We start from the raw sequence: 57,671 nt of genomic DNA, 5'->3' as shown, positions 1-57,671 counted from the left end.
CAGCTTATACTGTCTTGGGTTTTGCCTTCTACTTCCACCCAGTTGGCAATGCTATGGGTTAATTAATTGTATCTCACCTGGTTGATACAACCGGGAACAGTTTTGAATGCAATACTTGTCGGTTAAAGGGGAAAGGGAAAAAGTGCAAGAAAAAACCTTTACCCTTTTCTTTCTCAGATTTACATGATTTATTATCTGATGTCTATTGAATATTTTTTTAATAATTTGAACTCCCTTAAGACAGATGAATATAATTAATAATTCTTATAGTCTCAAATTAGATCATTCTTTTGATATCAACCTATAGATTTTTTTAGTATCTTTACTTGTCATTAACCCACTGGCTAGTTAGCAGTAAGCTAAAACACATCTACTGTGCATAATCAGATTGACTGAATATCATGTGGGATGGACATTTTGCCCATCTTAATAGTGTGTTGTCATATCAAAAGTTGGTATAAACTACGTTATTTTTTAATATTTCAAAATAGTGATTGTTTTTCATTCAGAGGGAACAGGGAACACTATGACTTACGCCACGCTACGCATCTTTTAAAAACATCTTTTTTTGACTGAGCTTTAAACTGGTCCAAATGAGCGTTTCTTATCTATTCCCTGTTCCCTGTTCCCTTGTTTTGTAAGCTATCACGAATCAACAGAATGGCTATAAAATACAATGACTGAAATCGGACTGCTGATGATGGGTGTATTTAGTCCAAAACAACTAAATATACCCCATTTTCCCCAACAGGAACTTTTTAAATTAGAAAATGTTGCCCAGTTAGCAAATCGTCAATTAAATAAGTTAGTTGCTTATGATCAAATTACACCACCTGAATTTATAGACATAAGTGAAACTTCCCCAACTCATCTTTCTGTTCTCTCATTTCGACGAAACCAAATTTTTGAGCAAATTGCCAAAAAACAGATGTCAACCCATTCTTTTGAATTAGCTGATGCCGGTAATATTCCTATGACCACTAGAAAGGGTGTTCAGTTGTCAACCAGATATTCCAGAATTCAAGCCAGACCTTTGCCCCTGATTGCTTTTGGTAGTTCAGGTACATCGGTGAGAGTTTTACAAAAACTTTTAGTTTCTAATGGTTATGGAATCACTATTGATGGTGTTTTTGGACCAATTACCGAAACTGCTGTCAAAGCTTTTCAAAATCGTCGGCGTTTATCAACAGATGGTATAGTTGGTCAAAAAACTTGGTCGCAACTAACAATGTAATTAGTCAGTTGTCAGTTGTCAATTGTTAGTGGTCAGTTGTCAGTTGTCAGTTGTTAGTTCTTTGTTCTTTGTTCTTTGTTCTTTGTTCTTTGTTCTTTGTTCTTTGTTCTTTGTTCTTTGTTCTTTGTTCTTTGTTCTTTGTTCTTTGTTCTTTGTTCTTTGTTCTTTGTTCTTTGTTCTTTGTTCTTTGTTCTTTGTTCTTTGTTCTTTGTTCTTTGTTCTTCGTTGTCAATTGTCAATTGTCAATTGTTAGTTGTTAGTTGTTAGTTCTTCGTTCTTCGTTGTCAATTGTCAATTGTCAATTGTCAATTGTTATAGATGCGTTCTATCAGTGAGAATTTCATAACCACTATCTGTCACTAATACAGTATGCTCAAACTGAGCAGATAAAGCATTATCAACTGTTACCGCAGTCCATCTATCAGCTAAAATTCTGGTATTTTTAGAACCAGCATTTAAAATTGGTTCAATTGCTAAAGTCATTCCTGAACGTAATTTTACATTGGGGATATCACGAGTCCGATAGTTAAAAACTGCCGGTTCTTCGTGTAAATTTCTACCTACACCATGACCAGTAAATTGTTCCACCACTGTAAACCCATTGGCTTTTACATGGTCTTCAATTGCACCTGCTATTTCCTTGAGGTGGACACCAGCTTTTACCTGTTCAATGCCTTTATATAAAGATTCTTCAGCTATTTTAATCAGTCTCGCGGCCTCACTTGTCACACTACCCACAGCGATAGTAATACAGGAATCACCATGAAAACCTTGATAAAAAGCTCCTGTATCAACTTTTAAAACATCTCCTGCCCGAATTACTTTTTTAGGGCTAGGAATTCCATGCACAACTTCATTGTTAATGCTGGAACAAATGGAGGCTGGGAAACCGTGATATCCTTTAAAACTAGGTGTTGCGTCCATTTCTCGGATGCGTTTTTCGGCATAAGCATCTAAATCAGCCGTCGTCATTCCTGGCTGAACTATTTCCGAAATTTCCTTGAGGACAGTTGCCACAATCTTTGCTGATTGCCGCATAATTTCGATTTCACGGGCTGATTTAATTTCAATCCCCCGGCGTTGTCGTTTTTCTGGTTTTGGCTGGGCTGGTTGAGAAAGCAAGTTGGTGAAAATGTTCATCATGAAATTTAGGAATTAGCGGCGCTTGACCGATTATGTGTAACGTTGTTGAGATTTATTGCGAAAAATATCTATATTTTAAGTTAACGTATTTTGCGTTTTTAGAGAAACACAAATAGCCGGTGACAGGTTAAAAAGTTATCTTGTATATCCTGATTCCGATTTGATCACTTAATCAGAATCTCTCCTCTCATACCAGCTTCTGCGTGTCCAGGTATAGTACATCGTAAAGCATATTTACCAGGTTTGAGGGGGATAAATACCCATTCTGCTTTTGCACCTGGTTTAAGTTCTAATTCGTGAATAGCACCTTTAATTTCTACGTTGCCGGCTTCGACTTTTTGTGTCCAAATAGCATCCGCAAAGTCTTTTGCTGTAAAGTAATGTTTTTGTGGGCTGGGATTATTTAAGTTGAGATTGTAGCGTTTACCTGAGATAAATTCTAACTGATTTGGCTCAAATTTCAATTCATTGGCAGCATTACCCAAGCTGACCGTAATTTCTATAGGTGGTTGTTTTAGTAGATTGTTCGATAAATTCTCGGCTGTTGCTGGAGATGCACCCATGATTACCAGACTCATTAGCAGGGAGAATATGCAAGTCAAAAAGTTAGTCATCATTGAATAGATAATTGTCAATTACACCTATTCCTATTATTCCTGATTAATACCAAATTAAGATGAAGCTGCACAGGATAAGATTTTAAGAATGATTAACCGCAGATGAACGCAGATGAACGCAGATAAGAGCGGATGAATTAATGGCTTTTATTTCATCTTTTTATGGGCAAGTATTGGTGGACCGGCTGTAACTACAACTATTTTATCAGGGTGAAGTAATTCACGGGCGGCTTGATTAACTTGATTGAGGTTGACTTGCTCTATTTTGCTGATAAACGATCGCAATTCTACCTGATTTAAACCATAAACTTCATTCATGACTATTCTCTGGCTTAACTGTTCGGGATTGGCTAAAGAAATATTGTAATTACTGATTAAATTACGTTTAGCTGTTTCCACTTCCTGTGATGTCACACCTTGTTGATGAACTTGTTTAAGGAGGTTGCGGGTGCTGGAAATTGCTTTCCGTGCGTCTTCTGGACTGGTTTGCATTTCAATCAAAAATGTTCCCACATTCTTACCTGTCAGGAAATTGCTATAAATTCCGTAGGTTAGTCCTTGGCGATCGCGCACTTCTGCCCCTAGTCTACTCGATAAGGTATCTCCTCCTAAAATTTGATTCAAAATCATGGCCGCATAAAATCGTCTATCTTGACGGTTAATCCCGGCATAACCCATATAAGTAATCGCTTGGGGTTTACCAGAGACGACAGGATTAACATTGACTACGTTTTTTGGCATCCTGACATTGGGATATTTTACCGTTGGTGGTTTGCCTTTAACTTGCCAATCTCCCAATTGTGCTTGCATGAGCGATCGCACTTGATTCACATCAAAATCCCCTACAAGTGCTAAAACTGTGGTATCAGGACGATAATGTTGGCTTTTAAAAGCAATCACGTCTTGATGTTTAATTTGTTGAATACTTTTCGCAGTCGGAAAGGTATGTAATGGATGTTTTTTGGGATAAATGGCCTGAACAAAAACGCGACTTGCGACTTTATCAGGATCATCTAACTCTGAATCTAAGGAAGTTAAAGCCTGTTGACGGGAGAGTTCCAACTCTTTAACGGGGAATGTACTATTTCTGATTACGTCTGTTAATGTTCCCAGCAAAACTGGTAAATCTACTGCTAAACTACTTCCTTGAATCCGTACACCTTCACGATAGGTTTCAAATCCCAAATTTGCGCCTTTTGCATCTAATTCTTGAGCAATTGTCCGCATATTTTTGGTTTTTGTCCCATTCATGAGATTTTTCGCCACCAAAGACGCTATTCCTCCTTGATCATCTGACTCAAATTCTGTTCCGGCTTTGATATGTCCGCTTAAAGTGACTGTTGGTGTAGTTCTATCAGGTAACAATAGTATTCGTAACCCATTAGCCAATTGTAACTGTTGGGGAATTTCTTTTTCTCTAGTTTTGGGTAATCTATCTAGAGGTGGTAAATATTTCTTTACCTCTGCGGAGACTACAGCAATATCAACAACAGAATTATCTTCTATTGGTGTTGAATAAGATAAACTCTGGTTGTTGAGCGAAGTCGAAACACGGGTTGTTTCTGTTTGTTTTGTGGGTTCAAAAAATCCGACTGTCCGCGCTTCTGTTTGTAGATATTTATTGATCACATTGATCACATCAGCCGTTTGGACTTTACGAATATCTACTAAGTGGCGTTCTGTATATTGGTAATTATCGGTCGTGATTTGATCATTACCCAATTGCATGGCTTGACTGGTAATATCACGGTTATTTAAAATAACTGCGGCTGTTAATTGGGTTTTTGCTCGTTCTACTTGCTCTGTTGTCACACCGACTTTAGCAAGTTTTGTTAACGCCTTTATTACCGCTGCATCAAGTTTACTTAAATCCTGATTTCCTACACCAGTAACTAATATTTCATACCAGCCACCTGCCCGTAAACTCGCAACACTTCCATAAATCTTACTAGCTAAACCCGATTCTACCAACTCCTGATGCAAGTAGGAATTTTTACCCGCAGTTAAGATATAATCCATGATTTCCAAAGCGGGAATATCTGGTTGATTAATCTGGGGAAGTGGGTAAATTATTTGTAGTAGAGGATTTCCCCCTGGTTCTTGCAATTTGACGGCAGGTGCAGGTTTAGGAGAAGGTGATGGAGTAATCAGATTATGGGGTGAATATTGGCGTTTGGGGATTTTACCAAACACATTTTCCACATTTTTTAAAGTTGGTGCAGTGTCAAAATCTCCCGCAATTACCAAGACAGCATTCTCCGGACTGTAGAATTTTTGGTAATATTCCCGTACTTGCTCAACTGTGAATTTTTCTACATCAGCCTTAGTGCCACCAATTGGTAATCTATAGGGGTGATTGGGAAAAGTGGACATCATCACAGCCCGATTTAGCCGATATTCTGGACTATTTTCGTAACCTTGTAATTCCGAAATAACTACCCGCTTCTCACTTATTAATTCTTGAGGATCAATCAGCGAGTTTTTCATTCTATCAGCTTCTAATGTCAACAGAGCGGTGAGTTTATCCCGTTCCGCAGTGTTGTAATAGGCTGTTTGGTCATAACTGGTAAAAGCATTAGAATCGCTGCCTAAAGCACTAAATAACCGCCCAAATTGAATGGGGCGATCGCTAGTCCCTTTAAACATCATGTGTTCTAATTGATGAGCAATCCCATTGACTCCAGGTGCTTCTTGACCTGAACCAAATTTGTACCATACTTGTACAGTCACCACAGGGGCATTATGTACTTCTTTGGTAAGAACAGTTAAGCCATTAGCTAAGACGGTTTTCCGCACATTTGCTGTAATGGCGAGATTTGGTGTTTCCTTAGCAACTAGTGTTTTCTGAGATTTTTCCGAGTTGGAGTTGTCGGGACTGGTTGGATAACCTGCCCCTTCTAGGCTAAAAGCAGCATCATGATTTAACACAAAAGCCGCTATTATCCAGACACTCAAGATGATTAAAGAAACGCGATGTCGTTGTGCAATCGAGAAAAAAGACATATCTTTGGCGAATAGATATATGTAATTTAAGTTACATATACTGTTTGACTAGAAAAATAGGGCAAATGTTTCTGCACCTCACTGAAACTAAAAATGTACCTGAAAAGGAAAGATATTATATCAGTCAAAAGGCATTAATAGTAAGTTCAAGCCGATTTCTTTAAAAACCGTATAAATTCCAGAGGTAAACCGTCAAAATCAGCGATAAACGTGACTTCTAAGATGTTATCGCCAATTTGCTGCTGTGTGGGTTCTAAAAGAATCTTTAGAGGAGGTAAACTTTCTACTACAGCCAACCGTGTTCTTAAACTTTCTAACCAGGTAGGCAAATCTGGTGTGATCTGAGTCACATCAAAAGAAAGATGATAGTAGCCTACATAATGTTCATCATCAAAAGCATCTGGGGCAGGTTGGGGTTGGGGAATTTGGATGAGTTCAATTCTCCCACCTAACCCTTCCATCCAGCAAGCTAGAGTATAACCGGTAGTGAAGCGATCGCTCACCGTGAACCCTAGCTGCTCATAAAAAGCGATCGCTAGATGGATATTTGCCGTCCGAATCGAAGCATGGTGCATAATCTTGTCAGTTGTTGATTGTCGTAGGGGCGAAGCATTCGGAAAATAACCTTGGACAAAAATTGATAATTAGTCGCCCGAATGCTTCGCCCGTACAGTTGTCAGTTGTTAGTTCTTTCTTACCACTGACCACCGACCACTGACTACTGCTATTACTCAAACAACCGGAAATATGGGTAACGCACTGGTACACCAAGTTCCTTATCCAAATCAAAGTTAATCACATCCCAACAAGGTTCTGCGATCGGATCAGGACTAAACTCTACTGGTAAACCATATAATCGCGCCCCCGTAGCTTCCCCTTGTCCAGAACGCCAAGGTGTACTACGTTCCAAATAACCACTCATCAAGTCTTGATAACGTTGGGCAATGATTACCTTAGTAGCGCGATAGCCTTGGGTATAAAGCTTATCCAAAGCCTCATGAATTTCAAACCGAATCCCATCAGGGTGAGTATGTTGACGATACCATTCACCATCCCATCTGCGCCAATGACGACCAGACTGTAAATGAACTAACTCACCAGTTTTGGGTTCAGCTTCAAATGCGCCATGACGGGGACATAGATAAGTATCCGTCAGCGTTAATGCGGAAATAGTTTGGCGACAGTGAGGACACTGTATTTCAGGGCCAAATATCGGGTACTGCAAGCCTGGATTTATCATGAAGTGTGTACAAACATAGTTTTGTTTTCACCAGCACCAGTAGGTTTAACTTTACACTTCTACTCCACTACTTTAGATAACTTGCTCCGTGATCCACAAAAATGGAGAAAGTGCCATGGAATAAGTCTCACAACTGCTGTTACCAAAGCAGGCCAACGTTGTGATATTCTGGTTTTGCAACCAGCCCTAAAGGTTGGAGTTTCTCCAGTGTTCCTGGGTACCATATCCATATTCTATCGTGTCTATCTCTTCTGACTCGAAATTTTCCGATAGCTGGCGTGGCAAAGCCATATTTTCTCAAGCTGCTTTTGTGGCAGCCAATGCCGTAATCATTGGTTCTGTCAATATAGCAGCCAGATCCAGCGTTTGGTATGGATCTGTGGTTAGAGGTGATGTAGAACGGATTGAAGTTGGCGAATGCACAAATATTCAAGATGGAGCAATTCTACATGGTGATCCTGGTCTTCCCACAATCTTAGAAGATCATGTCACTATCGGACATCGTGCTGTAGTCCATTCTGCTCACGTTGAACGTGGTAGTTTAATCGGTATTGGTGCAATCATCTTAAACGGCGTAAGAATCGGTACAGGAAGCATTATCGGTGCAGGTGCAGTAGTCACCAAAAATGTACCCCCCGGTTCTCTAGTCATGGGTGTTCCCGGTAAAGTAGTCCGTCAACTCACAAACACCGAAATCGCCGAACTCATCGAACACGCCGAAAAATACTATCAATTAGCCCTGCTTCATGCAATGAATAATTGACAATTGACAATGGACAATTGACAACGAACTACTAACAACTGACCACTGACAACTGACATTTAATTAATCTTTACATAGAAGCTTGAAAAAATTCCCTACTTGAGATCACAATAAAAATTGAGTGACAATTACTAATTGAAGTAATTTTGGATTGAAACGACAAAACTTAAGATTTTTTAATTTAGAGAGGGTTTCTAGATATGGACATTGATAACCGTGTAGTAATTGTTCTAGCACCTGTAGCGATCGCTGCTGGTTGGGCTGCTTTCAATATCGGCGCTGCTGCTATCAGACAAGTGCAAAACTTTTTGAGCAGAGAAGCGTAATTTTAGGTGACAGGTGACAGGTGACAGGTGACAGGGAAGAAGGAAAGAAGGGAAGAAGGGAAGAAGGGAAAAATTACCAATTACCAATTACCAATTACCAATCACCAATCACCAATCACCAATCACCCATGAACGTCAATTCCCTACTCCAGCCTTTTCAGCATTTTGGTGTAAATTTGGGATTATCCCGCATTGTCAACTTATTGGCAAAGTTGGGAAATCCCCATCACCAAGTGCCGATTATTCATGTAGCTGGTACTAATGGTAAAGGTTCTGTTTGTGCTTACCTATCTGCGGTACTTACTGAGGCTGGTTATAGAACAGGACGCTACACCTCTCCCCATTTGGTTGATTGGACAGAACGAATCTGTATTAATGAACAACCCATTGATAGTCATAAACTGTGTGAATTAATACTGCAAATTCAAGCAGCTATTAACCCAGAAGCAGAATCACCCACTCAATTTGAAGTCATTACCGCTGCGGCTTGGTTATATTTTGCCCAGCAACAAGTTGATATTGCCGTGATTGAAGTAGGATTAGGAGGGCGTTTAGATGCAACTAACGTCTGTGATCATCCTTTAGTAACAGTCATCACTTCTATCAGTCGAGAACATTGGCAACAACTAGGACCAACTGTAGCCCATATTGCCAGAGAAAAAGCCGGAATTCTCAAACCGGGATGTCCTGTGGTAGTAGGTTCATTACCAGCAGATGCTCAAGAAGTTGTGCGATCGCGTATCCTAGAATTAGAATGCCCAATTTTTACCCCACAACCATCCCGTCAAATTAATCAAAATTGGGCAGAATATCAAAAAATCGAAAGTCTAGGAATCATAAAATATCCCTTAGCATTACAAGGACAAATCCAACTACATAATTCAGCTTTAGCATTAGCAGCTTTGGAAATATTGCAAAAACAAAATTGGCAAATTTCCGAACAAGCTATTATTCAAGGAATGGGTAAAACCAAGTGGCCAGGCAGAATGCAATGGATAACTTGGAACAACCATAAACTACTCATTGACGGCGCACACAACCCAGCCTCAGCCACAGTTTTGCGTGATTATGTAGATACACTCAACACCCAAAATATAACTTGGGTAATGGGAATGCTGGCTACTAAAGATCATACTGAGATTTTTCAGGAACTTCTCAAACCAGGAGATCAATTATATTTAGTGCCAGTACCCGATAGCAATTCAGCAGATTTAGAAGAATTAGCAAAGTTAGCAAAATCAATTTGTCCAGATTTACAACTTTGTAACACCTATTCAGATGTATTTTCCGCCCTAGATGCTGCTTTTATTCCCACAGATAATCAAGTTGTATTATGCGGTTCTTTATATTTAATTGGTCATTTTTTAGAGGTTGTTTTCAAAGATTTTGAAGCATAACTCAGGATTTTTCAAACATCATGTTAGCTATTCTCCACAATATCAATCTCTTCATCAGTTAATTCATAGAGTTCATAGACTAATTGATTGATTTGTCTATCTGTAGCTGTAATTTGTTGTTGAATCATTTTTTTCGCTGGAGGTGTTTGTGCTTCCTTCAATCTTTGATGAAGATTTAGCATTTGTTCTACTAGTTGAACTACTCGATAATGAAGATTTTTTTCCTTTGAATTAGAAAAATCAATTAATCTAATTGGTAATTGTTCAATAAACTGAGTGAAATAGCGGAAAAACCCTCCGCGCATAATTGTACTAATCTTTTTTAAATAAAAATCTAATAATTTACTATTCAGTAACCCTAGAACATATTTAATTGATTCTTGAACAGGATCTTTAAGGATGATTCCATAACCACTTGTAAAAGCATAATCTCCTTGTTCATCCCAACCAAAAGAAGATTGATTTGCAATATCTGGTACTAATATTTTAGGTTGCTGCATTAATTCTAAATTTTTGGGATAAATGTAAGCATACCATTTTGAACCAATCATTTTACCTTTTTCTCGATTTTCTAAAAATTGTTTATTTCTAGTTAAATATTCAAAGGTTAAAGGAAATTGAATCTGCAATTTATCTTCTTTGATCAGATTAATATTTCCATTAGTTGATTCATAGGGAATAATTAATACTTTATTTGAATATAACAATTGATATGGTTTAATTTCCCTTCCTTGTAAAAAACGAGAAATTAAAGTAGATTCTATTTGTACTACCTCATTCAATGCTTTAGAATAGACTTGAAAAATATTATCTTCTTGAGAAATTAAATCTAAAACGTAGATATCATTTGCACTGGTTCTAATTCCTTGAGAAATATTAGCTGTTATTTGGCTTAAAGTTGTAAACGGATATTGTCGAAATTTCTGCAAAAATTCTGAATGCTCAGTTTTACTAAAATTCCAATTTTCTCCAGATACAGTTGCATTAATTATCCATTCTTCTTCTGTATCACAATTCAGCATCCATTTCGATAAATCATTAACTTGAATAAAAGTTTTTTCTGCTCCTTTATTTTTAGATAAAAATAATAAACAAGTATAGGTTGATACTTTTGGAAAAACTTGCTGATCTCCAAAATAAACAATTTTTTCTAAATTTTTACCTTCAGATATGATTTTCCTCAAAGATTCACCATATTGAGCATTAAAAAATTTATGCGGTAAAATAAAACCTAAACGCCCATCTTTTTTTAAAACCTTTAATCCCTTTTCTACAAAAACAACATAAATATCATAATTTCCTTTATTTGCAGAAATATAAGATTTCTTATAAAATTCTACTTCCAAAGTAGCCCATTCTTTTAATGCTTGAATACGAATATAAGGAGGATTACCAATAATGATATCAAATCCCCCACGTTTCATGATTTGCGAAAAATTAGCTTCCCAGTCAAAAACATTAACTCTATAAGCTGTATCTTCGTCTAATAAATTCATTTGCATATTTTGATAAAATTCTCCATCTATTAAAGAGTTACCACAGAGAATATTATGATCTAAATCAGGTAAAGCCCGTTCTTTGAGAAGTTCTAATTGTCTAGTAATTGTTTCCCCAGATTCACCTTCTAAAACTTTCAATAATAAAGATAGTTTACTTGTTTCTACTGCTTGTTGATCAATATCCACACCATAGATATGAGTTAATAGAATGCGTTTTCTTTCCGAAGATGTTAACCGCCAATTACTGCTAGATATCTGATAGAATTTATCTTTGTATTTTTTTTTGTTTTGCAAATATTGTTGTAAATACCAATCTAGTAAAAATTGATAAGCAACAATTAAAAATGAACCTGAACCACAAGCAGGATCAAGAATTGTAATTTCTTGAATTTTTTCTGGTTTTTTACCTGCCAAAATTTTACCAATAGTCTGTTTAACTATATAATCAACAATATAACTAGGAGTATAATAAACCCCTCCGGCTTTTCTAACTTCCGGTTTATCTTCAATAACCGCTTGACGACTAGCAGATATTTTAATGACTTTACCTAAAAATTGCTCATAAACTTGTCCCAAAATTTCCACAGGAATTACAGAAAATTCATAAGGACTTTCTGGCGGATAGAGTTTTCTGAGAATTTCTTTTAAGATGCTATCATCAATTTGTAGATTGATTGTAAAATCATCCGGTTGTTCTCTACCTTTTTCATTTTGAAAATTGAATAATCCAGAATTATAACGATAATCTGCATTAATAAATAAACGCCCTAATTCTTGATAAATATTTTCAAACTTTAATAAAGTATATAACTGTTGATAAGGCTCAATTCCTCTATCTTCACAAATGCGTAAAAAGATAATTCTGTTAATCGTCATCTGTACGGCAAAATTTAACTCTCTCGCTTGAATTTGTGGGTTGCGCCATACAAGATTTGCTGCTAAATTTTCTCGCCAAAGTTCAATTTCTTGTAAAAATGCTTGATCAACAGTAATTTCTGATTTGATTTTAGTTTCTGCAAATTTTTCTAATGCACCATTTAATACTGCTTCTTTAGAAAAAATATTATATATTTCATCCCATTTTTCTATATATTCGGTATAATGAAAATACTTAATTCTAGCGGTAACTGCCGGATCATTTTTATTAGGCATGATCCGACAATCATAAACTGAAAATTCCTCAAAATCTGTTAAAATACTCAAAATTAATTTACCAGACCATCCATAACGTCGCAGTTGAAAAGCCGCACTGATGTTTTTTCCAACGTTAATAGCAGGTTTTTTAGCTTCAACAAAAAACTTTCTAGTTCCTCCAATCCGAAAACTATAATCAGGTGCTTTGGCTTTGTTCGCATCACTGATTTTTAAACTGTCTTCGTGAATGACTTCTTGATAAAGACTAATAGCTTGTTCTTGGTTTCTAACATCCCATCCTAATGCTTCAAAAAATGGATCAATAAATTGAATTCTAGTTTGTGTTTCATTTAACCCACCAGCAAGATATACTTCTATTTGTTGATGGAAACTTTCAACCAGTTGAATAATATTAGATGGTGCGCTCATAGTTAGTTAATTATATAATTTGCTAGAAGTAGAGTAGAGTAGAATAAATTTACCTATTTTAAGATACTGCATACAAAAAAAATCTCCTCTGGATGATTAGTATATGCACCCACAGGAGAAATTGTACAACTTTTTTATCTATTTTCCAACTTTATTATTTCTCCACAATAGATAAATCAGCAAAACATTCATTATTCAACTGTCACTGACTTGGCTAAATTCCTGGGCTGATCTACATCTAAACCGCGCCGGGCGGCAATATGATAAGCTAACAATTGCAACGGTATAACTGTGAGAATAGGTGAAAGAATTTCCTCAACTTGCGAAACAGGAATCAAATCATTAAAGATTTCCGCCGCTTCACCATCTTTAACAGAAGTCACACCAATTAACCGGGAATCTCTGGCTTTTGCTTCCTGAGCATTAGAAATCACCTTTTCATATACAGTACCAGGAACAGCGATCGCTACCACCGGAACTTTTGCATCTAACAACGCAATTGGTCCATGTTTCATTTCCCCCGCTGGATAACCTTCCGCATGAATATAACTAATTTCTTTTAATTTCAAAGCCCCTTCTAACGCAATGGGAAAATTAATTCCTCTACCAATAAAGATAAAATCTTTTGTTTCTGTAAAGTCATGTACCAAATGTTCAATATAACGTTCTTGAGTTTCTAAAATTGCTTCAATTTCTCCTGGTAGTTCCCGTAAACCTGTGAGAATTTCCTCAAATCTTTGAGAAGTAATCATCTGACGACGATAGGCTAAATCTAACGCCAAAGCATAAAACGCCATCAATTGCGCCACAAAAGTTTTCGTGGCTGCGACACCAATTTCAATTCCCCCATGAGTATTGATAATATTTGCCACCATATTACCTAAACTGCTTTCGGGGCGGTTAGTAATTCCCAAAAGTCGCGCTTGATACTTAGCTTCTTTACCTTGACGGCGTTCCTTTTCCATAGACAAAGCCGCTAAAGTATCAGCAGTTTCTCCAGATTGAGTGACCCCAATAGTCAGAGTATTAGCAGTTAGCGGTGATGGTGCATAACGAAATTCTGAAGCATACTGTACCTGAGTAGGAATTCCCGCCAATTGTTCTAATAAGTATTTACCCACCAATGCAGCGTGCCAACTTGTACCACAAGCGACAATTTGAACTTGTTCTAAATCTGCGTAAAAATCTGTTGGTAAACCCAATTTTACAGGTGATTTATCAGTTATTTGGGCATTCTCTTCTGTTGCAAAATAAGCCTCTAAACAATCCCGCACTACTCCCGGTTGCTCATAGATTTCTTTGAGCATAAAATGTTTGAAACCCTGTTTTTCCACCATAATGGGATTCCAGTTCAGGGTGCGAGGATACTTTTTCAAGCGATGTCCAGCGAAGTTATAGACTTCCACCCCTAAAGGAGTCAAACGAGCAATTTCACCATTCTCTAGGGACAATACAGCCCGTGTATAGGGAACGATCGCTGGCGTATCAGAAGCACAGAAAAACTCACCTTGTCCGAAGCCAATAACTAAAGGCGCTTGTTGGCGAACTACAATCAATTCATCGGGATAATCTGCGGAAATAGCAGCGATCGCATAAGCCCCTTCTAACTTACTTACCGCTTCCCTCACCGCGTCTAAAAACACCGAAGGGGAAAGGGAATTTTCAGGAGTATGTTTTAAACACTCAGCAATCAAATGGGGAATGACTTCTGTATCTGTTTCTGAGCGAAATTCATGTCCTAGCGCCTTGAGACGTTCCCTTAACTCGCGGTAATTTTCAATAATGCCATTCTGTACAACTGCTACCCGCAACGCCGTATCTAGATGAGGATGGGCATTATGTTCTTCTGGTTTACCATGAGTTGCCCAGCGAGTGTGACCAATCCCAATTTGGGCAGGATTTTCGATTTGTTCAAGTTTAGAACGCAGGTTGAGTAATTTACCCTTAGCCCGTACACAATGAACGTCACCTTCCAAAATAGTGGCAATTCCCGCCGAGTCGTAACCTCTATATTCTAATTTTTCTAGTCCAGCTAGTAAAATATCTGTCGCTGCCTGAGTGCCTATATATCCAACGATTCCGCACATTGCTTAAACCACTCCAATCAAAGGAAGGATGATTAAATTTTAAGTATAGTTGCTGGAATAGATCAGCCACTTTAGCAAATAAAAGCAAATTGGTGATTGGTAATTGGTGACTTGCCCTGAGCGTAGCCGAAGGGTTGGTAATTGGTAATTGGTAATTGGTAATTGGTCATTAACAACTTACAACTGACAACAAAAATGCTGAGGAACGAGGGAAGAATCTAAAAGTTTCTTCTGTTCTCACTCCTCAGCACCAAAAGCACCAAGAATTTAGGAATTCTTAGTAAGCCAAGCCCATGCTGCGAGTTGTTTCAGCGCCTAGATAAACGCGAATGCTCAAAAAGTCGGTAGGGCAAGCAGTTTCACACCGCTTACAACCTACACAGTCTTCAGTGCGAGGAGAAGCAGCAACTTGAGCAGCTTTACAGCCATCCCAAGGGACCATTTCTAGTACGTCAGTAGGACAAGCGCGGACGCATTGTGTACAGCCAATGCAGGTGTCGTAGATTTTTACGGTATGAGACATTGAAAAAACTTCTCCTTTCGGGTGTTCTTCTGGAGTGAAAGAATCATAATCAACGCATAGTTTACCCCAGGGGTTGATAGCCTGTAAGTAAAAGGCTACATAACTTTAAACAATGTAATAGACACTTTGAACAATTTATTTACTAAGATCGCTCTTATTGAGCCATAATCGGCAACATAGCTATCAAGTGTTTACCCAAGGAAGGAATTTCTAAAGATGGCAAATTGTAAAGATGTGTAAATTAAAAGTCATTTTCACTAAGGTCATCTATAATACCTATTACCTTTAATCTATATAGTGATTGGTCTTGTTCAGGTTGTGATCAAATATTAAATTTTATTAAAATTACAATATCTGCTTAATCTTATTTAAAGATACCGCAGCAAAAACATCAACCCAATATTGCGATACTATCTTTAAATGCAAATTACATAACATAAACTTATTATGGAGATAGATTGTTTACCAACTGAGGTAATTTTGACAAGTTCCCATCAGTCTCTTGGTAAATTACAGTTTGATTGGACACCTCAACCGGGTAACTATATTGATATTGAAGGACAAACCTATGCAGTTTTAGAACGTTGTCATAGGTATCAGTTGAAAGCAGGACATTATCGTTTACACAATATCGCTATCTACGTCCAAAAAGCGAAAAGACCGGAAGAAAAAAGTTTAGTTGAGGGACGTTGGATTATAGGTGATGCTACCTGTAACTTTAATGCTCTTTCAGAAATTATTCGTTGTGCTGTTAACCCAGAAGGACCGTGTAAATCTTGCCGTTTCTATGAAAGTCAGGGATAGGGGAGTAGAGGGGCAGAGGGGCAGAGGGGCAGAGGGGCAGGGATAAGGTTTTTCCCACGGACAACGGACAACGGACAACTGACAACTGACAACTGACAACGGACAACGGACAACGGACAACGGACAACGGACAACGGACAACGGACAACGGACAACGGACAACTGACAACGGACAACTGACCAATCACCAATCACCCATTACCCATTACCCATTACCTCACCAACTTGTAACCGAGTACCATTGACAAAATCCCATCCTGACTGGGGACGTTTACCTGTTAGTTGCACTTCTCGCAGCAATAATAAACCTGACCCCGTTTGTACAATTGCTCCTAATCCTTTGATAATATTAACCACTGCTCCGACTTGACCTGATATGCTTGATAGATCAGGTATTTTGTTTATTTTCTCTTGTAGTTGTTCTGGTAACTCGTGAATATACTCAGGATATAGGGGAACAGTAGCAGTTATTTTTAATGGTTGGTTGCGAAAAGTTGCCGTACAGTTAGGATAAAATCCGCGAATTTGATTATGTAATTGGATAGCACTTTGTTCCCAATTCAAGTTATAGTCTGGCTTTTGAATCAAAGATGCGTAAGTGGCTGCGCTATGATCTTGGGGAATAGGTGGAATTTCCTGATTTTCTAGTTTGTATAAAGTTTCTATGAGTAAATCTGCACCAATAATAGATAACTTTTCCGCTAAAACCTGAGCATTATCTAGTAATGCAATTGGTGTAATGGCTTTAAGCAGCATATCACCTGTATCCATGCCTTTATCCATGAGCATAGTTGTGATCCCCGTTTCTTTTTCTCCGTTACATATAGACCACTGAATTGGAGCAGCCCCGCGATACTGAGGTAAAATAGAACCATGAACATTAACACATCCCAGCTTTGGCATATCTAACATCTTCTTAGACAAAATTTGCCCATAAGCAACAACGACAAATACATCTGCTTCTATCTGCTTGAGTTGTGTTAAGGTTTCAACATCTTTTTTTACCCTCTCAGGTTGCCATACTGGGATATGATAGTCTGTAGCTAAAGCTTTAACTGGTGAAGGTGTTAATTTATTGCCACGCTCCCGACGTTTGTCTGGTTGGGTGACAACTGCCATTACCTGGAAATCCTTATTGTCCAAGAGTTTTTGTAATGTAGGAACGGCAAAGTCAGGAGTACCAAAAAATACTATTTTCATTAGTTGTTAATCATTAATTACGAGTGTTGAGTCATTAATCAATGGTAAGTGTGTTCTCCATCACTGACAACTTCCTAAACTTAATTATTAATAGAATTATGTTTAGCGTTTTTAGTGACAGGACATGAATTTGAACGGTTTCATGGTATAGTGTTTACTATTGGTTTCGCAAAAATTGCCTGAGTTTTTGGGCAATATGTTAAGCGATCGCTCGTTGCATCTCCTACTTGCTGGTTTTTGGTGTCTAGCTGTGTTTTTCAGTTAGTTATTAGCCCCGTTACTAAATCAAAACTATTTGATAAATACCCAAGTCCAAATAGACTGCGTTTGCTTAATCGCGGTTTTATGAATGTGGTTTGCATTTTGTGATTTTGGGCGGATTAATGTTTATTATTGATTGTGCATCAGTTAGTCTCAACTTGCCAAAAGCAGATAAATTTTATTTGGATCAAGTCTGTGCTGTGACAGTTAACTCAAAACGGAGAAACCTGTTTTTAGTTAAGTTAAGCTACGGTTACTTTCAATAGATTCTCGAAGTATTGGCTACTAATTTTAGTCCAGTAAAAACTCAATTATGCTTGTCATAGACATATCTATATTCAAAATTAGTTTTGGGTACAAGTATACTTTAGTACAGCATGAATGATGGTATTTATTAACAGATGTAACTAACTGTTAAGTTAAATAACGGACTTATCTACATTAAGTAAAGATTATGAAGGTGTGAACGGTGACACTAAAACTTTTGTAAAGCAATTGCAAAATTTGAATAAATTATCTCGTAAAAGCTTTTGGTTTATTGGTATACATATAGTCATAGCTTTTTCCATTCCCGTATAAATACTGCCCGCACTTAGCAACTGCCCCCCTAGAGAGTCTCATCATGCTTAAACCCCTTTTGGTGTCAGGATGGTTTCGTGTTCAACCATTTCTCAAGTACATTGCCATTATTATCGTCATTTCACCCTTCGCGGGAAAGTCTATTCATGCTACTTTAGCCAAACAATCCGAAGTAGCAAATGTTAGTGCGGGAAATGGAACATTCAATACAAATCTGGCAGAAAGTGCTACTAGTGGCAAACTGAATTTACAATTTGCTGAAGTTAACTCTCAAACTGGAAAAATCTCTATTGGTGAGGGAATACAATCTTTACCAGCTAATCAGGTGGTTTTAGGGGCAGAAGTAGAGAATCCTCCAATTGTAGAGAATCATGTTTTTATTAAAGCTGCATCATCAGTTGATACTGCACAATATCAACAACAAAAATCGGATCATCAAGTGGATTTGATCCAAAGATTAAAAACCGCGAAAGAACAAGATGAATTAAAGACGGCAATTAATGAGAGTTCTTTATCTACAGTATTGGCAACAGTCAAAGTTACACCTGGTAGAAATGAATCATCACAGAATAGAAACAAAGAAATAACTGTAACTGAACAGCAAAACGAGTCAGAAATAACACAAGTAGATCCTATAGGTAGTCCCCATCCCATCCCTTGGCAATGGATTATGGCAACACAGGAAACGGTTGGTGGCCAAGGTGTTTCTGGTGTCCGCTACTATCGCAGTATCCCCGTAATTTCTCCTGATGGTAGATATGCGATGTATAGCCGAGTGCAAATGGAAGTTAAACCAGAAATGCACAATAGCCGCGTTAATAGTGTGTTGTTTATGGAAGATAGACAAACTAAAAAGCTACGGGTGATGACATCAACGGGTATGGTAATTGATCCCCTATTAAATAAACAGGCAAGTTTAGCGGAAGAAGTTGATAATAATGGTAAAATTGGGGTATTCGTGCCTGTTAGCTGGTCTGAAAAAGGCGATCGCTTCCTAGCACGTAAATTTGTAGCGATTTTCAATACAGCAGATGCTACAGACGAGGCTGTAATTTGGAATCGTCAACAAGATAATATCAATGTAGTTCATCCTGTAGAATCGCCAGATGATCACGAAAAAATATCAATATTGTTAGGCTGGAGTAAAAAGCAGCCCAATAGTGTATTATTCCGTGCTGGTGAACTAGGTGAAGAAAATTGGCCTTTAGTACAAGTGGCTAATGATGGTAGGACTGTAGATATTTCAGCCGAGGGAGATCAACCTGTAACTTTTGGTGAAAGATCCGGAATTTGGGCAGATCCACAAGTTGCTTCTCGATAATAAACATGGGTTGAAAACAATGTAGAGACGTGCTAGGGAACGTCTCTACAATATATTTGGCTATTGAGGCTGGCTGCAATAGCTATTTAACTTAACCCCTAAAGCATCTGATTCCTTGCCAGCAGTTTTAGCTGCGGTAGTTAGTGCAGAATCAATTTCTTTTCTAGCTTTTTCAATTTTTATCCTACCATCTGATGATGCTTCGGCTGTTTTAGTGTCCCCAAGAGCCTTGGAAGCTTTGGCGATCGCTTCACTAAGCTTATCAAAAATTTTGATAAAACTGAGTTCAAATTCTTTGAGTTCGGGGTCTTTTAAATTTAATTCCTGAATAGATTTGGTCACATTTTTCAGGTCTTTAGATAATTGCAAGCTCGTTGATACCTGCTGACCTTTTTTTGTATCAATCAGTGATGTACCCTCATTGACAACAGTAATTAATCGCTGACATTGGGAGATTTTACTCTCGCTGCAACTACTAATGAATAAAGCAATGCTCAAGCTAACAGGAGCAATAACTGTAAAACGGGAAAACAACATTAACATCCCAAGCGCAATAAAATCCCATTCATATTAACCAAAATTCCTTTCTTGTCATGCAATTAGGAATTTTTGTCTTTATTCAGTTTACCAATCTACAGGCAACCCTAACCTATCTAAAGTTGTTCCATCTTGCAAGAGTGTTTGAATATCGCCGTCTATTTGGATTTTACCAGTAGATAGAACTAAAGCTCGTTGGGTAACTCTTCCTAGCCAATGGAGATCATGAGAGGCTATTAACATCACCTGTATGGGTAATTTTAATAATACTTGGGCTAAATGTCGTCGCCAGGCTGGATCAAGTCCGTTGGTTGGTTCGTCTAAGATGAGAATTGCTGGATCTAGGGCTAAAACGGCGGCGAGGGCGGCTAAACGTCTTTGTCCTCCAGAAAGTTCATGAGCGGAACGGTGGGCGTAGGCTTCTAGTCCAAAGTCAGCTAATAGTTGATGGGCTTTTTCTTTGGCAGCTATGGATGAGACACCATAGTTAAGAGGACCAAAGGTAATATCTTCGAGGATTGTGGGCATAAATAATTGGTCGTTAGCGTCTTGAAAGCTAAAACCAATTTGTTGCCTAATTTGCGGCAGGGTATTTGGTGAGATGGGTATACCATTAATCCAGACTTTGCCACTTTGGGCTTGTTTTAAACCGATCAGGTTTTCTAGTAAAGTGCTTTTTCCTGAACCAGTAGCGCCCATTAAAGCCACGCGATCGCCTGTTCTCAAGGTGAAAGAAATTTCTTGCAATACAGGTTGCTGGTGCGAATAGGCATACACCAGATTTTGTACCTCAACTACATTAGTATGCGGTTGAGAGATAGCAATTTGGGGTTTAGAAATTAAGGATGTCAAGATTCACCACTCAAATAACAGTAAGGTAGGAACTTAGGGTTAAACAAGTAGCTGTCACCCCAGCTATTAACAAGATAAAGCGTTCTTTCGGTTTCAGGGTGGAATCTATGGGTAATTGTCCGTTATATCCACGAGTGATCATGGCAGCGTAAACTCTTTCGGCTCTATCTAAGGTGCGGAGATACAAAGCCCCAATCATTGAGGCACTGGCATAGCGTAACCATCCTGTTGTTCCGTTTAAACCACGTAATTGGGCGCTGCGCTGCATCCGGGTGACTTCTGAGAGCAAAATTTCTAAATATTGTCCTGCCAAAATCAGGTTTTCCTTTAATGGTGCAGGTAGTGGTAAGTTTTTCAGGGCAATGCCTAAACTGTGGGGGGGTAAGGTTAATAAAAAACTGTTCATGGTAATTAAACAGATTAGCGATCGCACGAGCAAAAAACTAGCCTTTTCCCATCCCAAAGGTAAAGCTACCAAGGAGAGAAAAATGAATTCTGCACCCAGTAAACCCCCTAATTTGCGAATGGGGACTTTTAAAATGCCCACCCACAAAAGGGCGATCGCTCCATACACAAGCAAATTAGACCAACTATAATGCTTTAAAAAAGCCGCCCCAATCACAATAATGAGCGATAATTGCAAGCGTAATGGCAAGGAAATTTTAAGCATTTTTCGGTTTCATCACTTTGGCAATTCCAAAGGCTACACCAAAGCAAGCTGTAGCACCTATCAAACCCGCAATACTCGTACCTATTTGTTCCAAACCTTGAATACTGTAATCAGCAAAGGGCGTGGGTACTTCTATTCTGACTTCTTCAGCTAAGTTAATAAAACCCATGTTTTCTGCGACTCTTTCCAACCCATCAGGCCAAGCGGAAGCAAATAGGGACAACACACCCGCTACAAGAATAATACTCACAACAGGTACTAACCAGCCTTTAAATTTTTCTTCTTCACCTGGTAACAAATCTGGACGGGCTGTGGCTAAATAAGTCAATACACCCCCAGTAATCAATCCTTCACCAACACCAATTAAAATATGTACACCTGCCATGGTGGGTAAAACCAGGTTAGCTGGTGCTGTTCCTGAAAGGGCTAGTTCAATGGCACAAGCGATCGCCGCGACAACTACACTCACACCAGCAGCAATTCCGGCTGCTAGGGGTAAACGTCCTTTAGAACCACCAAGTAGTCTTTGTAAGGTTTGGGTTAATCCCCAAGCTACCCAAACACCAATTACTCCCAGATTTAAAATATTTGCACCCAAGGCAGTAATACCACCATCAGCAAATAGCACTGCTTGAATAATTAAAACTGTTGCTATACATAACATTCCCGCCCAAGGACTACCTAAAATAATCGCCGCTAATGCACCGCCGCATAAGTGTCCGCTAGTGCCTCCAGCTACGGGAAAATTAATCATTTGGGCTGCAAAAATAAAGGCGGTGGTTAACCCTAGTAGGGGAGCGCGACGAATGCCAAAAGCTGTTTGCGATCGCTCAAAAGAAACAAATAAAGCGGCTGCACTAGCTAAACTGGTAACTGCTGCTACTGGTACTGAAACAAATCCATCTGGTATGTGCATGAGACCCTGTATTTTTTAATGTGTTTTTTTTGCAGACTAATTTAAGCAATATAACGACTAACAAAATTAATAGCAAACTAAAATTTACCTCTTTTTACAATGCCTTATTGGCAGATGTTTTTGGCTTTTTTTTAGGTTTTATTTATAATAAAAAATACATCAAATTATATATTTATTTTTTCAATCGTTAACATTTATAAATCTTTATGACATAATCTCATAATTCTAACTGCTTGAAGAAATTAGGAATCTGAAGCTTTGGTAAGAATTATATATAGGTAAGTTTTTACTTTCTAATTTTTCCTGATTGAACTGAGAATTTTCACCCCGCTTTTTTCGCAATAACTCAATAGTTTCTAATCGGCTAGAAAGGAAATTTTCAAATTTATTTAATTCGGATGATATTAAATCATATATTTCTTGTTCTAAGTGCCAAGTACCTTCATATTCAATATGATAAAATTCATCATTATCATTATTTTTATTATTAGAAGAATGCGAATAATCTTTTCCAATTAAATTCTGAATTTTTTGACAGATATTTGTATATTCTTGATCAGCTACAAGTGTATCAGCTTTTTGTAAATCAGTAATTGCACCTTGATCATCTCTTTGTTTCCTGCAAATTAAACCTCGATAGTGATAAGCTGTAGAAGAATTTTGGTCTTGAGCAATAATTTGGTTAAAACAATCAATAGCTTCACTATATTTATTTTCTTTGTATAGAGAAATTCCTATGGTTATCAGTTGATAATTATCCATATCATTCGTAAATGCAATTTGTTTGATATTTATATAAAATAACCCGCGCAGGCGGGTTTTGTCTATGTAGGTGCGATTTCTAATCGTCATAGTGATTGTCTTATATGTTACAATACTATTGCCAATTTTCCTAAATAGGTATGAAACCCAATAAAATCGTGACGATATCAATAGGTTTTCAGGGTTTTGGCAATAGTATTGCTATATAAAGGTATTTCTAGCCAAATGGCGCAGGAAAATCCTGAAGATGTTACCAAGTTGGTGAAAACCATAGAGGAAAATACTCAAAAAGTGCTAGGAAAAACTAACACTAAAGCACAAAGTTAGTATTTTCACACCATTGGAAGTACAGAATAAGAAGTTTAAAATGGTGAATAAGAGAGAAAATAGTTAAAAACTAAGAGTGAGAATAGTTTTGTTTTTCAAAACCTGAAAAAAGTATAACTTCTCACTCATAATTGGTAGCTAAATACTCTCTATTTGTAATTTTGCTGAACTTAACAACTAATGCAAGAACTCGATCACAAAAAGACCATTGACATCCTCAACGCCATTATGGAATTTGAACTAGCAGGGGTAGTTCGCTACACCCATTATTCCTTAATGGTGACAGGTCCCAATCGTATCCCCATTGTGGCATTCTTCAAAGCGCAAGCCACAGAATCTTTACTTCATGCTCAACAAGTAGGAGAAATTCTCACTGGTTTAGAGGGACATCCTACTTTGAGAATTGCCCCAATGGAAGAAACTTTTAAACATAATGTCAAGGACATCTTGCAAGAAAGTTTATCCCATGAAAAGAACGCTTTGGATATGTACAAAAGTCTTCTAGAAACTGTCACTAACGCCAGTATTTACCTAGAAGAATTCGCTCGTGGCATGATTGGACAAGAAGAGATGCACAATCTCGAACTCAAAAAAATGTTACGTGATTTTAGCTAATAGTTTATAAGTCAGGAGTCAGAAGTCAGAGTAAGAATTTACAACTGACAACTGACAACTGGCTAATAAATAAGATAATACACATCTCCTGAAAATATCAATCTCCTATTATTAGGAAATGACTTACAACCATTAACAAGAAGATTTCTATTAACGTAAAGTTCGAGTTAGATAAATTGTCAGAATCAGGAGGTTACTGAGCGATCGCCTGCTTGGCGTAGCCATAGTCGAAGTACAGGATCAAGACTAATATTTTATCACTAATTACCAATCACCAATCATCAGCCTTAACTAGATGACTAGTACATAACGGCGTAAGTAAACCAACCATTAAGAATTCTCAAAAAGCTTGTGTCATCTGCTTTTTTAATTTTTAATTTTTAATTTTTAATTCCGCCCTGCGGTACTAGCAACTTGGGTTATTAAGCATTGTCAATTACATGGCTTACACCACACTATCAGCAAGCCCTATTTATCCTGCATTTCCTTATAAGCAGCATAAACACTTTTTACATTATACCAATTTAAGAAAATTCGCGCAATTTCCAAAGCCAACTGCGGTTTCCCTAAATTAATTAACCATTGCAAAAAAGGAGACATGGTTTTTTCATTCAATGCCCCATTTAAAGAAAGAATCCCCCATAATAAACGATGAAACCAAGTCATTTGAATCATCATTTTCACTTCCCAAGTAGGATGTTTTTGATAAAATAAAACTCCCATTCGTCCCCGTTGGATTTCTTGATCAATTAACTTAGGAATTTGTTGTAAACTAAAGGCTGGATGCCAATGATAACCAACAGCTTCAGGACATTTAATTAAACTCAAACCTAATTTTTTTAATCTTACCCCTAATTCTAAATCTTCCCAACCATAAAGTTGAAAACCAGTATCAAATAAACCGGCTGCTTCTAACCAATGTTTGGAAATAGCGACATTACCCGTAGCAAAGAAAGCAGCGGAAAAATCTGTGATTTTATAAGGTTCAGCAGTCGGATTTTCAAAATTGCAAGTGTTAATGACTGCACCATAAGTAAAAAAACGTTCTTTTGGTGTATCGGATGTATTACTCTCCAACTTCTTTTTTCCCTGCACCAAAGCATCTGCATGAGCTTGTAGAAAGCTGTTCAGCACTACTAAATCACTATCAATAAAAATTATCGTGTCTCCCAGTGCTTTGTTCACCCCTAAATTCCGTGCAGCAGCAGGACCAGCATGATCCTGTTCAAAACACCGTAAATGAGGGAACTCATCTTTATGCTCTGCTAACCAGTCTAGTGTACCATCGGTAGAACCATCATCCACTAAGACAACTTCATAACCTTGTATGGGCGTTATATCTTTCAATTCCTGTAACTCTAAAGCGCGGAGGCACTTTTGCAAAATCGGTAAGCGATTGTAAGTGGGAATTACAATACTAAAAAACATAGTTTTACTGAAAATACTATTATCCATATTCAGAATATGATAAATACCACAAAGTCAGGGTTTCTTGATTTTAAATTTTGAATAAAAGAATTTTTAATTGGATCGCTGTTGCATCAGTAAAATATACACGATGTAGTCAGATATAATAATGACTCATTCTTTGTTTTCCTAAGTGGAGAAACTAATGGGTCGCGCAAAAAAGGTTGTTCTGGCATATTCTGGTGGAGTAGATACTTCCGTTTGCATTCCCTACTTAAAGAAAGAGTGGGGAGTAGAAGAGGTAATTACCCTAGCAGCAGATTTAGGCCAGGGAGATGAATTAGAACCAGTTCGAGAAAAAGCCCTAAAATCGGGTGCAAGTGAATCCTTAGTAGCGGATGTTAAGGATATCTTTGTTAGAGAGTATGCTTTTCCGGCAATTCAAGCCAATGCGCTCTATGAAAATCGCTATCCTCTAGGAACAGCCCTAGCTCGCCCTCTAATTGCTAAGATTTTAGTAGAAGCGGCTGCAAAATATGGTGCGGATGCGATCGCTCACGGTTGCACAGGTAAAGGTAACGATCAAGTACGCTTCGATGTTTCCTGTACAGCCCTCAATCCCAACCTCAAAATCCTTGCACCAGCTAGAGAATGGGGAATGAGTCGGGAGCAAACTATCGCCTATGGTGAGCAATTTGGGATTCCCACACCAGTAAAAAAATCCTCTCCTTTCAGTATAGATAAAAACTTACTTGGTCGCAGTATTGAAGCTGGTACATTGGAAGATCCAGCCAATGAGCCGCCAGAAGAAATCTATGAAATGACAAAGGCGATCGCTGACACTCCTAATGAGCCAGAATACTTAGAAATTGGTTTCCAAAAAGGGCTTCCTACCACCATCAATGGTACAACCAAAAACCCTGTCGAATTAATTGAACAACTCAATCAAATCGTCGGAAATCATGGTATTGGGCGGATTGACATGATTGAAAACCGCTTAGTAGGTATCAAATCACGGGAAATATACGAATCACCAGCAATGGTAGTTCTGATCAACGCCCACCGTGATTTAGAAAGCCTGACTTTAACAGCCGATGTCAGTCAGTACAAACGAGGCATTGAAGAAACTTACACCAAACTCGTATACAACGGACTTTGGTACAGTCCACTTAAAGCTGCGTTAGATGCCTTTATTCAACAAACACAAGAGAGAGTATCTGGTGTAGTGCGGTTAAAACTATTCAAAGGTAACGCTACCATAGTTGGCCGTTGGAGTGATAATTCCCTCTACACTCCAGACTTAGCCACCTACGGCGCAGATGATCAATTTGATCACAAAGCCGCAGAAGGCTTCATCTATGTTTGGGGACTACCTACTCGTATTTGGGCGCAACAGAATAAATAATTAGGTGATTGGTAATTGGTGATTGGTGATTGGAAATAATTTATTACCCATTACCCATTACCCATTACCCATTACCCATTACCTACTCTTCTGTTTGCTCCTTAACTGCACGAGACTCCCACCAAATTGGGATCGCAATCACAGCAACTAAGATAAGTAAAGCAAAAATCGCAAATTGACTTACCCAAGTCACCAATTGTTCTAAAGAAATAATTCTCCCTGCAAAAAAAGCTAAAGTCACCATCACACTGGCCCATACTGTCGCCCCAGCTAAGTTATAAATCAAGAATTTGCCAAACGGCATTTCCGCTATCCCAGCAAGTGGTGCAGCAAAAATTCGCAACAAGGCAAAAAAGCGACCAAAAAAGACAGCTTTAGCAGCGTTTTCAGTAAATTGTTCTTTAATACTCAACAGTCGTACTTCCGAGATGCGGAAAATCTTCCCAGCTTGAAGCAAGAAAGGCCAACCACCTACTCGACCAATCCAATAGCCGCAATTACCACCAATTACAGCACCACCAACAGCGTCACCGAGAACCAACCAATAATTTAGTTCATTACTACCAGCGAGGAAACCACCAACAATAGTCACGGTTTCACCAGGTAGAGGAATGCCCAAATTCTCTAGCAAGATTCCTAAAAAAATTGCCAAATAACCATAATTATGAGCAATTTCTTGGATGTTTTCTAGTGAAATTAGCTCAAAAGACATCCAGCACCACCGAGTTTACAAAATTTTACCTTTTACATATCTTCGCTTGTCTTGGCTGGGAGTGTCAAAGAATTTATTGCGGTTTTGAATTTTGATTGTAAAATCGTCAAAAAATTAGCTTATGAATAATTTATCAATCACTTGTAAACCGATCAGAAATTTATAAAAGATAAATTTGATACCGAATTTACTGAAAGATTGTGTATATACTGAAAATATTAATCAAAAATTATACGGTATAGCTACTGTAGACAATTGTTTCAACTAAATTACGGTCAAACCTTTTAGATCAGGTTAAACTGTAAATAGATTGTTGAAGTGTGGACAGTATTAGTATCGGTTTTTTCTCGAATCTTTCAATACTTAGTTAAATTTATGACTCTTACACAAGAACGCCAAGTGATTTTGTTTAAACCCCAAGGCAGCATAGACTTAGAGGGTGGTACGGCCTTGAGCGAACAGATGGCTGAAATAAAACCTCAGCATCACCAACTCTGGGTTATAGATTTAGGAGAAGTAGATTTCATGGATAGTTCTGGATTAGTCCCCCTGGTAAAAGGACTCACATCAGCACGTCAAAGTGGTTGTCGATTGGTACTTTGTAACGTTAAAGCTCCTGTTAAATTGATTTTGGAACTTACTCAACTAGATTCAGTATTTGAAATTTTCCCAAATTACGAAGATATTTCTACTTCTGTTGAAAATCAGCAGCTATTATTAGCAAGCTAATTTGTCAAATTTTTCATCTTTTTTTCGGGAGATCCCCCATCCTCAACGAAGCAGGGTGGGGTTATTGACAAATACGTGACATACTCCACACACTCACCCGAAGGGGAGTGTGGGCTTCTCAGCGACTCTTCTTTGAAGACATTGACTGAGCTTTAAGACCGTGTGTCCCACGGTTCTTTAGTTCTTTTAAAACAATTGGTTTCTATTTAAATAGGCTGCTTTTCAGCATTTAATTGGACTACACCTATTCGATTGAATTCTATCATAAATTAGAAGAATCAGAAAATGTTCATTCGTCCCACGCTCCTAAGAGTGAGACGTGGGGCTTCTTGCTGTTAAGCTAAAATCCGCAGTACCTGAAAAAAGACAGGCTCTGCGGAATAGAAGTTTTGATTGAAATCAAATACACTCACAAATTTTAGGCATTTTGTGGAGTAGACAGATTATTTGGTGTAACTTCTGAACGAGGAAAAGTAGGTAAATCAATACCACCATGATTGGTGTAGCGGTTTTTGAGTGCTAGACGATAACTCACGCTTTGCAACTCGGCTTGCAATTGGCGATTTTCTCGCTGTAACATTGCTACCTTATCTCGCACTGGTGTCATGCGTTCCTCAAACTTACGACGGTAAATTTGGGGTAATTCCTGTACTACTTGTTCTAACATTCTACTCCGATCAGTTAGCTCCTGTACTGACTGTCGTAGTTGGTAAATTTCAGTATCACGATTCGTAATTTGCTCTTGGTAGAACGTCACCTGCTGTTCAACAGCTTGGAGTTGATCTCTTAAAGCTTGCAATTGACTCAAATCTATCTCTGGCTCAGATTTGGGCGGGGTAAAGTTAGTATTACCCTTGACTAGCCGAAATAGTTCTTGTGATAACTGCTGCACTAATTGATCTCGCAATTGCAACTCTTGTTGCAACTGAGATATTTCGGTAGACAGTTCTTGGATGTTTGGTATATCAGATTGGCTCACAGTCACTTAAAGCTCTTATATATAACTGCGATATTGACACTCTCAGAGTTTTTGGACCCTAAGATTCTTGGTTTATTAAGGTTACTTGCTTTGACAGGATTGCTCCAACCAAGGTAGAGGTATCTTCTCCCCAAGCGTGAATTCCGGTATGCCCTACCGTATCATATTAGTTTTTGTTTAGTAGTAAGTCCGATTGAAATCTAGCTTTATTAAACTGCAACACCGTTAGGTGAGACGACGTACTTAACCAATCAAATTAAGTTTTTACGTTGTTTAGTTATACTTGATTTTTGACTTGCGCCGATTATATCACATACTGAGCAAATTTATTAAAATTTTCCCCACCTTACTGTGATGAAGATGGGGACTTTAAAGATCACTCAAGAGATTTCCAAGGGGCGCGAGGTAAATGTGGCGATTAAACCGCTACAGCTTCTTCTTCTGGTTTTTCTTTAGGAATTTCTTGCTTGATTGTCATATAGCGAATAACTTCTTCGCTTAGTCGCATTGCACGTTCCATGATAGCAATTACAGTTCCTGGTCCTGTGTAGTTGAGTTGAACATAAATACCATCACGATGCTTTTTAATTTCATAAGCTAGACGACGCTTGCCACGATTTTGGATTTCAATATTCTCAGCACCGTTTTCGCGGATTAAGTTTTCGTATTTAGCGATCGCTTGTTCTACCTGTTCATCTCCCAAATCAGGACGGAGAATATACATGGTTTCGTAAACTGTGGTCATATTCTTTAATTCACCTTATGGACAAAATGGCTGAAGAAGTGTTAATTCATACAAATATTGCTGTCAGCGATACTTTTATTGATCAACAGTTCAAGCAACAAGGAATTTTGACATTTTTTTAGCAATCCCACATTAACACAATTTTCAGCAGTATTTGTCTGACGGCTAGACTTGATTTCTAGATTAAAGTCATAAGGTTTTCAGCATTTATCTTATAATCTTACCAGTTTTCGATGAAAATCATTAACCAAATTCTGCTCAAAGAAAGCATATTTAAGGATATTGATTCAAGTTATGGCGCAGCGATATGTGCGAGTTCAAAGTCAAGAAGGGAAGATTTACTATGGGTTGCTCCAGCTTTCCCAAAATGTGGAAGTGCTAGACGCTCCACCTTGGTTAGATGGTCAACCGACAGATTTAACCCTAGAACCTAACCGTTACACAATTCTAGCTCCCTGTGCGCCTTCAAAAATTGTCGCGGTAGGGAAAAATTATGCTGATCATGCAGCCGAAATGGGAACACCACTACCGGCTGAACCATTAATTTTTTTCAAACCGCCGACATCTGTAATTGCTTCAGGTAGAGAAATTAAGTATCCTCACCAATCTCAAAAAGTAGACTATGAAGGAGAATTAGCCTTAGTGATTGGCGATCGCACTTGTGACTGTACCCCAGCCGCAGCCCAAAGTAAAATTTGGGGTTACACCATTGCTAATGATGTCACCGCCAGAGATTTACAGAAAAAAGACCCCCAATGGACAAGAGCCAAAGGTTTTGATACTTTTTGTCCCCTTGGTCCTTGGATTGTCCGAGAATTAAACCCAGGAGCGAGATTACAGACATTTTTGAATGACAATCCTCATCCAGTCCAATCTACCTGTATTGATCAGATGGTATTTTCCCCAGATTTTTTAGTGTCTTACATCAGTCAAGTGATGACTCTATTACCTGGGGATATAGTGTTAACTGGTACACCTATGGGGGTAGGGGCTTTACACATAGGCGATCGCATCCGCATAGAAATCGAAGGTATCGGTCGCCTAGAAAACAATGTAATTGCTCGTTAGCTCCTAACGTACCTGCATATGCACTGCATCGGAAATTGCTGGAATTTCTGCATACTTCCCCATTAATGACTGAGCAACCGAATAAACAACTGCTGCTACTATTCCTAAAAAGATGGTATTAGCAAAGGTTTCTAACGCAAAATTAACACCAGGAATAACTTGTGACATCTGAGCTAAAATTTGTACTAAGATCACGCACAGGAATATGACTATATCCAAAATAATTGCTTGCATAGTGTTGAAACGAATAAAGTGACTAATTTTTTCGTTTCTAACTACCAACAACCATAAAGCAAAGAAAATTATTAATCCCGCATATGGTATGCTTCTGTAGATTTGTTGCAAAGGAAACAGGGGTAAAAACAACAGTTTTAATACGGGAAACTGGTTAAATAAAATGCTCCCGAACATTAAACCTTCAATCAAAGGCAGTAAATAAGGTAAACAAGCAAGAATTCGATCAGGAAAAGTTGTAGACCCGCGCCAAGACATTTTGTGTTCTCCTATGGCTAAATTTCAACAGCTATTGAGCATAGGATAACGCAGATGCTTGACCTTGCTGGCAAATACAATATTTCGACTTCGCTCAACAACCATTATTCTATATTGGCGACACGGAAACCCATTACACACTCATATTGATCAGGCTGTTGTTCAGTAAATTTACTAATTGTTTGACCACAGCGCAATTTACCTCCACCCCAGCGGGGTTGGCCGCTGCCGTTTGCAAGTAAACAAGACTGACAAACTTTTTCAGGGCTAAGGATCTGATTGTCCATGACAATGACTAACATCTAAATCCCTCCTTGTCGTAAATATAGCAACCTACATTCATGATCTGGGCAAAAATTCTACCCATTTAATCTGCTTTTATTGTATCTTCTATATCTTAGACTTTGGTGAATTTCAGTACAAAATAATACATAAATTCAAACTACCACCTTTATGAAAATGAGAAATTCCGATATGATGACATTCCCGGTTCTCAAAGCTTTTCAGCTTAAATTCCTATAATAAACAAATTGCCTGATTTGTAACTTTGGTACTAGGTTTAATCTCAATCTCCATTTTCGTCAACTTCCATAAGGATTATAAACGTGAACAAAACTAACTCAGACCTCCTAAAAAACTCAGATCCCGCCATTAACGAACTAATTAACCAAGAACTACAGCGTCAACGTGACCACTTGGAACTAATTGCTAGTGAAAACTTTACCTCTGCTGCTGTATTAGCTGCTCAAGGTTCAGTATTAACCAATAAATACGCCGAAGGATTACCAGGTAAACGCTACTATGGCGGTTGCGAATTTGTTGACAAAATTGAACAAATAGCCATTGACCGGGCTAAACAGTTATTTGGCGCGGCTCATGCCAATGTCCAACCCCATTCCGGCGCACAAGCTAATTTTGCCGTCTTCCTGACTCTGCTGAAACCAGGGGACACAATTATGGGTATGGACTTGTCCCACGGAGGACACCTAACTCATGGTTCACCAGTCAACGTTTCTGGTAAATGGTTTCAAGTCCGTCATTACGGCGTAAGCAAAGAAACCGAACAACTAGACTATGATCAAATTCGGGATTTAGCCCTTAAAGAACGGCCTAAACTCTTAATTTGTGGTTATTCAGCCTATCCTCGAATTATTGACTTTGAAAAATTCCGCAGCATTGCGGATGAAGTTGGCGCTTACTTACTTGCAGATATTGCTCACATTGCTGGTTTAGTCGCTACCGGTCATCATCCCAACCCCTTACCTTATTGTGATGTCGTCACCACCACCACCCATAAAACCTTACGTGGTCCAAGAGGTGGTTTGATTTTAACTCGTGATGCCGAATTGGGTAAAAAGCTCGATAAATCAGTTTTCCCAGGGACTCAAGGTGGACCACTAGAACACGTCATTGCTGGTAAAGCCGTGGCTTTTGGTGAAGCTCTCAAACCTGAGTTTACTACCTATTCTGGGCAAGTAATTGAAAATGCTCGCGCTTTAGCAACCCAACTGCAAAATAGAGGACTCAAGCTAGTATCTAATGGAACAGATAATCACTTGATGTTAGTAGATTTGCGCTCCATTGGCATGACTGGGAAAAAAGGAGATCAGCTAGTCAGCACCGTTAATATTACGGCTAATAAGAATACAGTTCCATTTGATCCTGAATCACCCTTTGTTACCAGTGGTTTAAGATTAGGTTCTCCCGCCATGACGACAAGAGGTTTAGGCGTGGCAGAATTTACAGAAATTGGTAATATTATTAGCGATCGCTTACTCTCACCAGATTCAGATACAGTAACGAAAGATTGTTTAATGAGAGTAGCCGCATTGTGCGATCGCTTCCCATTATATCCTCACCTAGAAATTCCCCAACCAGCCCTAGCGTAGAGAATTTTAGATTTTGGATTTTGGATCACTATTCTAAAATCCAAAACATATCCCCTATTCCCTCTTTCCTATCCCCATGAGTGCAGAAATTATTTGTGTTGGTACAGAAATGCTGCTGGGAGATATCCTCAACAGCAACGCCCAATATCTAGCCCAACAGTTAGCGCAGTTAGGCATTCCCCACTATTATCAAACCGTAGTCGGAGATAATCCAGAGAGGCTCAAAGAAGTTATAGAAATTGCTGCTTCTAGGGTAAAAATTCTTATTTTTACAGGTGGTTTAGGACCAACACCCGATGATCTCACCTGTGAAACCATTGCTGATTTTTTTGGTGTTCCTTTGGTAGAACGAGCCGATATTGTTGAAGATATAGCCCAGAAATTTGCCCAACGGGGACGAGTAATGTCTGCCAATAATCGCAAACAAGCCTTAATTCCCCAAGGAGCAGACATTTTACCCAACCCCACCGGAACAGCACCGGGGATAATTTGGCAACCCCGCACTGGATTAACTATTTTTACCTTTCCGGGCGTTCCTAGCGAAATGTATCGAATGTGGACCCAAACAGCCGTACCATTTCTCAAAAGTCAAGGTTGGGGAAAAGAAATTATTTATAGCCGCAGTTTAAGATTTTGGGGAATTGGAGAATCAGCTTTAGCAGAAAAAGTAGCCCCTTATTTTGACTTAACTAATCCCACAGTAGCCCCCTATGCAGGGAAGGGAGAAGTCAGATTGCGAGTTTCAGCTAAAGCTACTGACGCAACAACAGCAGAGGCTTTAATTGCACCCATTCAGAAACAACTGATAGAAATTGCCGGTTTAGATTATTACGGTGCTGATGATGAAAATCTAGCTTCCGTAGTCGGTAAACTGTTGCGAGAGTCGAGAGAAACCCTATCAGTCGCAGAATCTTGCACTGGGGGAGAACTAGGACAAATGTTAACGGAAATTTCTGGTAGTTCAGATTATTTTTGGGGAGGAGTGATTTCCTACGATAATTCTGTCAAAGTTAAATTATTAGGAGTTAACCCAGAGGATTTAGAAAAATTTGGTGCAGTGAGTACCACTATAGCCGAACAAATGGCTAGAGGTGTGAAAAATCAACTCTCAACTACCTGGGGATTAAGTATTACAGGAATTGCTGGACCCACAGGGGGAACAGATACTAAACCTGTGGGTTTAGTGTATATCGGTTTAGCAGGTCCAGGAGATGAAGTAACCAGTTTTGAACATAAATTTGGATCGATTCGGGGTCGTTCTTTAATTCGTTATGTCAGTGCAAATGCAGCGTTGGATAATTTGCGTCGTCAGCTAGTAAAGCCAACCAAACTTAGTCCCCGATAACTAATCAAAGAGGATGAATGATTTCTAGAACTTACCTAATCTTCCTGATTAGAAATAGGTTCTTAACCACGTTTATTGTAATCACTGTAATAGTAATTATAACCTTGCAACTTCTTTTTATCCCCGTTGATAACCACACCTAGTAAATTGATAGGAGCAACCTTGAAATTATCCTGAACTTGTGTCAGTGCTGATTTATCTGTTTTCCCAATCCTTACAACTAGCATTAAACCATCAGTATAAGGAGCTAAGAGTCTCACATCTACTAATCCCAACATTGGGGGCGCATCATAAATTACTAAATCAAAATTGTGATGGAAATAGTCCATCAATTGCTTCATTTTATCTGATGATAATAACCTAGCCGGATCAGGTGGGATTGGTCCTGCCGTAATCACCGATAAATTCTTCATGGCTGGCATTTCTTGAATTACCTGCTCCATATCCATATTGGAAGAGATTAAATTACTTAATCCCCACAAATTATTTAATCCTGATAGTGTATGAACCTGGGAGCAACGCAAATCAGCATCTACCAAGAGAACTCGTTTCCCCATTGATGTTGCTATTTGAGCCAGGTTAAATGCTACTGTACTTTTACCATCTCCAGACATCGCTGAAGAAATAATTAAAGAGCGAATTGGTTTATCTGAATTGAGAAGTTGAATATTTCCATACAAAACTTGTAAAGATTCCCAAAATGCACCGTAACCATAGTATCTAGGTTGTGAAGATGAATTACTGAACATATTAGAAAATCTACCTATCCCTTGAGCCGTATCTTCAGATACTACTTCTTGCTCGCTCACACTATTTGCAAGATGCCGGGATGGATGATGAGATATACTTTTATCAAAAGGAAGAGTCCCTAATAACGGCAATTTGATCTTTTCTTGAATGCTCTCTACTGTTTGGTAAGTATTATCAATTTTTTCTAGAATCAGCGCAGCACCAACACCCAGTAGAGAACTAGCCACAAATCCTAATAATAAACTCCGTTGTATATTTGGTGATATGGGAGATTCTGGTTGCATAGGTGCTTGAATTAATTCCCAAGGTAGTTCTGTTTGTGCTACTTCTATTTGTAGTTGTTCCCGATTAGTTAAAAACCGATTTAAACTTTCATTTGCTAGTTGTAAATTCCGCTGGATATCCGTATATTGCCTAGATAGGACTGGTAATTGTTCTAATTTTCTTTGGAGTTGTTGTTCTGCTTGGATTAGTTGTTGACTATCTACCTCTATTCTTTGAAGTAAAGTTGTAGCTTCAGCCGCTTTAATAGTTAAAGCCCGTCTAGCCTCGCTTTGAATGATAGGTAAGAGGTTATTTCTTTTTTCTTCTAAAGTTTGGATAACTGGGTTTTCTGGTTGAAATCGAGCTAATTCTCCAGATATTTGGGTATCTAATTGACGCTGCTGGGCGATTAATTGTTGATACAGAGGAGCATTATTGAGGATTGCTAATTGTCCTTCCTGTCTCTGTAGACTCATATAATTAGCTCTAGCAGCGGCTAGTTGTTGATTGACAGCTAGTCGTTGTTGTGTCAGAGATTGAATTTGCCCAGAAATGGTTTCAGATTGGCTTTCTGGACTAATAAAATTATATCTTTGCCGGAAGATTTGCATTTCTTTTTGCAACTGTGCTACCCGATTTTGAATATTAGGTAGCTGTTTGTCAGCAAACTGAACCCCTTGACGTAGCTTAGTTTGGCGTTTATCTAGGCTGTAGTTTAAATAGAATTGAGAAATTGCATCTAATACAACTTTAATTTTTTGTGTGTCATGACTTTTATAGCTGACTTCGATTACTTTTGTTGCACCGAAACGACGGATAGTTAAATCCTGTAGGAGAGAACCATAAGTAATTTCCGGATATGATTCTTGTAGTTGCTTAATAACACCTTGCAGCAATTCTGGACTTTTAAGAACCTGAATTTGACTCTCATAGTCTAAACTGGGTTTAGCAATATTAGAGTCTAGTAAGCTTACTTTCCCTAAGCTGCTATCTTCATTAACAGATTCAACGAGTAGTTGAAAATTACCTTGATATATTGGTTCTTGTGTGAGCGTAGAGTAAGTAACTCCACCGTTGACAACAATAGATATTCCTGCTATTACTAGCGATCTGCGTTTCAGTGTTTCCAGTATTTGCCGCAAGTCACCACTATCAGATGTTTCTTCAAATGCTGAAAAAACTGGCATATTTGAAGACTGATGTTCAGAATGTCCCTTTTTACGGAAACTTGAGGTGATCGCAGAATGATTCTCCATGATGGATGCCTCTAAAATTGAGTAATTATCAAATAAAGTTAAATTGCAACAATTACATCTATAATCTTTGTGAAACCTTATTTTTTAGCAACCTGTATTGTTTAGATGGGAAATGTAACAATCCAGGGGGGTGTTTTTTCATAAGCGCTTTATTTCTGCTATATGTATAACAAGTTTATGGACATTTGTCAGGAGTTAGATGAAAATTAAGTTGTATTCCTTCAAAAAGGAGTTGAAACCATTTTTGTGATCCACTCATTTTTCTTATGAGCAAGGCATATACGTTGTTTCATTGCTATTATTCCCAGTTATCCGGTCATATTTCAGCCTATTTGAAGGTGGAAATAACTAATCCTCGATCCTAACTTTAAAACTATGAAAGGAATACAAATAGGGGTTGAATAGTGTACAAATTAACTAGGGATTGTAATAGAATAACGAAATCAAGCCATTTTTAGCTGTGGATAACTATCCTGGGCATAGATATAAATCTCATGATCAGTGTGAAAAACTATAACCTTACTTAGTAGATTCAAATATCAAACATATCCTTTATTCATTCCTTCTGTCAATGCCTATGGTCAATACGTAAGTTATAGAAAAGTATTTTTGGGAATGTATCTTATTTTTTTCCGGAACTAGTATTTCCTCTGTTGTCATTTAAAGAAGGGGTGACTGATAACAAGATACCGAAGATGTAACAAAAGCTATTGTACAGAAACAATTTTTGTAATCAAGGAGTCATGATTTACCTGTATATCTGTAGTAAATATTATCAATGGAACTGTATGGCTCATGGCAATAAGTGAATGGCAGAAAAAATATAATTCTTATTCGACAATCCACAAAAATCAATCTTCAAGGAAATGTGATCCGGACGTAACTAGTAGCAAACCTCCAATAATGTACAAAGGAAAGAACTCCACAGCACCACCTTTACATTCAGTAGCACCAGTCGAGTCCTCGGAAGTTAAGGATACATGGTATCATAACCTGGTTAATGTGTCGATAATTACAGAGTTTTTTCCTCCAGACTATGCTGCTACAGGACAGCTAATTGAAGAACTAGTCACAGAGCTAGAGAAACAAGGAGTTAGCATTAAGGTGTTCACAGGACAACCAGGATACGCATTTACTACCGCTAAAGCACCAGCATTAGAGCAAGTGGGTGATATTCGCGTCCAAAGATCCCGATCTACTCAAGTTTGGTCTGGCAGGATTCGTGGTAAGGCCATCAATGGGATTTTGTTTACATTGCGGGCTTTTCTGCACATGATCAAAAATGCCCGGAAAGATAATGTATTTTTATTAACCTCAGCTCCACCTTTTTTATCAATAGCAGGATATTTCGCACATTTGTTGTTAAGATTCCCTTACGTATGTTTAATTTATGATCTGTATCCAGATATTGCGATCGCTCTGGGAGTAGTTTCCAAAAACCACTGGTTAGCAAAATTTTGGCGGCAAATCAACCGGAAGATTTGGCAAAAATCTAAGGGGATTATAGTTTTAAGTCCGGCCATGAAAGAGCGAGTCATATCAATCTGTCCAGAAGTAGCGGATAAGATTTCCGTGATTCATAGTTGGGGAGATCCTGATTTAATCGTACCAATAGCGAAAGAACATAACTGGTTTGCCAAAGAATATAATTTAGTTAACAAATTTACGGTTCTTTATTCCGGTAATATGGGTAGGTGTCATGATATGGACACCATTCTCGCTACTGCTAAACAATTACAAAATGAACCCATTCAGTTTGTTTGTATTGGTGGTGGTCCCAAACGTGAAAGCTTTATTCAAGAGGTGACTCGTTTAGGACTCAAAAACTTTCTCTTTCTTCCCTATCAAGACAAGAGTGTGTTACCTTATTCCCTGACAGCTTGTGATTTGTCATTAGTTAGCGTAGAAGTAGGTCTAGAAAGTTTAGTTGCTCCTAGTAAACTTTACCCAGCTTTAGCTGCTGGAAGACCAATAGCAGCTATTTGTCCAAAAGATTCCTACTTGCGCCAATTAATAACAGATGGCAAATTTGGTACTACTATTGACAATGGAGATAGTGATGCTTTAGCTGCATTTATTCGTAAGTTAAAGAGCGATCGCCAACTTGCAGAAAAAATGGGTAACTCATCACGTGAATACTTACAGTCTAATTTTACCCCAGAAATCATAGCCAAACAGTATCTCCAGGTGCTAGAAAAGTCTATGATGTAAAGTCTCACTCTCCGCTAATCCAAAAAGAGTGTGATAACATACCCAGGTATTTAAGACTATTAAATTTAAAAAATTTCATAAATTTAGGAGTTGAACAAGGAGTTGGGCTTTGATGGTCTTTTTGATCTCAGTCCCTCCAATGCAACCTTCTTTCGATCTGTTGTTTAGTTACTGATCAGGAGGCCAAAGTGCAGAGAAGGTGTGATCGAAATCGAAAACGTTCTAAGCGCAGAGCTATCCACTGTCCCATCCATAACTGCTATATGGATAGTGTTAGCCAAAAATATGGACTATTTACCGAACAAGCCGGACAATTACAAGAACGAGGTATAGCCAGAAGAGAAGCGATGCTTTTAGTAGCAGCTAAAACCACAGTTTCTTTACAGGGTGAATGGTTAGAAGCATTTTGGTGTGAAGAATGCCAAGAAACAAAATGGTATCATGTACATAAACATGAATCCATATATAAATTATCTCTTGCCCCCGCAGAAATCTGGCAACAAGCCACAGGTGTGATTCATCCCCATCGTAATCCCTCTGTAGGAGAGTTTACCTATAGGCAATCTCGGATGTTGGGAGGTAACAGTGTTAAGGATTTCTGGGTAATGAATTGACATGAAAAAAGCTCTTATTTGTGGCATATCAGGACAAGATGGAGCTTATCTGGCACAGTTACTGCTCAATCAAGGCTATACAGTCTGTGGAACTTCCAGAGATGCTCAAATGTCCTCTTTCCGAAATTTGGTTTATTTAGGTATCAAAGACCAAGTAAAGCTAGAGTCAATGTCCTTAACAGACTTCCGCAGCGTCTTACAGATCCTCACAAAAATCCAACCAGACGAAATCTATAATTTAGCAGGACAAACTTCAGTAGGTTTGTCTTTTGAACAACCTGTCGAAACATTAGAAAGTATCGCTACAGGGACACTCAACCTATTAGAAGCCATTCGCTTTCTCGGCGCTCAGATTAAAGTTTACAATGCCGGATCTAGTGAATGCTTTGGTGATACTGGCAATGTCGCAGCAGTAGAAACCACTCCATTCCGTCCTAGAAGTCCTTATGCTGTAGCTAAAGCCGCTGCTTTTTGGGAAGTAGCTAATTATCGAGAAGCTTACGGTTTATTTGCCTGTTCAGGAATTTTATTTAATCATGAATCTCCCCTGCGTCCCGAAAGATTTGTGACTCAAAAAATTATTGCTACCGCCTGTCGTATTGCTCAAGGTAGTTATGAAAAATTATATTTAGGTAATATGTCAATTCAGCGGGACTGGGGCTGGGCAGCAGAATATGTGGAAGCAATGTATTTAATGTTGCAACAGGAACAGCCCGATGATTATGTGATTGCCACAGGACAAAGCACTTCCTTAGAAGACTTTGTAGCAGCCGCATTTGCATCTGTAAATTTAGAGTCGCGTGATCATCTAGTTGTTGATAGTAGCCTGTTCAGACCTACAGATTTGGCAATGGGTAAAGGTAATCCCAGTAAAGCTAAGAAACAGCTAGGTTGGGAAGCTAAATATAAAATGCAGGATGTCGTGAAAATGATGGTAAAAGCGAGGTTGTCCAAATCAGAATCATGAAAGAAACCACTTCCCAGCCAGAGTTAATCATTGAAGCAGGACGCACAGAAAAGCAATATTGGCAAGACCTTTGGCGTTATCGGGAATTATTTTACTTCCTAGCTTGGCGAGATATATTAGTTAGATATAAACAAACTGCTATTGGTATTGTTTGGGCGCTAATTCGTCCTTTTTTGACAATGGTAGTATTTTCCGTTGTCTTTGGACAATTAGCAAAATTACCTTCAGAAGGTGCGCCCTATCCAATTCTCGTATTTTCCGCCATGTTACCTTGGCAGTTCTTTTCTAATTCCCTTTCTGAGTGTAGTAATAGTTTAATTAGTAATGCCAATTTACTATCAAAAGTCTATTTTCCTCGATTGGTAGTCCCTACCAGTGCCGTAGTAGTTAGCTTTGTAGACTTTATGATTTCTGGGATCATTTTATTAGCTCTGATGGCATGGTATAACTTTGTTCCTAGTTGGCGGATTTTCACTTTACCCTTATTTGTTGGTGTCGCTTTTGCTGCTTCCATGGGTGCGGGTTTGTGGTTAGCTTCTTTAAATGTCCAATATCGAGATTTTCGGTTTATTGTGCCATTTATTGTCCAGTTTGGTTTATATATCTCACCCGTAGGATTTAGTAGTAGTATTGTTCCTGAAAAATGGCGGTTTCTCTACTCATTAAATCCCATGGTAGGGGTAATAGATGGTTTCCGCTGGGCGATTTTGGGTGGAGATTCTCAGTTATATTTACCAGGTTTTATTCTTTCGATGGTGTTAGTAGTTTTACTATTAGTGAGTGGGATTTGGTATTTCCGCAAGATGGAACGGACATTTGCCGATGTGATTTAGTTGATAAAATAGAAAAGTAACTATATCAGTAGCTTTTTATGTCTAAATCATCTCTCTATGAACAGGATTTCATGGCTTGGTTAACTCAACAAAAATCTGCCTTAGCTAGTCGAGATGTCACAGCATTAGATTGGGAAAATCTGGCAGAAGAATTAGATGTTATGGGAATTAGTGAAAAAAATGAGTTAAAAAATCGTTTAACAGTTTTATTAACTCATTTGCTAAAATGGCAATATCAATCTCCCAAACGTTCTATCAGTTGGTTTACTACTATTGCTAACCAGCGAGATGATTTACAGGATTTACTTAATGAAAAACCTAGTTTAAAACAATATATTCCTGATATTTTACCCAAAGCTTACCGTAATTCGAGAAGAGAAGCATCAGCAGAAACAAACTTCAATTTGTCTACATTCCCTGAGACTTGTGCTTACAATATAGAAGAGATATTAAATCCTGAATTCTTATGCAATACTACAGAAGATTTTGAGAGAGCGATGATCGCCCGGAGCTAATCAATCATGTATCATCCAAATAGTTAAAATATATTTAGTGAGAGTTAAAATTTTATGAATAAAGATTCAGACATCATGAATCACCCAGTAAAAAAACCACACAATCAATTAAATATATTATACAATCAAGATTACTATCAATGGGTACAAAATACTATTGATAGTATCCATAATCGAGATTTAAATTCTCTAGACTGGGAAAATTTATTAGAAGAATTAAAAGACTTGGGGAACGAGCAAAAGCATCAATTAGAAAGCCGATTACTTGTTTTATTTGAGCATCTACTAAAACTAGCTTATTGGCAGCAAGAGAGAGACTATAATAGTCGAGGATGGAAAGGTACAATTATAGAACAAAGGAAACAAATCAAAAAACTACTCAAAAGAAATCCTAGTCTCAAATCTTTCTTTTTAGAAATAGTTGCAGAAATTTATCAAGATGCTAGAGACATTGCTATTGTTAAAACTGGACTTGAACCGCTAATTTTTCCTTTAGAACCATTCTTTACGGATGAACAAGCTTTAGATGAAAATTGGCTACCTGATGAAATTAAGTAAACCGCTCATGATATGGAAGAATTATTACTATTACGTCAATTAATTGAAAAGCAAGAATATGATCAAGCCTTAGAAATTGTCAGTCAGCTTGAAGAAATGTCCAGGGAAGATAAATTAGCTAAGATTTATAGTTATGCAGTAATTTTATTACTACACTTAATTAAACAAGAAGCAGAAAAACGTAGCACTCGTTCTTGGGAATTTTCGATTTATAATAGCAGCAAAGAAATCAAGAAAGTTAATAAGCGGAAAAAATCTGGTGGTTTTTATGCTAATGAAGAAGAGTTACAAGAAATTTTAACTGATGCTTTTGATACTGCCATTAAAAAAGCAGCACTGGAAGCTTTTGAGGGTATATACACAGATAATGAACTAACACAAAAAATTGATGAAGAAGAAATTAAAGTTAAAGCTATGAGTTTAATTTACGACAGTTGATACAACAGGAGGTAGGGGCGCAGGGTCTGCACCCATTCAGAGGATGTTTGAAAATTTTTCAGCGAATCGGCGAATATAATAGAGCCTACGGCACGCTGGCGCGTTAACGAAGTTCCTCTGAAAGAGGCACGCTACTACACAAGCGAAGTCCACCTATTCCTACGGAACGCTACGTGAACGTGGAATAATGAAAAATCAAGGCTTCTGAACCCACGAAGGTGGGTTTTGTCTGTGTAGCCGCGATTTATAATCGCTTTGTGTATAGGTTTCAATTTAGATTACGTATCAGAAAATAGCATTGGTGATTATATTTACTATTATTCCGACTTAACAAAAATGCGTGAGCATTATCCTCACTGGGATATTACAATTTCCTTAGAAGAGACAATTAAACAGATAGTTGAATCTTGGCAACCGCGATTAAATACAGGAGATAATTAATAATGTATCAAAGCGATGTGTATAGCAAACCTAGCTATGAACCATTACCTCCTCAACAAACATTGCCGACGATGTATGATTTACCTAGCGAAGATCCAGAGGAACCAGGTTTGCCAGACGAATTTCACCTTCTACAACCAGAATTATTGCGTAGCACCTTTCGTCCACCTTCTTATGCAGAAGATAATGTATTCACAGCCAGCGACTTAAACTTATACTATGATACCAAGCATACGCAATGGCATAAAAGACCAGATTGGTTTGCAGTATTAGGGGTATCCCGTTTTTATGAAGAAACAGAACTGAGATTAAGTTATGTGACTTGGTATGAAGGAACATATCCCTTTGTTGTGGTAGAACTAATATCTCCAGGAACAGAAAAGGAAGATTTAGGGAGAAATTTACGGGAAGTTAATCAACCTCCTAATAAATGGACAGTATATGAGCAAATTCTGAGAATCCCCTATTATTTTGTCTATAACCGTTATACTGACGAGTTTCACTGTTTTGGTTTGGTAATGAACCGTTATCAACTGCTATCTATTAATGGATTAGGGGTATGGCTAGAAGAAGCTGAATTAGGTTTAGGGTTATGGGAAGGAGAATATCAAGGATTAACCAGACAATGGTTACGTTGGTATGATAAAGATAATAACTGGTTGCCTACTCTAGAAGAAAGAGAAAAAGAACGGGCTGAACAAGAAAAGCAACGGGCTGAACAAGAGAAACAACGGGCTGAACAAGAGAAACAACGGGCTGAACAAGAAAAGCAACGGGCTGATTTAGCTGAAGCAGAATTAGCTAAATTAAGACGGTTAATAGCAGAACAGGGAATTAATTTATAGAGATTGCTGTCAACCAAACATCAATATTTAAACTGTAGCTGAGTAAGTAAAATGCAACCTACACAAGCAAATTACGAGATTTATGAACAAGATTATCCTGAGTGGTTAGAGATTACCCTTAACCAACTGCAAAATCGGGATTTAGAAAATATTGACTGGGAACATTTAATTGAGGAAATCACTGCATTGGGAAACGAACAAAGGCATAAGGTAGAAAGTTATTTAAGGCAACTTATTAAACACTTACTTCTTTATCAATATTGGGAAACTGAGAAGTCCTATTGTGCTAAAGGATGGATTGAAGAAATTGATAATTTCAGGTCTGAATTAGATTTGTTATTGGAGTCAAAAGTTCTTTATAATCATTGTGAGAAAGTTCTGGATAAAATTTACATCAAAGCTAGAAATAATGCAATTCGTAAATCTGAACTATCTCCAACAATATTCCCTGAAAATTGTCCTTATTCTTTAACAGAAATTCTTAATCCTGAATGGTTGCCATCATAATAAAGAATATTAATAAGAAACTATGTCTGATACAGTTATTCGTGTTGAGAATCTGAGCAAAAAATATATTATTGGACATCAACAGCAGGAACGCTACACAGCACTGCGAGATGTAATTACTAATAAAGTTAAGTCTCTTGGTAGTTTAATTAATCCTCAAACCAAATTTGAAAATCCTACCTCAGAAGAGTTTTGGGCTTTAAAGGATGTATCCTTTGATATTAAGCAAGGTGACAGAGTTGGGATTATTGGCCGCAATGGTGCAGGAAAATCAACACTGTTGAAGATTTTAAGCCGTATTACTGAACCAACTACTGGAAGTATTAAGATTAAGGGTAGGGTTGCCAGTTTATTGGAAGTGGGTACGGGGTTTCATCCAGAGTTGACGGGGAGAGAGAATATATTTCTCAATGGCGCTATTCTGGGAATGGGTAAGGAAGAGATTAAGCGGAAGTTTGATGAGATTGTGGCTTTTGCAGAGGTGGAGAAGTTTTTAGATACGCCAGTAAAGCGGTATTCTTCGGGGATGTATGTGCGGTTGGCGTTTGCGGTGGCGGCGCATTTACAAACCGATATTTTATTAGTTGATGAAGTGCTGGCAGTGGGTGATGCTGAGTTCCAAAAAAAATGTTTGGGTAAAATGCAGGATGTTAGTCGGACAGGCAGAACTGTTATTTTGGTAAGCCATCAGTTAGGTTTAACAAAAGAAATCTGCTCTAGTGGCATCCTTATGTCATCAGGAAAAGCTGTTGTTTTCAATTCTATTGATTTCGCAATCAAGGATTATCTCAAAAACCAAGATTTGAACAAAAAAACAGACTTAAGATATCAATACATCAAAGAAGTTGAATTAAGTAGTAAAGATGCCTTAAGCAAAAACTATGTTTTTTTTGGTGATCCGCTCTTGATAACTATAATTTTAGATAATTTGCCTGATATCACACTTGCTATTAACTTAAGTATTAAAAATCATTCTGGAAGATTAATTTCTTTGTTTTCCACAAATCCTCATGATGGATTTGAACTAACTCGTAAGAGCAAAATAAAAATTAATTTTTTTATTGATTTTTGCTGCTTTGCTCCTGGAGAATATTTCGTTGATGTAGCAGTCACTGAGCCTGCTATTCGCATTATTGAGGAAGCTCAATATATAATTAAATTTGAAGTAATGCCACAAAGATTAGATGGAACATGGGCATACGAGTCTCGTTTTGGTGATGTTTTTCCAAAGCATAAATGGGAGGTTATATCATGAGTATGTTGGTAAATCTAGTAAGATCACATTTTAGAACATTAAAAAAAATTAACTATATTTCTTGGATACTGCCTTCAGAGAAATTTATTAATGATTTGCGAAATTACTACAGACAGATAGTAAGCTTTCCCTTTCTTTTTTATGTTCTGCATCCCAATTGTTTTTATAAAGGAGTTTTGGCTGGATCTTTTATTGGTACACGTTTTAGCCCTAAAACTTCTTGGAATTTCGCTCCTTATTTTTTTCTTGGAACTTATGAAAAAGAACTTGAAGGATTTTGGAATTATTTAACAAAAGCTAACAATAAGTTAAAGAATATTGTAATAATAGGAGCAGCGGAAGGTTATTATGTATGTGGCTTAGGAAGAATTTGTCAAGAATCAAGTATAATTGCATATGAATCATCCGATGAATCACGCAGAATACTGGAATTGAATCTTCGTATTAACAATCTTTCTGAAAGAGTTACTGTTTTAGGAAATTGTGATTATCCTGAATTTTACTCACAATTAAAAGCAGAAAGTCCAGATTTCATCTTGTGTGACATTGAGGGATATGAAAATACCCTCTTTACAGAACAAATTTTGCAGTTGCTGGTGAATACTATTTTACTTATAGAGGTTCATCCTTCTTATGAACTATTAACGAAAATACCTCAAATTGAAAACACACACAAAGTCTTTAAAATCGAGCCTGAAACTAGAACTTTAGAAGACTATACAGTTTTTGACTTAGCATCTAAAGCAAAAAAATATGAATGGATGAATGAGAGAAGACCCTTCTCTACTCCTTGGATTTTAGCCTTGCCAAATAATCATCAATCAACTATGGATTTTGTTTAAATAAATTTTAGTACTCATGTTAAAAAACTTCTTCTACTATCGCCCCTTCGCTGATCGCACTCTTTGTCATTTTCTTAAACAAAGACTGGTTTTACCTGATATTTCTCTTCAGGGATTATTTCCAAACTTTAATGACCAACCAGTCACCTTAAATCAATTACCTTGTGGAGCTTGGTCTACCCCTTTAGCAGATATTGTAATGCTCCTAAAAGTAATTGTTTGCACCCAACCTAAAAAACTGATGGAAGTTGGTAGTTTCAGAGGTTACACGGCTCTTTACATGGCGCAGCATATTTCACCTGATGCGAAAATTGTTACAGTTGATCGTTATCCAGAACATGGCGAAGCATATTTAAATACTCCCTACGCTTCAATAATCGAGAGGCGAGTAGGAGAAACCAATACAGAAATGTTTCAGCAGGACTCTAAAGATTCATACGATCTGATTTTTATTGATGCAGATCATTCATATTCAGGAGTTAAAAATGACACTGAACTTGTGTTACCCTTGGTTTCACAAAATGGTTTTATTGTTTGGCATGATTATGCTAACTGGGGTTATTTTGATGGAAAAAACGGTGTTCCTGAGTATTTAAAAGAGTTATCTGAAAAATTACCTATTGCTCATATTACTGGTTCAGATGTAGCTATTTACTCCCCAGCCTGGGCAGGAGAAAAAAAACATATCTATGAAAGTGCAATTCAACAAAAAGTTCGTTCTACCGAAGTTAATCCTTGGAACACAGATTATCTGCGAGGCTAATAGTAGCATCATCTAATATTATATATATGTCATTTACATCTGAACAATCATCTAGCCTAATCAGTAAGTTTTTCGTCTATAAACGGAAGTATGGGTTAGCTCATGCAGTCTGTAGCTACTTAGGACGACAGAATCAGGTTTTTTGGAAGTTAGTAGCACCGGTAATAACTCAGCAATATATCCATAGATGGGAAACAGTTACCGAACACCGCATTATTAATTTAGGAGGGGGAAGTAACTGTCTGGCAGGATGCCTAACAGTAGACATTAGTCCAAGATCAGATGCTTACGTAGATATCTCGAAACAGCTACCTTTTGCGGACTGTTCAATTGATGCAATTTTTTGTGAAGAAGTTATTGAACACCTTGATATTAGGTTGGGTTGTCAGTTGTTGAAGGAATGCTGGCGAATTCTTAAACCAGGAGGTTTTATACGTTTGACAACTCCTGATTTGAATTGGTTTGCCCAGAGAGTTTTAATATCTACTGCTACTGATGCTTGTGATGAAATTAACCAAATTTTCTACGGTCATGGGCATTGCTATTTATACACTCAGGATATGCTCGATTTTTACTGCCAGGAAGCGGGATTCATTCAATTAAGGCGGTCTATTTATAAAGACCCAGAATCTAAACTTGGTTACCTAGATTCCCATGCTGATAGATTTAATCATCCACCGGAAATGTCTCAATACTTGGAAGCTCAAAAACCTGATAGGTAGAAATATATGATTTTCCTCTATTCTGATGTTTTGTATCGTGCTGGTGGTATAGAAACTTATCTACATACTCTTGCACTGCATTTACATAGTGAAAATATACCTTTTCGGGTGGTGGTAGCAGAGTTAGAAAGATGTCCTTTAGTAGATGATTTAGTAGATAAGGGTATAAATATATATCGGCAAAAAAGAATATTCGGCGATCGCTGGCTAGTAAGACAACACCTGATGCTAACCTGGTTAAGTACTCAACTAAAACCTGAAGATTGGGTATTTTGCGTTCGTTGGCCTTTGCCTAGTCTATATCTGAGAATGGTTCGTCTAGTGCATCGCCATCAAGCCAAACTTGCGGTTAGTTGGGCATTAGCTCCCGAATTTTTTCCTCCACTTCCACCTCATGGACAAAAATTATGTGAGGCTGTGGCTGAAACAGATGCTGTTATTTCTGTTTCGCAATGTACTGTTGACCAGTTTAAACAGGTATACGGTTACACTGGTAAAGTTCATGTTGTGCCGTATCACAACTTATTACTGTTTCCCCAAATAGTTTCTTTACCTTCCAGTCCACCCTGGAAAATCGGATTTTTGGGCAGATTAGAAATAAAACAAAAGAATCTTGATACTCTTCTCCAGGCGATCGCCACCTTATTTAAAAATGGCAAGCCAGTAGAACTACACCTCTACGGTCGCGGTCCAGACCAGACGACACTAGAAGAATTAGCACTGAAATTAGGAATTAAACAACAAGTTATTTTTCATGGTGCTTACGATCATCGCCAAGACTTGCCTAAGATCATGGCAAATTGCCATTTATTTGTGTATCCTTCCCGATTTGAAGGTGGTCCCTGCTTTACACTGTTAGAATTGATGCAAGCTGGACGCTTTTGTGTAGCAGCAAAAGTAGGGGGAATTCCTGACTTATATGAGGGATATCCAGAGATTGGTTTGTTAGTTTCACCTGATCATCCAGAGCAACTGAATCAAGCACTCACCATTGCTCTAGAAAAGATAGCAAATGGTTCTATAGATGGTGAAAAAATTCGTGCCAGATACTTTTCTGGCTTTGATATGCAATCTGCTCATCAAGCTTGGACTGCTGTAATTAATTAAAACCAATTGCTAGTAATCTTGTTTAAGATTAAACTCTTAACATCACTTAAGTATAAATATGATGAAATTTATTAGAAATGGTTTAACCCTACTCCAAAATCCTAAATTATTTAGTGATTACTATGAGTACCAAGTAAGTAAATGGCAAAACAAAGGAGAAGCAATCAGGTTACTTCCCGATGATATTCGTATTGCAGGACTAAGTGGTTTTAGCGAATTTCATTCCTGTAAACATTTTGTTAGTGATGCAGAGAGGGATTTTTTGAATCACTATAGCCTAACAAATGGTGACTTGATAGATGTAGGTGCAAATTTAGGAGTTGTATCGCTCATATTAGCTAAACGCTTTCTCTCAAGAAAAGTTCATTCCTTTGAGCCAAATCCCTCAACATTTTCGTCTTTGAAAAAAAATACTGAATTGAATAAATGTAATAATGTCCTACTCCAAAATATAGTAGTTGCAGATCATGATGGTGAAATTGCTTTTAATGCAGATCCGACTTACCGAGGTACAAATAGCATTTCTGAGCAAGGAAACCATATAATTAATTTGCCCTGTATAACTCTTGATACTTATGCTAAAAAACATTCTATAGAAAATATTTCTTTTTTAAAAGTTGATGTAGAAGGTTATGAAGAACTAGTATTTTCAGGAGCAATAGAACTACTACGAGAGAAAAGAGTGAACCTCATTTATTATGAAGTTTGTCCAAACAACGCTAAAAAAGCTGGACTTGATCCGAAAAAACCAACTCAAATTTTACTGGATCATGGTTATTCTATTTACAGACTAATAGAAAATGGCTCTTTAGTAGAAAGTAATATCTCACAGATAGATTCAGTTATTTTAGACAATTGGTTAGCAATGTGTCAATAAACACTGATTGAATAACAATTATTTCTTACACAAATAAATAATTATGAAAATATGCTGGCTTATTCCTGATGATCGTAGTGGAGGAGTAGCTTCAGTAGCTATATCATGCTGTGAGCAAGCTGCAAAAGCAGGTTATGAAACTACATTACTACTTGTACTTAAACCTACATCAAGGCTTGCAACCAATAATTTTCCTTTCCGTGTTGCTTCCTTGGGGCTAGAAGGTTTAGCAGAAAAAACCCCTGTAGAATTAATAAAGTGGTTATCTGATCACCCTCAAGATGTATTACTTTTGAATGGTTGCGAACAGACAGATGCTGTAATTCCTTATCTACCTTCTACAGTCAAATGTGTCTATGTTGTTCATGATACTGCTTCCCGCTACTGGCAAGTATCAGTTAAAGAAGAAAATAATTTAGATGCAATTGTCGCTGTTTCTGAAACAGTAGCTCGTGAATTTAGAGATGATCTAAAAAATTCTAAAAAACTTTCTGTTATTTTAAACGGTTGTATATTTCCTCAGCTTCAACAATCTACATCCCGAAAAGATGACATGATCTTTTTAGGAGGTGATAAACCCGTAAAAGGTGGATTTGACACATTGAAACTATGGAAGGAGCTTTCCAATCATGGATTTATGGGAAAGCTACATTGGTTTGGAAATATATCTCCTAGCTTTCAAACTAAGATTAAGCAATTACCTAATTTTGAACAGATTTGTATTTATGGTCACGTTCAACGTGATGTAATTTTTAGTCTAGCTGCATCCTCCAAAGTTCTATTGATGCTCAGTCGTGTCGAACCATTTGGTATGGCAACAATTGAAGCAATGAGTATGGGATGTATTCCCGTTGCTTGGGATATTGAAACAGGCACAAAGGAGATTGTTTCAGCAAATAAGACTGCACTTTTTGCACCATTAGGAGACATCAAGATTCTGGCTAACCAAGTTCTTCTAGCCTGTAATGAGTATGAGGCTTTTGCGAATAATGTAATTGAGCAAGCACGATCAAATTTTGATGCAACCGTGATGTGGAAGCACTACGAGACTCTCATACAAGACATTTATTCACTTCCAGCAATTAGCAGGAGCAAAGAAGGTCAGCAACCTACTAATTATCAATCTCCAGTTCGTCGCTTTCAACTCCTACCCAGCCCCGTGCGTTCAGCAATTAGAGATTTTGTGGGGCGATCGCCTCAGCTTGGTTATTTACTCCGTGATTTTCGGGGCTTATAGTATATTCAATATGGCTAACCTTAGCTTTTTATTCCTCGTTGCCAATACCCCTTGGGTATATGCCTTAGCAGAAGCTCTTGCTAAAGATTTTCCTACCCATGCCACTCGTTCCTATGATTGGCTGAATTACCGTCGTCTGAAACCAAAGTGGCCAAGTTCACCTAAACCCCTTTTTTTACAGCGCACAATGCAATTACTTCCTCCAGGTTATGCTGGTAGTCTGGGGAATATATTTCAGCCCTACTTGAACGGGAAAGTCAAACATTGGTGTCGGAGTTTAGAAAAAGAATCTGGAATAACATCTTGGGTTATTGCACCGTATCCATTTTCAGCACCGTGGGTACGCCAAATTCCATCGGAACGGTTAATCTATTACAACCTTGACGAATATATTTATTATCAACCCTCACGTAAAGAACAAATTCTGCGTCAGGAAGCAGAATTAGTTAACAGAGCGAAAATTATTCTTTGTATTGCTCAATTCCAAGTAGAAGCTTTACGACAGCGTTATCCGCATCGGGCTGAAGCCATTCATCACTTTCCTCTAGGAGTAGTGGAATCTTACCTAAATCCTAAGCCAGAAAAACTACCTGAACCAATGACAGTTGGTTATATAGGCAATCTCATTGAGCGAGTGGACTGGAAGCTGGTGTTACAGGTAGCTAAAGCTTGTCCAGACATAACTTTTATTTTTGTAGGGGGGCTGGATGGATTTGCTGGAGGTTTGAGTAGAGAAAGTTGGATGGCAGATCGTGAAGCGGTACTATCATTATCTAATGTTCGTCACATTAATAAAGTTCCTCAAGAGCAAGTCGCTCAGTATTACTGGTCATTTGCAGTCAACTGGATGCCCTATGATATTACTCATCCCTTTAATCAGGCTGCTTGTCCGACAAAAGTCATGGATGGTATTGCCACTGGTCGTCCCATGCTCAGTACCGATGTTCCAGAATGCCGACTTTATCCAGAGTGGATTAATGTGTTTCATTCTCCAGAAGCAGCAGTTAATTTAATTAAGCAGCAACTGAATTTAATCGGCACTCAAGAGGCATTTTATAAAAGCACTCAACAATTAAAATTTGCTGAACAGCAAACCTGGCCAGCACGAGCTAGAACCTTAGTAAAGTTGCTGGCACAATATGAATGCTAATCTTAAAACTGATGTTTTTCAGACATCGCGCTTTTGGACTCTGGATATTATTAAAGGAATCTCAGTTTTAGCTGTTGTTATTTTCCACGTCTTGCCAGATGTTAACTCTAAAAACAATTTGATTGATTCATCAAATTTCTGGATAAACTATCTCAGATATGGAGGAACACTAGGTGTAAGTATATTTTTTGTTTTGAGTGGTTTTGGTATTCATTATTCCCAAGCAAGACGACAGGTTAGCGAGCAAAATTTTCAACCTATATGGAGTAAGTTTATTTTACGTCGTTTACAACGACTCTACCCTGCCTACTTAGGAGCAATTCTTCTTTCTCTATTTATTAACAGTGCTTGGGGTTTAATTCGTCAACACAACATATTTGCCTATTTACCCGAAAGCTGGGATATCATTGCTCACTTATTATTTCTCCATACTCTCAGTCCTAAAACGTTCTTTGGCATTATTCCCGCACTGTGGTTTGTGGGAACATTAGTACAGCTATATCTACTTTACCCTATTTTTTATAAATTAGCTCAACTTTGGGGGATTAATCGGGCTTTATTAGTTGTAATCTTATTCACATTAATTACTCGTCTAATCAGTCAATATCTTACTTCTGATTTAATAGACCAAGACTTACGATCTGTATTGTGGTTCAATTCTCCTCAACGCTGGTTTGAGTGGTGCATGGGAGCGTGGGTAGCTCAACAAGTGGCTCAAAAAAACAACTTCCCTGTTAGTTATATCTCACTATATTGTTTGCTTATCTTAATTTGGTTAGCATTAGGTTCTTCAGCAAATTTAGTTTACGAACCTGTTTTAGGTTGCTTAATTGGTTTGATGATTTGGAGCTTAGTTATTAAAGAAACCAATATAAGTTACAGCAAGTGGTGGTATCCTATATTCTTATTAGGAAAACTCAGTTATCCAGTTTATTTATTGCACCAGATTTTTATTCCATACATTAGATCAGCCTTATCTGATTCAGCATTTAATACATTTTCACTGCTATTGTTATTGGTACTAATCATTACTTTACCAATATCAATGTTATTTCACCATTTTCTAGAAGTTTCACCTACCAATACGAAGCCTAAATTATGACTCAAGAAATTGATATTCAACGCCAGTATTATGCCCAAACAGCCACTCTATATGATGAAGTTCATGTTGAGAAAGAGCAAGAACATATCTTAGCTTTGCACCTATTAGCAAGTTATATAGAGTTTTACCAAATTCGTAGTGTTTTGGATGTCGGTGCTGGTACTGGTCGTACAATACTTTGGCTAAAACTTCGATTCCCCAACCTACTTATTAAAGGTATTGAACCAGTTAAAGAACTCCGTGAACAGGGTTACTCTAAAGGCATCTTATCAGAAGAGTTAGTAGATGGTGATGGTTATAACCTCCCTTTTGCTGACAATAGCTTTGATTTAGTCTGTGAATTTGCTGTACTCCATCATGTGAGAGAACCCGAAAAAGTAATTCAAGAAATGTCAAGAGTTTCTGCTAGGATGGTCTGTATTTCTGACTGCAATTTTATGGGACAGGGAAGTCCTCCATTGCGATTACTAAAATACTTGATATTCTCTCTTGGGTTTTGGAAGATAGCAGATTGGTTTAAAACCAAAGGAAAGGGTTATACCATCAGCGAAGGAGATGGATTAGCTTATTCTTACTCAGTTTATCAAAGCTTATCAACTCTTTATCAAGACTGGCAAAAACTACGTATCATGACTACAGGTGGAGATAGTGATAGTAAACTAGGTCAGATTCTATCATCTGCTCATTTGCTTTTAATTGCCTTCGATAAAAAAGCATAAACCCCGTCCATTTTGAAACCTGGAGTTTTAAGGAGAGTATATTCTTCAGTTTTGGGCTGAGTTCTGAGCTTTACCCTAATTCCAAAAAACTATGGCTTTCAAGGTAGACGCAGTTTAAATATAAATTATTCAAGTAATTCATTTGGGCTTGCCACTCAAGACAAACTTTGTGTTCTCTGTAATTCATCTTTTGATATTTATTTTTACTCAATCTAAAATTATGTTGAATCTAATCAAAACAGCATTACCTAACCAGACATTGCTACTTCCAATCTTAGCAGGTCCTTTCCGAGGAGCAAGAATTAAACTAAATCCTCGTGTTTCCTTACGTAAAATTTTTGGTATCTATGAGCATGAGCTTAATCAATGGCTAGAGGAAGTTCTTCCTCTTGTCAATGTTGTTTTGGATGTAGGAGCTAATGACGGATACTTTACCTTTGGCAGCGTAACGGCTTTTTCCCGTATGAACAAAAACGCCAAAGTTATTGCTTTTGAACCTTTATCTGAACATTTTCAAGATTTACAATCCACGATGAAACTCTATTCTACAGAAAAAGTATATATTGAGTTACACCAATCTTTAGTTGGCTCAGTTGTTGAGTCAGACAAAACAACAACTTTAGATGCGATCGCTCAACAATACTCCCTTCCTAATGAAAATGACCGTACTTTGATTAAAATTGACGTTGAAGGGGCTGAACTGGATGTCATTGCTGGCGCAGTTCTTTGGCTAAATCCAGAGAACTTTTTTCTGATTGAAGTCCATGATATTAGTTATATTGACATCTTAATAGAAAAGTTTTTAGCTCAAGGTATCAAGTTGAAACTGGTTAACCAGCAACCTCTACCTATCTTAGGTCGTGAAACAAGATCAGAACTGAATTGGTGGTTAATCTCAGATTTAAATTAGTTAGAGTATTCATGCAACAGTATGTTTGTGCATTTAGGGGTCGCAGGGACAATTATCAAGTTCCACTAGCATTGGCTGAACACAACTTGCTTGACCAGTTTATTACTGAATTCTATGCAACAGAACTAATTCAAAAATTAACTCCCCTTCTACCCAAGAAGTGGTCTCAGAAGGCTAGTTTTCGCTGCGAACCAAAAATTCCTGCTCACAAAGTCAAGTGTTTATGGGGAACAACACTGGTTGAGCATACACGCCACCGTCTAGGGTTTTCACCAGCTGCTACCTTTGCTCAACTAGATCAAAACTTCTCCAAGGAAGCAATATCTAGGGCAAAACTCACTAAAAGCAATTTGCTTCTTTATACGCCTTATGCTTGGGAAGCATTTACCGCAGAGTATTCTCATGACCCCAAAAAGGTTTTGTTTCAGTTTCATCCTCATGCTGATGCTGAAAATTGCATACTAACTCAAGATGTTTCTCACTACCCGGTGGTGCAATCTTCTTATCAAGAAGAAATAGGAAAACAGCTATCTCCTCAACTCCAAACAAGAGTTAAAGATTGTTGGAAGTACGCTGATCTGATACTATGTGCTAGTAGTTTTACTCGCATTACATTGCTAGAAGCTGGGGCTGATCCAAATATCTGCAAAGTTATTCCCTATGGCATTGATTTACCAAATCAATCAGCAATTTCTAAACCTACAACATTTAAGGCTTTGTTTGTAGGTTCTGGAATTCAGAGAAAAGGACTGCATCATTTACTTTTAGCATGGCAGAGAGCAAATTTGCCACCAGAGAGTCAATTAACTTTAGTGTGTCGTGTTCTTGACCCTGGGATTGATAAGCTGATAAAGCAAACACCCAATGTAAAGCTATTACGGGGAGTAGATACAACAAAATTACGTAATCTTTATACTACAAGTTCTCTTTTTGTGATGCCTTCACTGATAGAAGGATTTGGTCAAGTTTTTCTAGAAGCACTAAGCTATGGATGTCCAGTTCTGGGGACAATAAATACCTGCTTACCAGATTTAGGAACAGAAGCTGATGGTATTTTTCTCACAGAAGTCGGAAACTTAGATCAACTTGTTGCTCATTTAGAACATTTGGCAGTTGTACTACCTCAAAACTCTATTCTACGAAACAAAGCGTATCTATGTGCGAAACAATTTTCTTGGCATAAATTTAGATATAATATGTTGAGCTATTTATGATTGACGCTATTTTTGCGCTTCCACAAAATCTCCAACAAGTGTATTTATTGGCCTTAGTCCTATTAACATCACTTGTCATTGACTCTCTTATCAATATTCGTTATCGAGTATGGAGTATACCTGCGCTCGTAGTCTATATAACTGTTTTTATCTGGTATTTCTTAGAGTTAATTTATACACCTGAAAATTTTATAAAATTTGATTCTTCAATTTTAGAAAATTGTTACCTGCAAATTATTCTGTTCTTAGTTGCTTTCCGAATATTCATACCATCTATATGCCGCAAATTTTCGAGAAACTACCATCAGGTTTGGAAATTTTCAATTCTTAACCCAGAAAAGATATTAATATATCTTGCTGTAATCTGGTTACTACTTCTGCTATATGGAACTTTGCGATTAGGAGGTGATGTTATTCAGGCTCTCTTGCCAATAAATTCTCGTACATCCCCTAATATGTGGAGTAGAGGTGCGCTTGGTGGATCTGACGGTTTTATAGTTTCTTCTGCTTCATATATTTATTTATTAGTTTGTTCATTCTTTGGAGTCCTATTACCTTTACAGA

56 protein-coding genes and 1 pseudogene (2 of these 57 cut by a window edge) are annotated in these 57,671 nt (G+C 37.8%); 36 read left to right on the top strand and 21 right to left on the bottom strand.

The features are described from left to right. Both cax and FJR04_RS09660 read left to right on the top strand, forming a co-directional pair. Positions 1-62 carry the end of a calcium/proton exchanger gene (gene cax, locus FJR04_RS09665; RefSeq protein ID WP_168494026.1) on the top strand. 1,060 nt of this gene lie to the left of the window's left edge, so the window shows 62 of its 1,122 coding nt (coding positions 1,061-1,122); its start codon lies beyond the left edge, outside the window; its stop codon occupies positions 60-62. A 614-nt stretch (positions 63-676) separates the two neighbouring features. Then, positions 677-1,234 (top strand): peptidoglycan-binding protein, encoded by a 558-nt coding sequence (locus FJR04_RS09660; protein WP_254445247.1) that lies wholly within the window; start codon positions 677-679, stop codon positions 1,232-1,234. A gap of 312 nt (positions 1,235-1,546) precedes the next feature. Here the strand turns inward: FJR04_RS09660 and map are convergent, their stop codons facing one another. The 5 genes from map to FJR04_RS09635 all read right to left on the bottom strand — a co-directional run bounded on the left by map (position 1,547) and on the right by FJR04_RS09635 (position 7,237). Next, on the bottom strand, positions 1,547-2,374 hold the full coding sequence (map, locus tag FJR04_RS09655; RefSeq protein ID WP_168494359.1) for a type I methionyl aminopeptidase: 828 nt from the start codon (positions 2,372-2,374) through the stop codon (positions 1,547-1,549). Positions 2,375-2,541: 167 nt separating this feature from the next. Next, positions 2,542-2,955 (bottom strand): cupredoxin domain-containing protein, encoded by a 414-nt coding sequence (locus FJR04_RS09650; protein ID WP_371717597.1) that lies wholly within the window; start codon positions 2,953-2,955, stop codon positions 2,542-2,544. A 186-nt stretch (positions 2,956-3,141) separates the two neighbouring features. Continuing rightward, the gene (locus tag FJR04_RS09645) at positions 3,142-5,997 is read right to left on the bottom strand and encodes a pitrilysin family protein (protein ID WP_168494024.1); all 2,856 of its coding nucleotides are present in this window, start codon (positions 5,995-5,997) and stop codon (positions 3,142-3,144) included. A gap of 146 nt (positions 5,998-6,143) precedes the next feature. Continuing rightward, positions 6,144-6,572 carry a VOC family protein gene (locus tag FJR04_RS09640; RefSeq protein WP_168494022.1) on the bottom strand — a complete coding sequence of 143 codons (429 nt, stop codon included), beginning with the start codon at positions 6,570-6,572 and terminating at the stop codon, positions 6,144-6,146. Between the two features lie 152 nt (positions 6,573-6,724). Further along, positions 6,725-7,237 carry a TIGR02652 family protein gene (locus FJR04_RS09635; RefSeq protein WP_168494020.1) on the bottom strand — a complete coding sequence of 171 codons (513 nt, stop codon included), beginning with the start codon at positions 7,235-7,237 and terminating at the stop codon, positions 6,725-6,727. 238 nt (positions 7,238-7,475) lie between these two features. Here FJR04_RS09635 and FJR04_RS09630 point away from each other — a divergent pair, with 238 nt between their 5' ends. From FJR04_RS09630 to FJR04_RS09620, 3 genes are all read left to right on the top strand, one after another. Further along, positions 7,476-8,000: a gamma carbonic anhydrase family protein gene (locus tag FJR04_RS09630; RefSeq protein ID WP_371418209.1), complete on the top strand. Its 525-nt coding sequence runs from the start codon at positions 7,476-7,478 to the stop codon at positions 7,998-8,000. A gap of 200 nt (positions 8,001-8,200) precedes the next feature. Next, a complete protein-coding gene (locus FJR04_RS09625) occupies positions 8,201-8,326 on the top strand; it encodes a photosystem II protein Y (protein WP_168494018.1) in 126 nt (41 codons plus the stop codon). A gap of 128 nt (positions 8,327-8,454) precedes the next feature. Next, positions 8,455-9,723 carry a folylpolyglutamate synthase/dihydrofolate synthase family protein gene (locus FJR04_RS09620; protein ID WP_168494353.1) on the top strand — a complete coding sequence of 423 codons (1,269 nt, stop codon included), beginning with the start codon at positions 8,455-8,457 and terminating at the stop codon, positions 9,721-9,723. Between the two features lie 23 nt (positions 9,724-9,746). Here FJR04_RS09620 and FJR04_RS09615 read toward each other — a convergent pair whose 3' ends face one another. The 3 genes from FJR04_RS09615 to psaC all read right to left on the bottom strand — a co-directional run bounded on the left by FJR04_RS09615 (position 9,747) and on the right by psaC (position 15,395). Further along, on the bottom strand, positions 9,747-12,785 hold the full coding sequence (locus tag FJR04_RS09615) for an Eco57I restriction-modification methylase domain-containing protein (protein WP_168494016.1): 3,039 nt from the start codon (positions 12,783-12,785) through the stop codon (positions 9,747-9,749). A 191-nt stretch (positions 12,786-12,976) separates the two neighbouring features. Then, positions 12,977-14,872, bottom strand: a complete 1,896-nt coding sequence (glmS, locus tag FJR04_RS09610; RefSeq protein ID WP_168494014.1) for a glutamine--fructose-6-phosphate transaminase (isomerizing) — start codon at positions 14,870-14,872, stop codon at positions 12,977-12,979. Between the two features lie 277 nt (positions 14,873-15,149). Beyond that, positions 15,150-15,395 (bottom strand): photosystem I iron-sulfur center protein PsaC, encoded by a 246-nt coding sequence (gene psaC / locus FJR04_RS09605; RefSeq protein ID WP_015080270.1) that lies wholly within the window; start codon positions 15,393-15,395, stop codon positions 15,150-15,152. Positions 15,396-15,842: 447 nt separating this feature from the next. Between psaC and FJR04_RS09600 the strand changes: the two genes are divergently transcribed. After that, on the top strand, positions 15,843-16,199 hold the full coding sequence (locus FJR04_RS09600) for a DUF6464 family protein (RefSeq protein WP_168494012.1): 357 nt from the start codon (positions 15,843-15,845) through the stop codon (positions 16,197-16,199). A 198-nt stretch (positions 16,200-16,397) separates the two neighbouring features. Here FJR04_RS09600 and fmt read toward each other — a convergent pair whose 3' ends face one another. Beyond that, entirely contained in the window at positions 16,398-17,399 is a 1,002-nt protein-coding gene (gene fmt / locus FJR04_RS09595) for a methionyl-tRNA formyltransferase (protein ID WP_168494010.1), read from the bottom strand. Positions 17,400-18,282: 883 nt separating this feature from the next. On the opposite strand from fmt, the gene FJR04_RS09590 reads away from it, so the two are divergent. Continuing rightward, positions 18,283-19,560 (top strand): hypothetical protein, encoded by a 1,278-nt coding sequence (locus tag FJR04_RS09590; protein WP_168494008.1) that lies wholly within the window; start codon positions 18,283-18,285, stop codon positions 19,558-19,560. A gap of 60 nt (positions 19,561-19,620) precedes the next feature. On the opposite strand, the gene FJR04_RS09585 is transcribed toward FJR04_RS09590, so the two are convergent. The 5 genes from FJR04_RS09585 to FJR04_RS09565 all read right to left on the bottom strand — a co-directional run bounded on the left by FJR04_RS09585 (position 19,621) and on the right by FJR04_RS09565 (position 23,387). Next, entirely contained in the window at positions 19,621-20,103 is a 483-nt protein-coding gene (locus FJR04_RS09585) for a hypothetical protein (RefSeq protein WP_168494006.1), read from the bottom strand. Positions 20,104-20,184: 81 nt separating this feature from the next. Then, entirely contained in the window at positions 20,185-20,949 is a 765-nt protein-coding gene (locus FJR04_RS09580) for an energy-coupling factor ABC transporter ATP-binding protein (RefSeq protein ID WP_168494004.1), read from the bottom strand. Between the two features lie 10 nt (positions 20,950-20,959). Then, entirely contained in the window at positions 20,960-21,619 is a 660-nt protein-coding gene (locus tag FJR04_RS09575) for an energy-coupling factor transporter transmembrane protein EcfT (protein WP_168494003.1), read from the bottom strand. Continuing rightward, entirely contained in the window at positions 21,612-22,535 is a 924-nt protein-coding gene (locus tag FJR04_RS09570) for an energy-coupling factor ABC transporter permease (protein WP_168494001.1), read from the bottom strand. The genes FJR04_RS09575 and FJR04_RS09570 overlap by 8 nt, the downstream gene beginning before the upstream one ends. Before the next feature lie 225 nt (positions 22,536-22,760). After that, entirely contained in the window at positions 22,761-23,387 is a 627-nt protein-coding gene (locus FJR04_RS09565) for a tetratricopeptide repeat protein (RefSeq protein WP_168493998.1), read from the bottom strand. A 111-nt stretch (positions 23,388-23,498) separates the two neighbouring features. Between FJR04_RS09565 and FJR04_RS09560 the strand changes: the two are divergent. Next, positions 23,499-23,624, top strand: a pseudogene (locus FJR04_RS09560) (helix-hairpin-helix domain-containing protein); the annotation flags it as partial. Between the two features lie 180 nt (positions 23,625-23,804). Beyond that, positions 23,805-24,239: a bacterioferritin gene (locus FJR04_RS09555; RefSeq protein ID WP_168493996.1), complete on the top strand. Its 435-nt coding sequence runs from the start codon at positions 23,805-23,807 to the stop codon at positions 24,237-24,239. A 468-nt stretch (positions 24,240-24,707) separates the two neighbouring features. Here FJR04_RS09555 and FJR04_RS09550 read toward each other — a convergent pair whose 3' ends face one another. Continuing rightward, positions 24,708-25,667, bottom strand: coding sequence for a glycosyltransferase family 2 protein (locus tag FJR04_RS09550; protein ID WP_371717588.1), 960 nt, complete (start codon positions 25,665-25,667; stop codon positions 24,708-24,710). Positions 25,668-25,851: 184 nt separating this feature from the next. On the opposite strand from FJR04_RS09550, the gene FJR04_RS09545 reads away from it, so the two are divergent. Continuing rightward, positions 25,852-27,051, top strand: a complete 1,200-nt coding sequence (locus FJR04_RS09545; protein ID WP_168493992.1) for an argininosuccinate synthase — start codon at positions 25,852-25,854, stop codon at positions 27,049-27,051. 82 nt (positions 27,052-27,133) lie between these two features. On the opposite strand, the gene FJR04_RS09540 is transcribed toward FJR04_RS09545, so the two are convergent. After that, positions 27,134-27,763, bottom strand: a complete 630-nt coding sequence (locus FJR04_RS09540) for a DedA family protein (protein WP_168493990.1) — start codon at positions 27,761-27,763, stop codon at positions 27,134-27,136. A 375-nt stretch (positions 27,764-28,138) separates the two neighbouring features. On the opposite strand from FJR04_RS09540, the gene FJR04_RS09535 reads away from it, so the two are divergent. Continuing rightward, complete coding sequence (locus tag FJR04_RS09535; RefSeq protein WP_168493988.1) at positions 28,139-28,492, top strand: STAS domain-containing protein; 354 nt, start codon at positions 28,139-28,141, stop codon at positions 28,490-28,492. A 418-nt stretch (positions 28,493-28,910) separates the two neighbouring features. Here FJR04_RS09535 and FJR04_RS09530 read toward each other — a convergent pair whose 3' ends face one another. Further along, positions 28,911-29,471, bottom strand: a complete 561-nt coding sequence (locus tag FJR04_RS09530) for an Npun_F5560 family protein (RefSeq protein WP_168493987.1) — start codon at positions 29,469-29,471, stop codon at positions 28,911-28,913. A gap of 418 nt (positions 29,472-29,889) precedes the next feature. Further along, positions 29,890-30,216 carry a 30S ribosomal protein S6 gene (gene rpsF, locus FJR04_RS09525; RefSeq protein ID WP_168493985.1) on the bottom strand — a complete coding sequence of 109 codons (327 nt, stop codon included), beginning with the start codon at positions 30,214-30,216 and terminating at the stop codon, positions 29,890-29,892. A 294-nt stretch (positions 30,217-30,510) separates the two neighbouring features. Between rpsF and FJR04_RS09520 the strand changes: the two genes are divergently transcribed. Beyond that, complete coding sequence (locus tag FJR04_RS09520; RefSeq protein WP_168493983.1) at positions 30,511-31,284, top strand: fumarylacetoacetate hydrolase family protein; 774 nt, start codon at positions 30,511-30,513, stop codon at positions 31,282-31,284. 3 nt (positions 31,285-31,287) lie between these two features. Here the strand turns inward: FJR04_RS09520 and FJR04_RS09515 are convergent, their stop codons facing one another. Then, entirely contained in the window at positions 31,288-31,776 is a 489-nt protein-coding gene (locus FJR04_RS09515; RefSeq protein ID WP_168493982.1) for a Tic20 family protein, read from the bottom strand. A gap of 104 nt (positions 31,777-31,880) precedes the next feature. After that, positions 31,881-32,078, bottom strand: coding sequence for a hypothetical protein (locus FJR04_RS09510; protein ID WP_168493980.1), 198 nt, complete (start codon positions 32,076-32,078; stop codon positions 31,881-31,883). A 303-nt stretch (positions 32,079-32,381) separates the two neighbouring features. Here FJR04_RS09510 and glyA point away from each other — a divergent pair, with 303 nt between their 5' ends. Continuing rightward, complete coding sequence (gene glyA, locus FJR04_RS09505) at positions 32,382-33,665, top strand: serine hydroxymethyltransferase (RefSeq protein WP_168493978.1); 1,284 nt, start codon at positions 32,382-32,384, stop codon at positions 33,663-33,665. A gap of 76 nt (positions 33,666-33,741) precedes the next feature. Then, entirely contained in the window at positions 33,742-35,010 is a 1,269-nt protein-coding gene (locus tag FJR04_RS09500; protein ID WP_168493976.1) for a competence/damage-inducible protein A, read from the top strand. 62 nt (positions 35,011-35,072) lie between these two features. Here FJR04_RS09500 and FJR04_RS09495 read toward each other — a convergent pair whose 3' ends face one another. Continuing rightward, on the bottom strand, positions 35,073-37,280 hold the full coding sequence (locus FJR04_RS09495) for a polysaccharide biosynthesis tyrosine autokinase (protein WP_168493974.1): 2,208 nt from the start codon (positions 37,278-37,280) through the stop codon (positions 35,073-35,075). Positions 37,281-38,183: 903 nt separating this feature from the next. On the opposite strand from FJR04_RS09495, the gene FJR04_RS09490 reads away from it, so the two are divergent. From FJR04_RS09490 to FJR04_RS09380, 22 genes are all read left to right on the top strand, one after another. Further along, positions 38,184-39,491, top strand: a complete 1,308-nt coding sequence (locus tag FJR04_RS09490) for a glycosyltransferase family 4 protein (RefSeq protein WP_168493972.1) — start codon at positions 38,184-38,186, stop codon at positions 39,489-39,491. Between the two features lie 188 nt (positions 39,492-39,679). Further along, the gene (locus tag FJR04_RS09485; protein WP_168493970.1) at positions 39,680-40,105 is read left to right on the top strand and encodes a hypothetical protein; all 426 of its coding nucleotides are present in this window, start codon (positions 39,680-39,682) and stop codon (positions 40,103-40,105) included. A 1-nt stretch (position 40,106) separates the two neighbouring features. After that, positions 40,107-41,072, top strand: a complete 966-nt coding sequence (locus FJR04_RS09480; protein WP_168493968.1) for a GDP-mannose 4,6-dehydratase — start codon at positions 40,107-40,109, stop codon at positions 41,070-41,072. Next, positions 41,069-41,905, top strand: coding sequence for an ABC transporter permease (locus FJR04_RS09475; protein ID WP_168493966.1), 837 nt, complete (start codon positions 41,069-41,071; stop codon positions 41,903-41,905). The genes FJR04_RS09480 and FJR04_RS09475 overlap by 4 nt, the downstream gene beginning before the upstream one ends. A 38-nt stretch (positions 41,906-41,943) precedes the next feature. After that, a complete protein-coding gene (locus FJR04_RS09470) occupies positions 41,944-42,420 on the top strand; it encodes a DUF29 domain-containing protein (RefSeq protein WP_168493965.1) in 477 nt (158 codons plus the stop codon). 54 nt (positions 42,421-42,474) lie between these two features. Then, entirely contained in the window at positions 42,475-42,978 is a 504-nt protein-coding gene (locus FJR04_RS09465; RefSeq protein ID WP_217359288.1) for a DUF29 domain-containing protein, read from the top strand. A gap of 12 nt (positions 42,979-42,990) precedes the next feature. After that, on the top strand, positions 42,991-43,416 hold the full coding sequence (locus FJR04_RS09460; protein ID WP_168493963.1) for a DUF29 family protein: 426 nt from the start codon (positions 42,991-42,993) through the stop codon (positions 43,414-43,416). Between the two features lie 443 nt (positions 43,417-43,859). Beyond that, a complete protein-coding gene (locus FJR04_RS09450; RefSeq protein WP_168493961.1) occupies positions 43,860-44,702 on the top strand; it encodes a Uma2 family endonuclease in 843 nt (280 codons plus the stop codon). Between the two features lie 51 nt (positions 44,703-44,753). Continuing rightward, a complete protein-coding gene (locus FJR04_RS09445) occupies positions 44,754-45,209 on the top strand; it encodes a DUF29 domain-containing protein (protein WP_168493959.1) in 456 nt (151 codons plus the stop codon). A 22-nt stretch (positions 45,210-45,231) separates the two neighbouring features. After that, positions 45,232-46,464 (top strand): ABC transporter ATP-binding protein, encoded by a 1,233-nt coding sequence (locus FJR04_RS09440; RefSeq protein ID WP_168493957.1) that lies wholly within the window; start codon positions 45,232-45,234, stop codon positions 46,462-46,464. After that, entirely contained in the window at positions 46,461-47,306 is an 846-nt protein-coding gene (locus FJR04_RS09435) for a hypothetical protein (RefSeq protein WP_168493955.1), read from the top strand. Before FJR04_RS09440 ends, FJR04_RS09435 begins: the two co-directional genes overlap by 4 nt. Before the next feature lie 16 nt (positions 47,307-47,322). Then, positions 47,323-48,069 (top strand): O-methyltransferase, encoded by a 747-nt coding sequence (locus FJR04_RS09430; protein WP_168493953.1) that lies wholly within the window; start codon positions 47,323-47,325, stop codon positions 48,067-48,069. Between the two features lie 26 nt (positions 48,070-48,095). Continuing rightward, a complete protein-coding gene (locus tag FJR04_RS09425; RefSeq protein WP_168493951.1) occupies positions 48,096-48,791 on the top strand; it encodes a methyltransferase domain-containing protein in 696 nt (231 codons plus the stop codon). 6 nt (positions 48,792-48,797) lie between these two features. Next, complete coding sequence (locus tag FJR04_RS09420; RefSeq protein WP_168493949.1) at positions 48,798-49,898, top strand: glycosyltransferase; 1,101 nt, start codon at positions 48,798-48,800, stop codon at positions 49,896-49,898. A 58-nt stretch (positions 49,899-49,956) separates the two neighbouring features. Further along, positions 49,957-50,775, top strand: a complete 819-nt coding sequence (locus FJR04_RS09415; RefSeq protein ID WP_168493947.1) for an FkbM family methyltransferase — start codon at positions 49,957-49,959, stop codon at positions 50,773-50,775. Positions 50,776-50,818: 43 nt separating this feature from the next. After that, complete coding sequence (locus tag FJR04_RS09410) at positions 50,819-52,012, top strand: glycosyltransferase (RefSeq protein ID WP_168493945.1); 1,194 nt, start codon at positions 50,819-50,821, stop codon at positions 52,010-52,012. Between the two features lie 10 nt (positions 52,013-52,022). Continuing rightward, positions 52,023-53,162 (top strand): glycosyltransferase family 1 protein, encoded by a 1,140-nt coding sequence (locus FJR04_RS09405; protein ID WP_168493943.1) that lies wholly within the window; start codon positions 52,023-52,025, stop codon positions 53,160-53,162. Then, a complete protein-coding gene (locus tag FJR04_RS09400) occupies positions 53,152-54,264 on the top strand; it encodes an acyltransferase (protein ID WP_168493941.1) in 1,113 nt (370 codons plus the stop codon). The genes FJR04_RS09405 and FJR04_RS09400 overlap by 11 nt, the downstream gene beginning before the upstream one ends. Beyond that, the gene (locus FJR04_RS09395) at positions 54,261-54,983 is read left to right on the top strand and encodes a class I SAM-dependent methyltransferase (protein ID WP_168493939.1); all 723 of its coding nucleotides are present in this window, start codon (positions 54,261-54,263) and stop codon (positions 54,981-54,983) included. Before FJR04_RS09400 ends, FJR04_RS09395 begins: the two co-directional genes overlap by 4 nt. A 220-nt stretch (positions 54,984-55,203) precedes the next feature. Further along, on the top strand, positions 55,204-55,893 hold the full coding sequence (locus FJR04_RS09390) for an FkbM family methyltransferase (RefSeq protein WP_168493937.1): 690 nt from the start codon (positions 55,204-55,206) through the stop codon (positions 55,891-55,893). A gap of 11 nt (positions 55,894-55,904) precedes the next feature. After that, on the top strand, positions 55,905-57,107 hold the full coding sequence (locus tag FJR04_RS09385) for a glycosyltransferase family 4 protein (protein ID WP_168493935.1): 1,203 nt from the start codon (positions 55,905-55,907) through the stop codon (positions 57,105-57,107). After that, positions 57,104-57,671, top strand: the start of a protein-coding gene (locus FJR04_RS09380) for a hypothetical protein (protein WP_168493933.1). 815 nt of this gene lie beyond the right edge of the window; the window shows 568 of its 1,383 coding nt (coding positions 1-568); the start codon lies at positions 57,104-57,106; its stop codon lies off the right edge, out of view. Before FJR04_RS09385 ends, FJR04_RS09380 begins: the two co-directional genes overlap by 4 nt.

This window comes from Anabaena sp. UHCC 0204 (genome assembly GCF_009711975.1).
Taxonomy (GTDB): Bacteria; Cyanobacteriota; Cyanobacteriia; order Cyanobacteriales; family Nostocaceae; genus Dolichospermum.
Note: the sequence above shows the minus strand (reverse complement) of the source record. Positions and strands in the feature narration are given on the sequence as shown.

Excerpts from the sequence above, each read along its gene's own strand:
- FJR04_RS09660 (WP_254445247.1), top strand. The coding sequence starts at position 677 with ATGACTGAAATCGGACTGCTGATGATGGGTGTATTTAGTCCAAAACAA.
- map (WP_168494359.1), bottom strand. The coding sequence starts at position 2,374 with ATGAACATTTTCACCAACTTGCTTTCTCAACCAGCCCAGCCAAAACCA.
- FJR04_RS09650 (WP_371717597.1), bottom strand. The coding sequence starts at position 2,955 with ATGAGTCTGGTAATCATGGGTGCATCTCCAGCAACAGCCGAGAATTTA.
- FJR04_RS09645 (WP_168494024.1), bottom strand. The coding sequence starts at position 5,997 with ATGTCTTTTTTCTCGATTGCACAACGACATCGCGTTTCTTTAATCATC.
- FJR04_RS09640 (WP_168494022.1), bottom strand. The coding sequence starts at position 6,572 with ATGCACCATGCTTCGATTCGGACGGCAAATATCCATCTAGCGATCGCT.
- FJR04_RS09635 (WP_168494020.1), bottom strand. The coding sequence starts at position 7,237 with ATGATAAATCCAGGCTTGCAGTACCCGATATTTGGCCCTGAAATACAG.
- FJR04_RS09625 (WP_168494018.1), top strand. The coding sequence starts at position 8,201 with ATGGACATTGATAACCGTGTAGTAATTGTTCTAGCACCTGTAGCGATC.
- FJR04_RS09620 (WP_168494353.1), top strand. The coding sequence starts at position 8,455 with ATGAACGTCAATTCCCTACTCCAGCCTTTTCAGCATTTTGGTGTAAAT.
- FJR04_RS09615 (WP_168494016.1), bottom strand. The coding sequence starts at position 12,785 with ATGAGCGCACCATCTAATATTATTCAACTGGTTGAAAGTTTCCATCAA.
- glmS (WP_168494014.1), bottom strand. The coding sequence starts at position 14,872 with ATGTGCGGAATCGTTGGATATATAGGCACTCAGGCAGCGACAGATATT.
- psaC (WP_015080270.1), bottom strand. The coding sequence starts at position 15,395 with ATGTCTCATACCGTAAAAATCTACGACACCTGCATTGGCTGTACACAA.
- FJR04_RS09600 (WP_168494012.1), top strand. The coding sequence starts at position 15,843 with ATGGAGATAGATTGTTTACCAACTGAGGTAATTTTGACAAGTTCCCAT.
- fmt (WP_168494010.1), bottom strand. The coding sequence starts at position 17,399 with ATGAAAATAGTATTTTTTGGTACTCCTGACTTTGCCGTTCCTACATTA.
- FJR04_RS09590 (WP_168494008.1), top strand. The coding sequence starts at position 18,283 with ATGCTTAAACCCCTTTTGGTGTCAGGATGGTTTCGTGTTCAACCATTT.
- FJR04_RS09585 (WP_168494006.1), bottom strand. The coding sequence starts at position 20,103 with ATGTTAATGTTGTTTTCCCGTTTTACAGTTATTGCTCCTGTTAGCTTG.
- FJR04_RS09575 (WP_168494003.1), bottom strand. The coding sequence starts at position 21,619 with ATGCTTAAAATTTCCTTGCCATTACGCTTGCAATTATCGCTCATTATT.
- FJR04_RS09570 (WP_168494001.1), bottom strand. The coding sequence starts at position 22,535 with ATGCACATACCAGATGGATTTGTTTCAGTACCAGTAGCAGCAGTTACC.
- FJR04_RS09565 (WP_168493998.1), bottom strand. The coding sequence starts at position 23,387 with ATGACGATTAGAAATCGCACCTACATAGACAAAACCCGCCTGCGCGGG.
- FJR04_RS09555 (WP_168493996.1), top strand. The coding sequence starts at position 23,805 with ATGCAAGAACTCGATCACAAAAAGACCATTGACATCCTCAACGCCATT.
- FJR04_RS09550 (WP_371717588.1), bottom strand. The coding sequence starts at position 25,667 with ATGTTTTTTAGTATTGTAATTCCCACTTACAATCGCTTACCGATTTTG.
- FJR04_RS09545 (WP_168493992.1), top strand. The coding sequence starts at position 25,852 with ATGGGTCGCGCAAAAAAGGTTGTTCTGGCATATTCTGGTGGAGTAGAT.
- FJR04_RS09540 (WP_168493990.1), bottom strand. The coding sequence starts at position 27,763 with ATGTCTTTTGAGCTAATTTCACTAGAAAACATCCAAGAAATTGCTCAT.
- FJR04_RS09535 (WP_168493988.1), top strand. The coding sequence starts at position 28,139 with ATGACTCTTACACAAGAACGCCAAGTGATTTTGTTTAAACCCCAAGGC.
- rpsF (WP_168493985.1), bottom strand. The coding sequence starts at position 30,216 with ATGACCACAGTTTACGAAACCATGTATATTCTCCGTCCTGATTTGGGA.
- FJR04_RS09520 (WP_168493983.1), top strand. The coding sequence starts at position 30,511 with ATGGCGCAGCGATATGTGCGAGTTCAAAGTCAAGAAGGGAAGATTTAC.
- FJR04_RS09515 (WP_168493982.1), bottom strand. The coding sequence starts at position 31,776 with ATGTCTTGGCGCGGGTCTACAACTTTTCCTGATCGAATTCTTGCTTGT.
- FJR04_RS09510 (WP_168493980.1), bottom strand. The coding sequence starts at position 32,078 with ATGTTAGTCATTGTCATGGACAATCAGATCCTTAGCCCTGAAAAAGTT.
- FJR04_RS09500 (WP_168493976.1), top strand. The coding sequence starts at position 33,742 with ATGAGTGCAGAAATTATTTGTGTTGGTACAGAAATGCTGCTGGGAGAT.
- FJR04_RS09495 (WP_168493974.1), bottom strand. The coding sequence starts at position 37,280 with ATGGAGAATCATTCTGCGATCACCTCAAGTTTCCGTAAAAAGGGACAT.
- FJR04_RS09490 (WP_168493972.1), top strand. The coding sequence starts at position 38,184 with ATGTACAAAGGAAAGAACTCCACAGCACCACCTTTACATTCAGTAGCA.
- FJR04_RS09480 (WP_168493968.1), top strand. The coding sequence starts at position 40,107 with ATGAAAAAAGCTCTTATTTGTGGCATATCAGGACAAGATGGAGCTTAT.
- FJR04_RS09475 (WP_168493966.1), top strand. The coding sequence starts at position 41,069 with ATGAAAGAAACCACTTCCCAGCCAGAGTTAATCATTGAAGCAGGACGC.
- FJR04_RS09470 (WP_168493965.1), top strand. The coding sequence starts at position 41,944 with ATGTCTAAATCATCTCTCTATGAACAGGATTTCATGGCTTGGTTAACT.
- FJR04_RS09465 (WP_217359288.1), top strand. The coding sequence starts at position 42,475 with ATGAATAAAGATTCAGACATCATGAATCACCCAGTAAAAAAACCACAC.
- FJR04_RS09460 (WP_168493963.1), top strand. The coding sequence starts at position 42,991 with ATGGAAGAATTATTACTATTACGTCAATTAATTGAAAAGCAAGAATAT.
- FJR04_RS09450 (WP_168493961.1), top strand. The coding sequence starts at position 43,860 with ATGTATCAAAGCGATGTGTATAGCAAACCTAGCTATGAACCATTACCT.
- FJR04_RS09445 (WP_168493959.1), top strand. The coding sequence starts at position 44,754 with ATGCAACCTACACAAGCAAATTACGAGATTTATGAACAAGATTATCCT.
- FJR04_RS09440 (WP_168493957.1), top strand. The coding sequence starts at position 45,232 with ATGTCTGATACAGTTATTCGTGTTGAGAATCTGAGCAAAAAATATATT.
- FJR04_RS09435 (WP_168493955.1), top strand. The coding sequence starts at position 46,461 with ATGAGTATGTTGGTAAATCTAGTAAGATCACATTTTAGAACATTAAAA.
- FJR04_RS09430 (WP_168493953.1), top strand. The coding sequence starts at position 47,323 with ATGTTAAAAAACTTCTTCTACTATCGCCCCTTCGCTGATCGCACTCTT.
- FJR04_RS09425 (WP_168493951.1), top strand. The coding sequence starts at position 48,096 with ATGTCATTTACATCTGAACAATCATCTAGCCTAATCAGTAAGTTTTTC.
- FJR04_RS09420 (WP_168493949.1), top strand. The coding sequence starts at position 48,798 with ATGATTTTCCTCTATTCTGATGTTTTGTATCGTGCTGGTGGTATAGAA.
- FJR04_RS09415 (WP_168493947.1), top strand. The coding sequence starts at position 49,957 with ATGATGAAATTTATTAGAAATGGTTTAACCCTACTCCAAAATCCTAAA.
- FJR04_RS09410 (WP_168493945.1), top strand. The coding sequence starts at position 50,819 with ATGAAAATATGCTGGCTTATTCCTGATGATCGTAGTGGAGGAGTAGCT.
- FJR04_RS09405 (WP_168493943.1), top strand. The coding sequence starts at position 52,023 with ATGGCTAACCTTAGCTTTTTATTCCTCGTTGCCAATACCCCTTGGGTA.
- FJR04_RS09400 (WP_168493941.1), top strand. The coding sequence starts at position 53,152 with ATGAATGCTAATCTTAAAACTGATGTTTTTCAGACATCGCGCTTTTGG.
- FJR04_RS09395 (WP_168493939.1), top strand. The coding sequence starts at position 54,261 with ATGACTCAAGAAATTGATATTCAACGCCAGTATTATGCCCAAACAGCC.
- FJR04_RS09390 (WP_168493937.1), top strand. The coding sequence starts at position 55,204 with ATGTTGAATCTAATCAAAACAGCATTACCTAACCAGACATTGCTACTT.
- FJR04_RS09385 (WP_168493935.1), top strand. The coding sequence starts at position 55,905 with ATGCAACAGTATGTTTGTGCATTTAGGGGTCGCAGGGACAATTATCAA.